This window comes from Micromonospora sp. CA-248260 (assembly GCF_050942205.1).
GTDB classification, from domain to species: domain Bacteria; phylum Actinomycetota; class Actinomycetes; order Mycobacteriales; family Micromonosporaceae; genus Micromonospora; species Micromonospora antibiotica.
Map to the genome: position 1 here is coordinate 1,536,314 of NZ_CP192021.1, position 57,172 is coordinate 1,593,485.

Here is a 57,172-nt window from a genome sequence, read left to right on the forward strand (position 1 = left end):
ACGCTACTCGTAGCCCGCTGCCCGTCGAGGACGCTCTGCTCGCCGTGGAGGTGGTGTCACCCACCTCCACCTTCCGCGACATGTACGACAAGGCGAAGGTCTACGCGCACGCCGGAGTGCGTTCGTACTGGGTGGTCGACCCGCTCCAGGACCGGATCACGCTGACCGAGTACGCGCTCGGTCCCGGCGGCCGCGACTACGAGCAGCTCACCCACACCGAGGACCTGTTCGTCACCGAGCAGCCGTGGAAGGTCTCGGTCGACCTGCCGGCGTTGACCGCCCGGAAGAACGACCTGCTCGCCCCCGAGGGGCCGTGATCGGGTAGGACTGTGCGCATGGCTCTGCATGTGCGCGGTGTGCTCCTGCCCGACGACGAGGTCCGGGACGTCTGGCTCGACGGCGACCGGGTCACCTTCGACCCGGTGCCCGATGCCGAGACGGTCGCCGACTCCGGGTTCGTGCTGCCCGGACTGGTCGACGCCCACTGCCACCTCGGCATCGCCCGGGGTGCCACCCCGGTCACCTCCCTCGACCAGGCCCGTACGTTGGCCCGTACCGACCGGGACGCCGGGGTGCTCGCGCTGCGCGACGCCGGCTCGCCGTACCCGTACCCCGAACTCGACGACGAACCGGACCTGCCGCGACTGGCCCGCGCCGGGCGGCACGTCGCCCCACCGAGGCGCTACCTGCGCGACATCGGCCTGGAGGTCGACGCGGCGGAGGTGGCCGCGACGGTCACCGCGCAGGCCGCCGCCGGCAACGGCTGGGTCAAGCTGGTCGGCGACTGGATCGACCGGGGCGTCGGCGACCTCGCCCCGGCCTGGGACGCCGACACGATGGCCGCCGCCGTGGCCGCCGCACACGCCGCCGGGGTACGCGCCGCGGTGCACACGTTCAGCGAGTCGGCCGTGGAGATCATGGTGCGCGCCGGGGTGGACTCGGTGGAGCACGGCACCGGGCTGAGCCTCGACCTGATCGACCTGATGGCCCGGCAGGGCACCGCGCTGGTCCCCACGATGATCAACATTCGGACCTTCGGAGGCATCGCCGCCGCGGCCCGCCCCAAGTTCCCCGGCTACGCCGACCACATGCTCGCCCTGCGCGACCGCTTCCCCGAGGTGGTGCGCGCCGCCCACGAGGCCGGGGTGCCGATCTACGTGGGCACCGACGCGGGCGGCGGCATCGACCACGGGCTGGCCGCAGAGGAGATGCTGCTGCTGCACGAGCAGGCCCGCATGCCCGCCGTGGACGTCCTCGCCGCCGCCTCCTGGCGGGCCCGACAGTGGCTCGGCTTCCCCGGCCTGGTCGAGGGCGGCCTGGCGGACCTGGTCGTCTACCCCGAGGATCCGCGCCGCGACCTGCGGGTGGTCCGGGCGCCCAGCCGGATCGTCCTGCGCGGCCGGGTGGTCCGCTGACCGGCCGGGTCGCCCGCGGCCGGCCCGCCCGCCGACGACGGTGGTCGACGGCCACGGATGCTGCTCAGCGCACGTCGAGTTCGTACTCGGCCTCGACCCAGAACCGCGCGCCGTCGTGCCCGGCGAAGGTCAGCCGGTGCGTGCCCGGCGTCGGCGGCGGCACCAGCCCCCACAGGCCCCAGCAGGAGACCTGCACCGGCCACGGCCAGGTGGTGACGACGTTGTTGAAGAACCCCCGGACCGGGAACGAGGCGGCGGAGCCGGCCGGCCGTACCGGCACCGCGGCCCCGTCCAGTTCGGCGTGCCCGCTGGCGTCGGGCATCGGCTCGGCCGGCTCGTCGCGGCGGCCGGGCTGCCAGTAGCTGAACGCCGGGAAGAACAGGGGACGGCCCGCCGGCACCACGCAGCGCCGGCTGACCCCACCGCCGAACGTGCCCGCGAGGAACCACACGTCGTCCGGCTGGTGACGTCCGCCGTGCCGGCCGGTGTCGTCCTTGACCGGGTTGACCGGCTGACGGTGCGCGGCCACCCAGGCCACCCAGCGGGCGGCGAGCGGGGCCAGGGCAGGTGCCGGGTCGCAGAGCATGACGGCAGATGGTAGTGCGGGCACGCCCGGCTGCGCCGACCCGTCGGGGGGCGCATAGGATGTGCGGTCATGGCTCGCGTGCTCACTCCCCGTGCGGAGGACTTTCCCCGCTGGTACCAGGACCTGATCGCCAAGGCGAAGCTGGCCGACAACGGCCCGGTCCGGGGGACCATGGTCATCCGTCCGGCCGGCTACGCCATCTGGGAGCGGATGCAGGCCGAGATGGACGCCCGGATCAAGGCGGCCGGCGCGGAGAACGCGTACTTCCCGCTGTTCATCCCGGAGAGCTATCTCAAGCGGGAGGCCGAGCACGTCGAGGGCTTCTCGCCGGAGCTGGCGGTGGTCACCCACGGTGGCGGCAAGCAGCTCGCCGAGCCGGTGGTGGTGCGTCCCACCAGCGAGACGGTGATCGGCGAGTTCATGGCCAAGTGGATCGACTCGTACCGGGACCTGCCGCTGCTGCTCAACCAGTGGGCCAACGTGGTCCGCTGGGAGTTGCGCCCCCGGATCTTCCTGCGCACCAGCGAGTTCCTCTGGCAGGAGGGGCACACCGCGCACGCCACCCGTGCCGACGCCCGCGCCTACGCCCGCAAGATCCTGCACGAGGCGTACGAGGACCTGATGGTCAACGTGCTGGGCATCCCGGTGGTGGTCGGGCTGAAGACCGCCCGGGAGCGCTTCGCCGGGGCGACCGCCACCTACACCTGCGAAGGCATGATGGGCGACGGCAAGGCGCTGCAGCTCGGCACCAGTCACGAGCTGGGGCAGAACTTCGCCAAGGCGTTCGACATCAGCTACTCCTCGGCCGAGGGTGGCCGGGAGCACGCCTGGACCACCTCCTGGGGCACCTCGACCCGGATGCTCGGCGGGCTGATCATGGCGCACGGTGACGACAACGGGCTGCGGGTGCCGCCGAGGCTGGCCCCGATCCAGGCGTACGTCATGATCGTCAAGGCGGGCGACGGCGTGGGCGAGGCGGCGGCCAAGCTGCGCGACGCGCTGCGCGACGCCGGGGTCCGGGTCGCGCTCGACGACCGCACCGACACCGCGTTCGGCCGCCGGGCCGTCGACGCCGAGCTGCGCGGCTATCCGGTACGCGTCGAGGTCGGCCCCCGCGACCTGGCCGCCGGCAACGCGGTGGTGGTCCGGCGGACGGACGGCTCGAAGGCACTCACCCCGGTCGCGGACGTCGTCGGCGCGGTCCTGGCCGCTCTGGAGGCCGACCAGCAGGCGTTGCACGACGAGGCGCTGGCCCACCGGCGGTCCCGCACCGTCGAGGTGTCCACCCTCGCCGAGGCGATCGAGGCGGCGGCCACCGGCTGGGCCATGGTGCCGTGGTCGGCCGTCGGCGTGCCGGGCGAGGCCGAGGCCAACGGCCAGGGCGTCACCGTCCGGTGCCTGCTGCGCGCCGACGGTTCCGTCCCGGACAGCGAGGACGAGCCGGACCTGACCGCCATCCTGGCCCGCGCCTACTGAGGGCCCACCGCAACCCGGGGGCCCGCAGGTCCGGCTCCCGGGTCGCCGACCGGCCGTGGGCGCGGCGACCCGCGTCGCCGCGCAACCGGCCCACCGGACCCGGCTGCCCCGTTCGTCGCGGGTACGCCGAAAGCCGGCCCGCACTGTTCGTCCCGGGTGCGGCGGTGGGCCGGGGCGCCGGAAGCCCGTCCAGACCTGTGGAGGTGTGATGCGTTTCGCGCCAGGTCAGTTGATCATGCACCGCAACGTGCGGCGGGGTCGGATCGGGTGGGTCCGGCCGGCCCGGGTGGTGGGCGACGACGACCGGGGCCTGCTGCTCTGGGTGGCCCGGGACACGCCGGTGGCGCACGAGGTGTCCGAGGCGGGCCTGGGCATGCGGGCGATGCCGTTCACCGAGTGGATCGCCTCGTCCTACCGGCTGGCCCGGGGCCGGTGGGACGGTCCTCCGCTGCTGGAGTTCCTGCCCACGGGGGCGGCGCACTCGGTCTGGTTCTTCCGCGACGAGCAGGACCGCTTCGTCGCCTGGTACGTCAACCTGGAGGAGCCCGGTGTCCGGTGGGACGACGGGTCGGTGGCCGGGGTGGACGTGGTCGACCAGGACCTGGACGTGGTGGTCCGTCCCGATCTCAGTTGGCAGTGGAAGGACGAGGGCGAGTTCACCGAGCGGCTGGCCTTTCCCGACCACTACTGGGTGACCGACGAGCAGGCGGTCCGTGCCGAGGGGGAGCGGGTGATCGCCCTCGCCGAGGCGGGGAAGTTCCCGTTCGACGGCACCTGGTGCGACTTCGTCCCGCCGGCCGACTGGACGTCCCCGACGGAGCTGCCGCCGGGTTGGGACCGACCGCCCGCGCGGTGAATGTGTCGTGGCTCACCTGGCCGGGCCGTCGTCGGGGCGCGTGGCGGCGGTGGTCGGATGGCTCGCCGGGACCGATGCCTGCCGTCGGGCCGGCCCGATGTGAGCATCCGGTGCGCGATCTGGCAGAATGGGTCGCTGGTATCCGGCGCGCGTCCGGCGCCCTCTAACCCGGGCGCGTCGCCAGTCCACCGAGCAGTCTCCGGCCCAACCCCACTGTGCCGGTCGACGCTCACCCGTGCACCGCCCGTAGCCGGGTCGGTGAAATCGCAACAGGAGCGAAACAACTGTGGCCGTAAAGATCCGGCTCCTGCGGATGGGCAAGATCCGCAACCCGCAGTACCGCATCGTCATCGCGGACTCGCGCACCAAGCGCGACGGTCGCGCGATCGAGTTCGTGGGCATCTACCAGCCGAAGGAAGACCCCTCGATCATCGAGGTCAAGTCGGAGCGGGTCCAGTACTGGCTCTCGGTCGGCGCGCAGCCGAGCGAGGCCGTCCAGCGGCTGCTGGAGCTGACCGGCGACTGGCAGAAGTTCAAGGGCCTGCCGGCCCCGCCGCCGCTCAAGGTCGCCGCCGAGCGCGCCGACCGCAAGGCGGCGTACGAGGCCGAGGCGAAGGCCGCTGCCGGCCTGGCTCCGGAGACCCCGGCCAAGCCGGCCCGCAAGGCCGCCAAGGCGGAGTCCCCGGCCGAGCCCGAGGCGCCGAAGACCGAAGCGCCGAAGACCGAGGCTCCGGCCGAGGCCCCGGCCGCTGCTGCCGACTCCGGTGAGCAGGCCTGACATGCCGCTGCGTCCCGCCCTGGAGCACCTGGTCAAGGGGATCGTCGACCACCCGGACGACGTGCGCGTCCGCATGGTCGACTCCCGTCGGGGCAAGCGGCTGGAAGTCCGCGTGAACCCGGAGGATCTCGGCACGGTGATCGGGCGGTCCGGTCGGACCGCCAAGGCGCTGCGTCAGGTGATCGGCTCCATCGGAGGACGCGGGGTACGCGTCGACATCGTCGACTCGTACTGATGCTGCTCATCGTCGGCAGGATCGGCAAACCGCACGGCATCCGCGGTGAGGTCACCGTGGAGGTGCGGACCGACGAGCCCGAGGCGCGGTTCGCCCCCGGCGCGGTGCTGAGCACCGAGCCGGGGGTGCCGCCCCGGGTGGAGACCCCCCGTCGGGGCGGGGCCGAGCCGGCCGCGACCGCCGACCCGGGGGTGGCGTACCTGGTCCCCGACGAGCTGACCATCGAGGCGGCCCGTTGGCACCAGGGGCGGATGCTGGTGGCCTTCGAGGGGGTCCTCGACCGGGAGACCGCCGAGGCGCTGCGCGGCACCCTGCTCGGGGTGGACAGCGCCTCCGTCGCCCCACCGGAGGACCCGGAGGAGTTCCACGACCACCAGTTGGTCGGCCTGGCCGTGGTGACCCCGGCCGGTGAGCACCTCGGCAAGGTGGTCAAGATCGACCATGCGCCCGCCTCCGACCTGCTCGTCCTGCGCCGCCCGCAGGGGGGCAGCGCGCTGATCCCGTTCGTCAAGGCGATCGTCCCGGAGGTCGATCTCGCCGGCGGACGCGTCGTCGTCGACCCGCCGGCCGGTCTGCTCGACCTCTAGACCGGAAGCCACCCTCATGCGCGTCGACATCGTGTCGATCTTCCCGGACTACTTCGCCCCACTGGATCTGTCCCTGATCGGGCGGGCCCGGGAACAGGGCCTGCTCCGGTTGGCCGTGCACGACCTGCGGACCTGGACCCGCGACGTGCACCGCACGGTCGACGACACGCCCTACGGTGGCGGGCCGGGCATGGTGATGCGGCCGGAGCCGTGGGGCGAGGCGCTTGACGCGTTGGCCCCCGACGAGTTGGCTCCGGACGGCCTGACCCTGCCCCGGCTGCTGGTGCCCTCCCCGGCCGGCGTGCCGTTCACCCAGGCGATGGCGCACGAGTTGGCCACCGAGTCGCACCTGCTCTTCGCCTGCGGCCGGTACGAGGGCATCGACCAGCGGGTGCTCGACCACGCCTCGACCCGGCTGCGGGTCACCGAGGTGTCACTCGGCGACTACGTGCTCTTCGGTGGCGAGGTGGCGGTGCTGGTGATCCTGGAGGCGGTCACCCGGCTGTTGCCCGGGGTGCTCGGCAACGCCGGTTCGCTGGACGACGAGTCGCACGCGCACGGCCTGCTGGAAGCCCCGATGTACACCAAACCGGCGAGTTGGCGGGGGCACGAGGTGCCCGAGGTGCTCCGCTCGGGCGACCACGGCCGGATCGCCCGCTGGCGACGGGACGAGGCGTTGACCCGTACCGGCACCCGGCGACCGGACATGCTCGCCGCGTTGCCCCCGGAGATCCTGGACAAACGGGACGTGGCGACGCTGGAGCGGGGTGGGTTTCCGCTGCCCCCGGGGGATGTGGCAAAGTAGGGGGGTTGCCGCATCCGTCCGCGCCCGTGGGCGGCTGCGAGGATCCCCGGACAGGGTCGGCCCGCCGACCGGCACCGGGGATCAGAATCACCCATCCGCGCACCGACTGACGGTGCGCCGTGAGCATCACGAGGACGCAGCGATGAACATCCTGGACGCCCTTGACGCCCAGTCGAAGCGCACCGACCTCCCCGACTTCCGTGCCGGTGACACCGTCAAGGTGCACGCGCGGGTCGTCGAGGGCAACCGGTCCCGGGTCCAGATCTTCCAGGGCGTCGTCATCCGCCGCCAGGGTGACGGTCTGCGCGAGACCTTCTCGGTCCGCAAGGTCAGCTTCGGGGTGGGCGTGGAGCGGACCTACCCGCTCAACGGCCCGGGCATCGACCGGATCGAGATCGTGACCCGTGGCGACGTCCGCCGGGCCAAGCTCTACTACCTGCGCGAGCTGCGCGGCAAGAAGGCCAAGATCAAGGAGAAGCGGGAGAAGCAGCCCAGCTGACTTCCCGCTCGCCAGGCCGCCTGACCTGCGCGGATGTCGTATCGACCAGAGCGCACTACGCTGATCGGTACGGGCGCAGTCCGGCAGGTGGTGTCGCGACCCAGATCGCGGCACTCCGATCGTCCGCTGCCGCCCGTGGGGCCTCGACGAGGCTCCCGGGCGGTAGTGTCGTTTCTGCGGACCGGGGAGTGGCGTGGTGCAGGTGCTCGACTCGAACGGCACAGCCGACCCGTGGCGTCGGCGGACCCGACCCACCCGTCGGCAGATGCCCCTCTGGCAGGAGCTGCCGCTCCTGCTGATCGTGGCCTTCTGTCTGGCGGTGCTGATCCGCACCTTCCTGCTCCAGGCCTTCTTCATCCCGTCCAGTTCGATGGAGGACACCCTCCTCATCGGCGACCGGGTGCTGGTCAACAAGGTCGTCTACGACGTACGTGACCCGCTGCGCGGTGAGGTGGTGGTGTTCCGGGGCACCGACAAGTGGGTCGCCCTGGAGAGTCCCGTGCCGCCGACCGGTGCCGTCGGCAAGATCGGGCGAACCCTCGGCGACCTGGTCGGCGTGGGCCGCCCCGGCGAGAAGGACTTCATCAAGCGGGTGATCGGGTTGCCCGGCGACCGGGTCAAGTGCTGCGACGACCAGGGTCGGGTGCTGGTCAACGGCATCCCGCTGGACGAGCCGTACGTGGTGCGTGACTCACCGCTGGACGTGCCGCCGAACCCCAAGGAGTGCCGGTCCCGCCGGTTCGACGAGGTGGTCGTACCCCCTGGTCAGATCTTCGTGATGGGCGACCACCGGCTGGTCTCCCAGGACGCCCGCTGCCAGGGGCCGGTTCCGATCGACAACGTGATCGGCCGGGCGTTCATGGTGGTGTGGCCGTCGTCGCGGTGGGCGTCGCTGCCCGTGCCGGCCACCTTCGAACGGCTGTCGGACTCCGCTGCCGCGCCCAACGCCCCGGCGCCGGTCCGGCCGACCCCCACCGGTGACGTGGTCCTGCTCCTGCCGGTCGCCGCGCTGCTCGCGGCCGTCGTGCGCTCCGGGCGACGGGTGTGGCCCCCCGGCCCCGGGCGGCCCCCACGCCTGCGCCGGGAACGGCTGCGGCGCTCCGGGTGGCCGGGACGCCTCCGGCGTTCCGGGCGGCCCGGGCGGCTCCGGCGACGTAGGCTCCACCCGTGATTGACGAGCAGACCGACAAGCCGCGCAGCTCCTTCTGGAAGGAGCTGCCCATTCTCCTGGGCGTCGCGATTCTGGTGGCGGTGCTGGTCCGCGCATTCGTGCTGCAGACCTTCTTCATCCCGTCGCCGTCCATGGAGAACACTCTCAAGATCGACGATCGGGTGCTGGTCAACAAGCTGGTCTACGACTTCCGCTCACCGCACCGGGGTGAGGTGGTGGTGTTCAAGGCACCGACCGAGTGGAGTGGCAACCCCGACGGCGAGGACTTCATCAAGCGGGTGATCGGGGTCGGCGGCGACCACGTGGTCTGCTGCGACGCGCAGGACCGGCTGACGATCAACGGCAAGTCCCTCGACGAGCCCTACATCTACTCCGCCAACGGCCAGCAGGACAAGCCCGCCGACCAGGAGTTCGACATCACCGTCCCGGCGGGGCGGCTCTGGGTGATGGGTGACCACCGCTCGGCCTCCGGGGACTCCCTGGAGCACTGGCAGCAGTCCGGTCGCAACATCGACAGCGCCACCATCCCCGAGGGTGAGGTCGTGGGCCGGGCCTTCACCGTGTTCTGGCCGTTCGACCGGGCCACCTGGCTCACCGTGCCCAAGTCGTTCGACGGGATTCCCAACCCCTGACCGGTTCGCGACCACCCGGGCGTGGCCGAGCGTCGACACCGTCTGGCAGGCTGATGCGGTGACCGTCTTCCACCCCCGTCGTGCGGCCCGGGTGCTGCTCGTCGACGCGTCCGGCCGGGTGCTCCTCTTCGCGGGCGTCGACCCGGCCCGCCCGGGTCACCGGTACTGGTTCACCCCCGGTGGTGGGCTCACCCCGGGGGAGTCCCCGGCGGCCGGGGCGGCCCGCGAGCTGGCCGAGGAGACCGGACTGCGGCTGACCCCGGCCGAGCTGGGCGGGTCGGTCCGCTCCGAGACGGTGGAGTTTCCCTTCGACGGCGTGTGGTACCGCCAGGAACAGGAGTTCTTCGTGGTCCGGGTGCCCACCTGGGAGGTCGACACGGCCGGGTTCGACGAGATCGAACGGGCCAGCGTCACCGGACACCGCTGGTGGTCGGCGGCCGAGCTGGCCGACACCGCCGAGCGGTGCTACCCGGCCGACCTGGCCGCCCTGCTCACCCAGGTGCTGGCCGCCGCCCCGGCCCCGGAGGCGTCGTGCTGACCCCGCCGCGCACGGTGGTGCGCCGCGACGGAGGGCTCTACGCGCTGGAACGGGCCCTGCAACGGCGCGGCTTCCGGCACGTCGCGGGCGCGGACGAGGCCGGCCGGGGCGCCTGTGCCGGCCCGCTGGTGGCCGCCGCCGCGGTGCTCCCCGAGGGACGACGCGGCGAGATCGAGGGGCTGGCCGACTCCAAACTGCTCACCCCGGCCAGCCGGGAGCGGGTCTACGCCGAGGTCGTCGCCCGTGCCCTGGCGTACGCGGTGGTGGTCATCCCGGCCGAGGAGGTCGACGCCCGGGGGCTGCACGTGTGCAACCTCGCCGCGATGCGCCGGGCCCTGGCCTCACTGACCACCCGACCGGAGTACGTGCTCACCGACGGCTTCGGGGTGGACGGGCTGGAGGTGCCGGGGCTGGCGGTCTGGAAGGGTGACCGGGTGGCGGCCTGCGTGGCGGCGGCGAGCGTACTGGCCAAGGTCACCCGGGACCGGATCATGGTGGAGCTGGACGGACACCACCCGGGCTACGGCTTCGCCGAGCACAAGGGGTACATCACGGCCGAGCACACCGAGGCGCTGCGCGAGCGTGGGCCCTGCGTGGAGCACCGGTTCTCGTACGTCAATGTGGCCGCCGTGTCGGGCCGGGAGGGTGCCCCGCCCCGGGCCCGTCGGCCGCTCGGCGCAGCCGCTCCCGAGCCGATGGAGCGCTCGGGCACGGCAGGGGGTACCGTCGGCGTGGCGTTGGGCGAGCAGCCTCGGCCTCCGGCACCGGTGGGGGAAGATGTGGTCATGGAAGGCGGAGTGCGATGAGCGCGGAAGATCTCGAAAAGTACGAGACCGAGATGGAGCTGCAGCTCTACCGGGAGTACCGCGACATTGTCCGTCAGTTCTCCTACGTGGTGGAGACGGAACGCCGCTTCTACCTGGCCAACCAGGTGGACCTGCACGTGCGCAACTCCGACGGCGAGGTCTACTTCGAGGTCGAGATGCACGACGCCTGGGTCTGGGACATGTACCGTCCGGCCCGCTTCGTCAAGAACGTCCGGGTGATGACGTTCAAGGACGTCAACGTCGAGGAGCTGGAGAAGCCCGACATCTCGCTGCCCGCCGACTCGGGTTTCGGTAGCTGACCCCCCGCCCCGCGTCGGCCCCCCACCCGCCGACACCGGGCCAGGGTTGTTCACCCTGCCGCCGACCTCACTCCTCGACGACGAGCACGTCGACCCGTTGGACCAGGTTGTTGGCGAAACCACCCCGGTTCCACGGCTGCTCCACCGGCTGGGTACGCCCCGACGCGTCGGTCGCCCGCGCGGCCAGCGCGTACCGGCCGGGCTGCGGCGTCCACTCGTACCGCCAGCGCCGCCAGGACCACTCGCCACCGCTGGGCGGGTCCAGGACGGCCGGCGTCCAGGTCACCCCGCCGTCCGTGGTCACCTCCACCGCGACCACCGGGGCGTGCCCCGACCAGGCACGTCCGTCCACCGTGCACGGCCCCGGACGCAGCACCCTGCTGCGGGACATGAAGTCCGGGAAGCCCGGCGGCCGGACCAGCGCCCGGGGCTCGATCCGGGTCACCGGCACACCCGGGTCGTCGGCGTCGCGCCGCAGCCGGTAGGCCACCGCGTTCTGGTAGCCGTCGAACTCCCCGGTCAGCACGTTGATCGACCGTAGCCACTTGACGTGCGCCATGCCGTACCAGCCGGGGACGATCAGCCGCAGCGGTGCGCCGTGCTGGGGCAGCAGCGGAGCGCCGTTCATCTCGTACGCCAGCAGCACCTCGTCGCGCAGCGCGTCGGCGACCGGCAGGGCCCGCTGGTAGTCCTGCTCCACCCCGCGTTCCACACCGTGGTCGGCGCCGGTGAACACCACGTCCACCGCGTCGGGCGCGATCCCGGCCTCACGCAGTAACGGCGCCAACGGGGTGCCGGTCCACTCGGCGTTGCCCACCGCCTCCACCAACCACGGCTGGCTGACCGGGCGGGGGTGCAGCAGCGCCCGCCCGTTGCCGGCGCACTCCAGCGTGACCCGCCGCGTCACCCGGGGGCGTTCGCGCAGCTCGGTCAGCCCGAGCCGGAGCGGCTGACGTACCGCGCCGTCCACGGTCAGCGTGTGGGTCACCGCGTCGAGGTCGGGGATGTCGTAGTGGATGAGCAGGTAGTGCAGGCCGGCCGGGGTGACGTCGTAGCGCAACGCTTCGAGTGGGATGCCGTGGTTGCGGGCAGCCAGTTGCAGCTCCTCCGCGCTGATCGCCTCGTCCGGCCCGGCGACCCGCGACGGTCGGCTCACCTCGTTGATGGTGGTCATCGGTGGCCTCCCGGTCTGCGCCCGCCTGCGATGCCGCCAGCCTAGCCCCGCTGCGGGGCCGACACCGCCGGACCACGGCCGTCCCCCTGCGCTCTCCCCGACCGCCGCCCGCACGCCGGCACAGGGGCATAGCAGATCGACAGGCCGGGTGGGCGTTTTCCACAGCCGGTCCCGTCATCCACAGCGGACAGCCGGTCCGTGGCGTCGGTCCGCCGGCCCCGACATGCTGCGGTGATGCGCACAACACTGCGGCAGGTGGCGGCCCTCGGGGCCGCCGTGCTCATGTTCGGCCCCCACTGGGTTCCCGGGCGGTCCACCCCACCCCGGTCCACCCCGCCCCCGTCCGCCCCGGTCCGGGCCGGGCCGGCCCCGGTGTTCCGGTGGCCACTCGACGGGCCACCCCGGCCGGTGCGCCGGTTCGACCCGCCTCCGCTGCCCTGGCTGGCGGGTCACCGGGGCGTGGACCTCGCCGCCGTACCCGGGGCCGCCGTCCGGGCCGCCGCAGCCGGCACCGTGCTGTTCGCCGGCATGGTCGCCGGCCGCCCGGTGGTCACCGTCGGCCACTCCGGCGGGCTGCGGACCACCTACGAACCGGTCCGCCCCGAGGTGCTCCCCGGCGACGTCGTGGCGGGCGGCGCACCGCTGGGTGTGCTGCTGGGCGGGCATCCGGGCTGCCCCGTGGCGGGGGTGTCCACCCCGACCGGCGGGTGCCTGCACTGGGGGGTCCGGCGGGGCCAGGAATACCTCGACCCGCTGGCCCTGCTGGGGCTCGGCCCGGTCCGGCTGCTCCCGGTGGCGACACCCGCCGAGGTGGGTCTCCTCCGGGTCGACGGGCCCGGCGACTCCGCCGACCGGTTCACCCCGGATGCCGCCCCCGGCGCTGACCATCTGCTGGTCCGGCGCGGCGGCCCCCTGCTGGTCCGGATTGGCGCCATCGACACCGGTCAGCGGTGGGACCAGGGGCCGGACGGGATCGCCCGGCGGGACGAACGGCCACCCTGCCGGTGCGGTCAGCGCCCGGCAGGAGCCCCGTCACCTTTGGGCCAGCAACGCCGGCAGCCGGGAGGCCAACCGCTCGTACTCGTCGGGGGTGTTGTAGACCTGACCGCAGAGCCGGAGCCACCCCCGCCCGTTCCAGGCCATCACCGACACCTCGGCGGCGAGCCGGTCGGCGATCCGGGCCCGCAACGCACCGGCGGCCTCCAACGTGCCGGCGACGCCCGGTGGCAACGGCACGATCCGCATCGCCACCCCCGGCCCGCCCGGGTCGGGCAGGTCGGTCGGCGGCACCCCGAGCGCGTCGGCGACCACCCGCTGCCCGTACGCCGCCAGTGCCGCGTTGTGCGCGCGGACCCGCTCCAGCCCGAGGCTACGCAATGTGTAGAGCCCGGCCGGGGCGCTCAGCCAACCCGTGTAGTCGAGTGTGGCCTGCCACTCGACGTTGCCCGGGAAGCCGCTCGCCTGCTGCCAGGACACCACCAGCGGCTCGATCCGGTCCCGCCACCGTGGGGCGACCACCAGGACGGCCGTGCCACGGGGCGCGAACCCCCACTTGTGCAGGTTGCCCACCCAGAAGTCGGCCCCGATCGCGTCGACCTGGACGGGCAGCATCCCGGGCACGTGCGCGGCGTCCACCAGCACGGCGACGCCGTGTTCACGGGCCACGGCCACCAGCGCGGCGACCGGCAGCAACCGGGCGGTGGCCGAGGTGAGCTGGTCGACCAGCAGCAACCGGGTCCGTCCCGGGCGCAGCCCGGCCCGCACGATCTCCACGAGCTGCGCGTCGCTGGCCGACAGGGGCAGGTGCAGGCTACGGGCGGTCGCACCCGTCCGGCGGCATTCCCGGGCGACGGAGAGGTGCACCGCGCCGTACCCGTGGTCGGTGCTGAGTACCTCGTCGTCGGGGCGCAGACCGAGTGACTGGAGGGCGACGGCCACCCCCGTGGTGGTGTTGCCGACCAGGGCGGTGCCCTCCGGATCGGCACCGAGGAAAGCGGCCAGGTGCCGCCGGGTGTGGGCGAGCCGGTCGGTCAGTGACTGGCCGAAGAACCGCTGCGGGTTGGCTTCCATCTCGTCGCGTAACCGCTGCTGGGTCCGCTGCACCCCGACCGGCACCGCGCCGAACGCCCCGTGGTTGAGATAACTGACCGAGGGGTCGAGGGTGAAGAGCAGTCGGGCCCCGGGAATCGACTCGGGCGGCGGCGGGACGCTCATCCGGTGATCGTAGCCCGCACGCCGGGGCCCGCAGGACCGATCGTCGCCGGCCACTGTGGTCCGACGCCCCCTCGGTGCGGCGGTCGGTCCTGCGGGCCGGTCAGTTACCCGCGGTGGTCTACGCCGACCTGACGCGCCGGGGCGGGCGGGATTGGCCGGGCCGGGCTGGTCGGCTGGCAGGTCAGGCCCGGGGGTGGGCCTGGCGGTAGGCGGCACGCAACCGCTCCACCGACACGTGGGTGTAGATCTGGGTGCTCGCCAGGGACGAGTGCCCCAGCAGCTCCTGCACCGCCCGCAGGTCCGCGCCGCCGTCGAGCAGGTGGGTCGCCGCCGAGTGGCGCAGCCCGTGGGGGCTGGTCGGAGGCAGCCCGGCGGCTCTGGCCCAGCCGGCGACGATCCGCCGGGCCATCGTCGGGTGCAGCCGGCCACCCCTGGCACCGAGGAACAGTGCCCGGTCGGAGTCCGGGCCGGCCAGTGCGGGCCGGCCGACCGCCAGCCACCTGTCGACGGCCCGCTGGGCCGGCAGCCCGTACGGGACCGTGCGCTCCCGGTTGCCCTTGCCGAGGACCCGGACCACCCGACGGTCGTGGTCGACGTCCGTGCTGTCCAACCCGCACACCTCGCTGATCCGCGCGCCGGTCGCGTAGAGCAGTTCCAGCAACGCCCGGTCGCGCAACAGCAGCGGCTCGTCCGCCCCGGCCACCGACCCGACGGCTCCGCCCCCGCCCCCGCCCGGGGACGTAGGTCCGCCCTCGCCCGAAGCGGTAGGTCCGCTACCGCCCGAAGCGGGAGAGGTGCTGTCGTCCGAGGCGGGAGAGGTGCTGCCGCCCGGGGTGGGAGGCCCCTCGTCGGGGGTGTCGCCGCGGCCCGGGACGGCGGGCCCGCCGCCGCCCGGGGTGGGAGGCCGACCCCGACCCGGAGCCTCGACCAGGGTGGCGGCCTGGTCGGCCCGGAGCACCACCGGCAACTCCCGACGCGTCTTCGGGGTGGCCAACGGGGCGGCCACATCCGTGACCAGCAGACCGCAGCGGTGGGCCCACCCGCTGAAGGTCCGCACCGCAGCGGCTCGACGGGCCGCCGAACTGGCGGCCGTGCCGGTCGTCCGCTGCTTCGCCAGCCAACTGCGTAGCACGCCCAGGTCCAGGTCGCCGGGTGCGGCACAGCTCATCCGGACGGCATGGTCGAGCAGTGACACCAGGTCGGCGACGTACGCCCGGACGGTGTGCGGGGACCGGTTGCGCACCTGGGCCAGGTGCGCGGCGAACTCGTCCACGGCGTCCCGCATGGCCGGTGGCAGGGCCTGGTGGGTGACCCGGGTGCCCGGAGCTCGCCGGCTCATCGCCACGCCCGTGCCGAGACCGGCCGGTGGACGCTGCCGGGGTGCGGCGGCCGCCGACCTGCCCTCGGGTCCGGATCCACCGACCCAGCTTACGGGCACCGACGCCAGCGGCAGGAGCGAGCGCGACGGCGGCAGGGATGGGCCGGCGGCAGGGCTGGCGGGGGGAGCGCGCTGGTGGGGGAGAGGGCCGGCGGGAGCAGCATGCCGGCGGGCGGAGGGCGACTGGCAGCCCCGACGGGCCCGGCGAAGCTGGCCGCAGGGATGACCGGCGGGTGGGGAGGTGGGTGGTCCCCCGGGGTCAGGCGAACGTGTCGGCCACGGCGACCCGGGCCGGGTCCGGGTCGGCCCAGCTCCAGTTCGGATGGGCACGGTTGGTGAGCAGCACCAGCACCCGGCGGCGGTCGGGTTGGACCAGGAACGAGGTGCCGGTGAACCCGGTGTGTCCGAAGGTGGTGGGTCGGGCGAGCCTGCCCATGAACCAGGGCTGGTTGAGCACCACGCCGAGGCCGTGGTCGGAGGTGCGGCCCGGCCGGTCCGGGTCGACGGCCGGCAGCCCGGTGTTGGCGTTGCGCAGCATCCGGGCGACGGTGCTCTCGGCGAGGATCCGTTTCCCGCCGTAGCTGCCGCCGTCGAGCAGCAGTTGCCCGATGACCGCCACCTCCTCGGCGGGGGCGAAGATGCCGGCGTGGCCGGCGATGCCGCCGAGATGGTTGGCGACGTCGTCGTGCACCACGCCCCGCAACAACCCCCGGGAGGAGCGGGCGTCGGTGGCGACCAGCCGGTTGGCCCGGTCGGCCGTGCCGAGCCAGGTGTTGGGGTTGAACCCGGTGTGGCGCAGCCCCAACGGGGTGGTCAGGTTGGTTTTCAGGGCCCGGTCGAGGCTGAGCCCGGTGACCTTCTCGACGATCTTCCCGGCCACCATCAGGCCGACGCTGGAGTAGCGGAACTTGGTGCCCGGGATGGCGCCGCTGACCAGTGGCGTGGCCAGCACCGCACGCCACCGCTGCGCCATCGTCGCGTAACCGGTGACCTTCGCACCGACCGGCAGGCCGCTGGTGTGGGCCAGCAGCATCGCCACGGTGACGGTGGACTTGCCGGTGCCGGTGAACTCGGGCAGGTAGCGGACCACGGGCGCGTCCAGGTCGATCCGGCCGCTGTCGACCTGTTGCAGGGTGAGGATCGCGGTGTAGACCTTGGTGAGCGAGGCCAGGTCGAAGATCGAGTCGGGACGCATGGCGACCCGCTTCGCCGCGGGCAGCAGCACCGGGCCGGCCCCGTAACGCAGCGCCTCACCGACCGCCAGGTGGTCGGTCGACTCACCGTCGGTCACCGCCAGCACCACCGCCCCGGCGTACGTCGGGTGCTTGGGGTTCTCCGGGGTCGGCTGGAGGTGCCGCTGGAGTGCCGCGGCGAGCGTGCGCGGCTTCGCGGCTGCGGTCGGGGCGGAACGCCGGGCTGTGGCTCCCGGTCGGCCGGTCGCCGCCGCGCCCTGGCCGCCCTGTGCCCCGTCGCCCGGTGCGGGAGTGGCCCAGGCTCCCGCAGTCCGGGCAGGTGGGTTCGGTGCGCAACCGGCCAACCCGAGGGCGGCGGCGAATCCTAGACCGAGCGCGGAACGGCGGGGTATCGACACGGCAGCGATCATCGCATTCGTACTGCTCTCGGGCCAGCGCGATCGATGGCCGGAGCGCCCGGTGGTCGTCTGCGCGGTCCTGGCCTGACCGGTGCGTGCGCAGCGGCGTGGCCGGAGAGCCGCCGTGTCGACCGCCTACCGTCGGACCAGGGTGTAGCCGTCGTCGTGCCGGCTCACCAGGCCCAGCTCCGTCAGCAGGGCGAGCTTGCGCAACGCCGTGCGGATCGGCACGCCGGCCCGGGCGGCGAGCGCGTCCGCGCCGATCGCACCGCGCCGGGGCATCGACTCGCGCAGCATGGCCGCCTCGTCGTCGAGGACGTCCGTCGGACGGTCCGCGCCCCGGGCGGGTGGAGCCAGGTCCGCTCCGATCCGGCCCACCTCCTCCAGCACGTGCGCCAGCCCGGTCACGAGTCGGGTGCGCTCGTATTCACGGAGCAGTTCGTGCGCGCCGACGGACAGCGCCGAGGTGACGGGGCCGGGCACCACCATCGCCGGTCGTCGCAGGGCGATCGCCCGGTGCATGGTCTGGGCTGCGCCGCTGCGGGCCGCCGCCTCCACCAGCACGCTGCCCCGGGTGCCGGCGGCGATCACCCGGTTACGGATCAGGAAGCGGGGACGCAGCGGCTCCGCACCGGGCAGCCACTCGCTGATCAACAACCCGGTCTCGGCGATCCGGTCGAACAGGGCGGAGTTGCCCATCGGATAGGGGCGGTCCACCCCACATGCCAGCACCGCCACCGTCACCCCACCGGCGTTCAACGCGCCCCGGTGGGCGGCGGCGTCGATGCCGAACGCGCCGCCGGAGACCACCGTCCACTCCCGGTCGGCCAGGCCGTAACCGAGTTCCGTGGCGACGTGTACGCCGTACCCGGTGGCGGCCCGCGCGCCGACCACCGCCACCGAGCGGTCCAGCACCTGGGCCAACGGCCACCCGCCGCGTACCCAGACGCAGAGCGGTGGGGCGGTCTCCCGGTCGACCTTCCGGCTTGCCCCGGGCAGCACCAGCCCTTCCAGGTCGCCCAGCGGGGCGGGCCACTCGTCGTCGTGCGGGGAGACGATCCGCGCGCCGAGCCGGTCGGTGAGCGCCACCGCCTCGGCGGCTGCCGCCCGGGGGTCGCCCGCGTGCAGCCGGGCCGCCACCGCCGCCCGCAACGTCTCGTCGGGTGCCCCACCGTCGAGCAGGAGGTCCAGCGTGGCGACCGGACCGAGCCGGCCCACCAGCCGGTGCACCAACCGGGTGCCCGGCTCGGTCAGCCAGGTCAGTGCCACCCGGGCGTGCAGATCCTCGGTGCTGTTCACACTTCCTCCCCCGTTCTCAGGCCGGTGGCCTCCCGGACGTCCTCAAGATCGGGCCGTGGCCGGCCGTCAAGATCGGCGATCGTCCAGGCGAGCCGGATGATGCGATCGAAGCCCCGGGCCGACAGCGAGCCCCGGTCGAGCCGCCCCCGTAGTTCGGCAGTGGCCTGGGCGGCGAGCCGCCACGGTGGTCGGCGCAGCAGCGGGCCCGGCACCTCCGCGTTGAGCCGGTGCCCGACCGGGGCCCACCGTTCCGCGGCAGCCGCGCGCGCCACCGCCACCCGGGCGGCGACCACCGCCGACGGTTCGCCGTCCGGGTCGACGCCCATCAGTTCGGCCGCCCGTACCGGCAGCACCCTGACCTGTACGTCGATCCGGTCGAGCAGGGGACCGGAGAGCCGGCCGAGGTAGCGCCGTCGCACCAGCGGACTGCACTCGCAGAGCGAGTCGCCACCGGGCTTCGCACAGGGGCAGGGATTGGCCGCCATGATCAACTGAACCCGGGCCGGGTAACGGGTGCTGCCCCGGGCCCGGGTGAGATGGACCTGCCCACTTTCCAACGGCTGGCGCAGCGCCTCCAGGGCTCCTTTGCTGAACTCGGCTGCCTCGTCGAGAAAGAGCACCCCCCGGTGGGCCAGCGACACCGCGCCCGGCCGGGCCAGCCCCGAGCCGCCGCCGACCAGCGACGGCACGGTCGCCGAGTGGTGGGGTGCCTGGAAGGGCGGCCGACGCAGCAACCGGCCGTCAGGTGGCAGTGTGCCGGCGATCGAGTGCAGTGCGGTGACCTCCAACGCGGCCTCGTCGTCGAGCTCCGGCAGGATCGACGGCAGGCGCTCGGCGAGCATCGTCTTGCCGGCGCCGGGCGGCCCCAGCAGACAGAGGTGGTGCCCGCCGGCCGCCGCCACCTCCAACGCCCGCCGGCCCAGCCCCTGCCCGGCGACGTCGGCGAGATCCGGCCCGGACGGCGTCCCGGCGGGAGCAGCCGGCGGCGGCTCCAGCAGGGGAGCGCCGTCCCGGACGAAGGCGACGAGCCGGTGCAGGGTGTCGACGGCGCGCACCTTCACCCCCGGGATCACCGCCGCCTCCGCCGCGTTTCCCACCGGCACGACCACCCGGCCCAGCCCGGCGCGTACCGCCGCGGTGACCATCGGCAGCACGCCGCGGACCGGGCGGACGGTGCCGTCGAGCCCCAACTCGCCCAGGACCACCACCCCCTCCATCGGCAGCAGCGGCAGCTCACCGGCGGCACCGAGCAGGGCGACCGCGATGGCCAGGTCGAACGCCGAGCCGTACTTGGGGAGCGTGGCGGGAAGCAGGTTGAGGGTGATCCGGCGGTTGGGCCAGCGCTGGCCGGAGTTGACCACGGCGGCGCGGACCCGGTCCCGGGCCTCGTGCAGGGCGGTGTCCGGCAGCCCCGAGATGACCACGGCCGGTAGCCCGGGGGAGAGGTCCGCCTCCACCTCGACCAGGTGGCCGGTGACCCCCACCAGGCCGACCGCGTGCACCTTGGCGTAGCTCACCGTGCCACCCCCGCCCCCGGCCGCCCGGCGTGGTGCCGGATGACCCGACGGGCGCGGTGACGGGCCAGGGCCGGCCGGACGCGGTGGCCAGTCGGGGCCGACCGGACGCGGTGGCCAGTCGGGGCCGACCGGGCGCGGTGGCGGGCCAGGGCCGACCGGGCGCGGTGGCGGGTCGGGATCATCAGAAGGCCCCCTTGAGGTGCTCGACCTGTGCCGGGCCGGCCGGCGGCAACCGGACCGACAGGACGTCGAAACGCACCTCGTCGGTGGTCGTCCCGGTCTCGGCCAGCCAGCGGGCGGCGAGCCCCCGCAGCCGTCGGGCCTTGGCCGGGACGACCGCCTCGGCGGGGCTGCCGTAGGCGTCGCCGCGTCGGGTCTTCACCTCGCAGAAGGCGAGGACCGGGCCGTCCCACGCGATGACGTCGATCTCACCTTCGCGGCAGCGCCAGTTGCGGGCCACCGGGCGCAGCCCGGCCCCGATCAGATGCCGTACGGCGCACCTCTCGCCGTACGCGCCGATCGCCTGGTTCCGCTTCGTCATGCCCGTCAGGCTGCGGGTGGGGCGGGGGTGGGCGCGACATCCGAGGCCGCACCTGTGGACAACTCGACGCCCTGTGGACGAGCGGACGATCAAGGCCCAGACCTGCTATGTGATCTGCTGATGCCCTGCTCCCGGGGGGTGGCCGGCGATCGTCCGTCGACCCGTCCGATCGGTCCCGTGCGCCGGTACGACCTGCGAATGGCGCCGGGCGGGTCGGTCGCATACGGTGCCGGACGTGGACGCACGACGGAGCTACCCCGAAGATCAGGAGTCACGCTGGTACCCGGCCGGCCGGGAACGCGCGTACGACGACTCCGACTGGCGGACGGCGAGCGGGGTGCGCCGGCGCGACGACGAGGCCCGCACCCCCGACCAACGAGCTGCCGAGGAAGGCCGGTACGGGGACGCCAGCCGTTTCGACTCGGGACGCCTCGACACGGCTGATCCCTTGGGTGCCGCCGGGGGCGAGAGCACCGGATACCGGCCGACCCGGTCCCGCCGGGACGACCCGGATGTCTCCGGCGAACTGCCCGGTGACCGGGTGGGTCGACGCGCCGCCCGCGAGGCCGCAGTCAGTGGCGTCGGCCCGCTCGGGGACACCGGTGCGGGCCCGCTCGGCGGCATCCCGGTGCGGGGCGTGGGCGACACTGGCACCGGCCGCCTGTCCGACACCGGTATTGGCCGGGGCGTTGGCGACACCGGCACCGGCCGGCTGTCCGACACCGGCACCGGCCGGCTGTCCGACACCGGTACCGGCCGCCTGGCCGACACCGGTACCGGCCGCCTGGCCGACACCGGTACCGGCCGCCTGGCCGACACCGGTACCGGCCGCCTGGCCGACACCGATACCGGGCGGCGTGTCGGCGATACCGGTACGGGTCGGTTGGGTGGTACAGGGGGTGGTCGGCTCGGCAGCGGTGACAGTGGCACCGGCCGGTTCACCGCCGATTCCGGACTGTTGGGGGTCAGCGGGGTCGGCCCGCTGGCGGGGACCGATCCGGTCCGGCCGGCGGCGCTGGGCAACTACCCGATCGTCGAACCCACCCGACCGGCGGAGCCCTCCCCCCTGGAGGTGCCGACCGGCCCGATGGTGCCGGTCACGCCGCGGGCGGATGACCTGGCCAGCCCGGACGGGGCGTACCGCACGGGTGGCCCGACCTCCGACGGCGTGTACCGCACCCGGCGGCCGGCGCTGGCGGTGCTGCTGGGGTTGTCGGCCCTGGTCTTCGAGGTTCCCGCGCTGCGGGTGCTGCTGCACGGACTCACCGGTGACCCGGTCTCGGCGTCGCACGTCGTCGTGGGCACCTTCCTGGTGATCGGGTTGCCGGTCTTCGCCGGCGGCCTGTACGGGCTGCGCACCGGTGGCCTGGCGATGGCCGACGGGGCCCGGGGCTGGCTGCGCCCGCCGACCGCCTACCTCACCGTCGGGCTGGTCCTCTTCCTCGCCGCCGCCCTCGCCGCCCGCTGAACCGCCCCCGGACCGCCCCCGGACCGCCCCTGAACCGCCCCCGGACCGCCCGTCGAACGGCGGCCTGCGGAGAACCGTCACCGTCCCCGACCCGCTGGACCCCCGTCGCCTGCCGACACCTCGGCACCCACCCGATCCAACCCGAGACCCGAGACCGGGAGCCGGGAGCTGAGCCCGAGAGCCGAGAGCTGGGGGCGGGAACCGGATGCGCGGCTGGATGGTGGGGCGGGGGTCGGGTGGCAGGGCGGGGGCGTACACTGGCCTCTTGGCGACCGCCTCGGCGGTCGACCTCGCGTGCCCTCTCCACGTCTCGTCGTGGGGCGACGGCCTCCCTGGTCCCGATCTCCTTCGGGCCCACCATGGGCCGGCGACCAGGCACCAGGACGCCCGGCCACCGGCCGGGCGTGACAACCAGGGATCTTGAGGAGTACCCCACCATGGCCGTCGTGACCATGCGTCAGCTGCTGGAGAGCGGTGTCCACTTCGGGCACCAGACCCGGCGCTGGAACCCGAAGATGAAGCGCTTCATCATGACCGAGCGCAACGGCATCTACATCATCGACCTGCGCCAGACCCTCGACTACATCGAGAAGGCGTACGACTTCGTGCGCAACACGGTGGCCGAGGGCGGCAGCATCCTGTTCGTCGGCACCAAGAAGCAGGCTCAGGAGGCCATCTCCGAGCAGGCCACCCGGGTCGGCCAGCCGTACGTCAACCACCGCTGGCTCGGTGGCATGCTGACCAACTTCCAGACGGTGTACAAGCGGCTCCAGCGGATGAAGGAGCTTGAGGCGCTCGGTGACCTGACCGGCACCGCCGCCGGCTACACCAAGAAGGAGACCCTGCAGCTGTTCCGCGAGAAGACCAAGCTCACCAAGACCCTTGGTGGCCTGCGGGACATGCAGAAGCTCCCGGCCGCGGTCTGGATCGTCGACACCAAGAAGGAGCACATCGCCGTCGACGAGGCCCGCAAGCTGGGCATCCCGGTGATCGCGGTGCTGGACACCAACTGCGACCCGGACGAGGTCGACTTCCCGATCCCGGGCAACGACGACGCGATCCGCTCCGCCGAGCTGCTGACCCGGGTGGTGGCCGCCGCCGTCGCCGACGGTCTGATCGCCCGGTCCGGCCGTCGTCGTGGTGGCGACGAGAAGCCGGAGGCGGGTCAGGTCGGCAGCGACGAGCCGCTGACCGAGTGGGAGCGTGAGCTGCTGGAGCCGAAGAAGGCCGACGAGCAGCCCGCCGCCGCCGAGCAGCCGGCCGCCGAGCCTGCCGCCGCCGAGCAGCCTGCCGCCGAGCAGAAGCCGGCCGAGCAGCCGGCGGCCGCCGCCGCCGAGTGACCCGTACCGCCGGATCCCCGCCGCTCGTCCGGGCGGCGGGGTCCGGCGGTCACCGCCGGGCGCATCCGGCCTGTTCCGGGTAGCCGGCATCCCAGACCACCCACCGCAGACTCAACACCCGAAGAGAGAGTCATGTCCAACTTCACCGCCGCGGACGTCAAGAAGCTCCGCGACCTCACCGGCGCCGGCATGATGGACTGCAAGAAGGCGCTCACCGAGGCTGAGGGCGACTTCGACAAGGCCGTCGAGATCCTGCGCGTCAAGGGCGCCAAGGACGTCGGCAAGCGGGCCGGCCGGACCGCCGCCAACGGCCTCGTCGCGCACTCCGGCAAGGCGCTGCTGGAGCTCAACTGCGAGACCGACTTCGTGGCCAAGACCGACGCGTTCGTCGCGCTGGCCCAGCAGCTGGTCGAGCACGGTGAGCGCAGCGGCGTCGGCACCGCCGAGGAGCTGCTCGCCACCGAGCTGGACGGCAAGACCGTCGCCGACCTGATCCAGGAGCAGTCCGCCAAGATCGGCGAGAAGCTGGTGCTCAACCGCTTCGCCAAGCTCGACGGCACCGTCGCGGTCTACCTGCACCGCAAGAGCCAGGACCTGCCGCCGGCCGTCGGTGTGCTGGTGGAGTACAGCGGCAAGACCGACGAGGCCGGCGACGCCGACGCCCGGGGCACCGCCATGCAGATCGCCGCGATGCGGCCGAAGTACGTCACCCGTGACGAGGTGCCGGCCGAGGTCGTCGAGTCCGAGCGGCGCATCGCCGAGCAGACCGCCCGCGAGGAGAACAAGCCCGAAGCGGCCCTGCCGAAGATCGTCGAGGGTCGGGTGAACGCCTTCTTCAAGGACTACGTCCTGATCGAGCAGGCGTCGGTCTCCGACAACAAGAAGACCGTCAAGCAGGTGCTGGCCGAGGCCGGCATCGAGGTGACCCGCTTCGTCCGGTTCGAGGTCGGCCAGGCCTGAGCCGCCACCGTCCGGGCGCGCGTGCCGCGCCCGGACGGGCACGCAACGTCGACGAGGAGGCCGCAGGTGTACGCGACAGGCACCGCGGCCTCCTCGTCGCATAGGGTCGGCAACGGGCAGGTACGCGGTGACGCGGCGCGGTCGACGCGCACGCGGGAGGGGCGGGGCGGATGACACAGGTTGTGAACGACCGGAGCCTGGAGGCGGACGACCCGACGGCGCCGCCGGCCGGCCGCGCCCGCCGGGTGGTGCTGAAGCTCTCGGGTGAGGTCTTCGGCGGTGGGGCGATCGGTGTCGACCCGGACGTCGTGCAGGCCATCGCCCGGCAGATCGCCACCGTGGTCCGCCGTGGTGTGCAGGTCTCCGTGGTGGTCGGCGGCGGCAACTTCTTCCGTGGGGCGGAGTTGCAGAAGCGCGGCATGGACCGGGCCCGCGCCGACTACATGGGCATGCTGGGCACGGTGATGAACTGCCTGGCGTTGCAGGACTTCCTGGAGAAGGAGGGCATCGAGACGCGGGTGCAGAGCGCGATCACGATGGCCCAGGTCGCCGAGCCGTACATTCCGCTGCGGGCGATCCGGCACCTGGAGAAGGGACGTGTGGTGATCTTCGGTGCGGGCGCCGGGATGCCGTACTTCTCCACCGACACGGTGGCCGCCCAGCGGGCGCTGGAGATCCGCGCCGACGTGGTGCTGATGAGCAAGAACGGCGTGGACGGCGTCTACAGCGCCGACCCGCGGATCGACCCGGCCGCCAGCAAGTTCGACTCGATCACCTTTTCCGAGGTGTTGCAACGCAACCTGCGGGTGGCGGACGCGGCGGCGTTCAGCCTCTGCATGGAGAACGGGCTGCCGATGCTGGTCTTCGGCGCCCAGGGCGAGGACACGATCATCCGGGCCGTCGGCGGCGACACGATCGGTACGCTGATCACCGCCTGACCGGTCCCGGCGACCCGAGCGGTCCTCCGCACCAGAGCAGCAGCTTCAGCCCACGACGAGCAACAGAAGGAGGCGAGGAGACCGGTGATCGACGACACCCTCCTCGAGGCCGAGGAGAAGATGGAGCGTGCGGTCGAGCACGCCAAGGAGGAGTTCGGCGCCATCCGTACCGGTCGCGCCAACGCCGCCATGTTCTCCAAGGTCATCATCGACTACTACGGCACGCCGACCCCGCTGCCCCAGATGGCGTCCATCGGGGTGCCGGAGCCGCGCATGGCCATCATCAAGCCGTACGACAACTCGCAGATCAACGCCATGGAGAAGGCGATCCGCGACTCCGACCTGGGGTTGAACCCGAACAACGAGGGCAACCAGCTGCGCATCCTGCTCCCGCAGATGACCGAGGAACGTCGCCGCGAGATGATCAAGGTGGCTCGGCACAAGGGCGAGGAAGCCAAGGTGGCGGTCCGCAACGTCCGCCGCAAGGGCAAGGAAGAGCTGGACCGCCTGGTCAAGGACGGTGAGGTCGGCGAGGACGACGGCCGCCGCGCCGAGAAGGAACTCGACGACATGACCCAGCGTTACGTCGCCACGGTCGACGAGCTGGTCAAGCACAAGGAGTCGGAGCTGCTCGAAGTCTGAGCCCGGCCCACGGCACCGGCGCGTCACCGCTCTGCGGAGGCAGCGCCGGTGCCGTCGTCGTCCGTCGGCCGGACCGCCGGGCCGACGTCCACCGTGCCCGGCTGGCCGGTGCAGTAGGCTCGGCAGGATTCCTGGCCACCGGGCGGTGAACGGCGGGGATCGATCGGTCGTCGGGCCGGTCAACCGGAAGTAGTCACGCGGGTAGGGGATGGTTGTGGTCTTGCGTCATGTGGTGGCACTCGTACCCTCGTCCGGTGCGTGATGTCCCCCCTCGACCCCTACAGCGGCACCGAGCCCCGTGGCTGGGAGCGGTCCGACCGTCCCCCGGCCCTGCCCTGGCCGGAACGGGAGGTCGAACCGTGGTCGCCCCGGCAGTCCGGCCCCGGATTGTCGGCCGGGCCGCAGGCCCCGCTCCGGCCACCGGTGCGTGGCCACGACGAGCCGAACGGCGGGCCGTACGACGAACCGGTCGGTGACCCCTTCGGTGCCGATCACCCGGGCGGGCCGCTCGCCGACGACGCCTCGACCGCGCAGTTCGCCGCGGTGCGCGACGACGACGCCCCGACCGCGCACCTGACGCCGGTGCGCGACGGCGACCTGCCGACCCCCCAGTTCGTCCCGGTCGGTGACGACGGCGGTACCGGGTCGCGCTTGCCGTCGCCCGATGCCGAGGCGGATCCGGAGCCACCGGCCGGTCGACGGTTCCGGGGCCGACGGCGGGCCAGTGCCGACCGGCCGGCCACCCCACTGCCGGCGACCGGGCGGGCCGGCCGTAACCTGCCGGCCGCCATCGGCGTCGGGCTGGGGCTCGGCGCGTTGGTCCTGGTGCCGCTCTTCTTCTTCCTGCCCGGCTTCCTGGCCGTGCTGGCCGGCGCGATCGGGGTGGGCATCTGGGAGATGACCCGCGCGGTCCGGCGCAGCGGAGCGCACCCGCCGCTGGTGCCGCTGCTCGCCGGTGGCGTGCTCACCATCGGGTTGGCCTGGTTCGCCGGGCCGGACGCGCTGAGCCTGGGGCTGCTGGTCACCGTGCTGGGCGCGATGGTCTGGCGGCTGGGTGACGGCCCGGCCGGCTTCCAACGGGACATCACCGCGGCCACCCTGATCGCGGTCTACGTGCCGTTCCTGGGTGGTTTCGCGGCGATGCTCGCGGCGGCTCCGGGCGACGGCCACCTGCGGGTGCTGGTCACCGTGGTCGGCGTGGTGCTCTCCGACACCGGCGGGTACGCCGCCGGGGTGTCCTTCGGTAGGCACCCGATGGCACCCAGGATCAGCCCGAAGAAATCCTGGGAGGGGTTCGCCGGCTCGGTCGCCGCCGCAGCGCTCGGCAGTGCCCTGCTGATCTGGCTGCTCTTCGACGTGGCGCCCTGGTGGGGTGCGGTGTTCGGGATGGCGGTCTCCGTCGCGGCGGTGCTGGGCGACCTCGCCGAGTCGATGATCAAACGGGACCTCGGCGTGAAAGACATGAGCACCCTGCTGCCGGGGCACGGTGGCCTGATGGACCGGCTGGACTCGATCCTGTTCGCCGTACCCACCGCCTACCTGCTGCTGGCGATCCTCGTGCCGGTGGTGGGCTGAGGGATGAATCACGCCGCGCCACCCGGGTGGTCCCCCTGGTGGGGGCCGATTCGGCACCTCCGGACGGGTGGGTCCGGCGACCGGCGTGACAGACTGGACCAGCCATGACGAGCCTGCCTGTGATCCCCGTTGACCCGGACGCCCCCGGCCGCCGCCCGGCGATGCCACCCCGACACCTCGCCGACCTGGACCTGCCGGGCCGGCGGGCGCTCGTCACCGAGCTGGGTGAACCAGCCTTCCGGGCAAAGCAGGTCTCCCACCACTACTTCGGGCGACTGGTGCGCGACCCGGCCGAGATGACCGACCTGCCGGCGGCCACCCGGGACCGGTTGGCCGGGGCGCTGCTGCCCCGGCTGCTCACCCCGGTCCGCGAGCTGGCCTGCGACGACGGGGCCACCCGTAAGGCGCTGTGGCGGTTGCACGACGGGTCGCTGGTGGAGAGCGTGCTGATGGGTTACCCGGACCGGGTCACCGTCTGTATCTCCAGCCAGGCGGGCTGCGGCATGGCCTGCCCGTTCTGCGCCACCGGCCAAGCCGGGTTGACCCGCAACCTGTCCGCCGCCGAGATCGTCGACCAGGCGGTCTATCTCGCCGGGGTCGCCGCCTCGGGCGCGGTGGCCGGGTCGCCACCCCGGTTGTCGCACGTCGTGTTCATGGGCATGGGTGAGCCGCTGGCCAACTACTCCCGGGTCGTCACGGCGATCCGGCGGCTGGTCGCGCCGGCCCCGGAGGGGCTGGGTCTGTCGCAGCGGCACATCACCGTCTCCACGGTCGGTCTGGTGCCGGCCATCCGCCGACTGGCCAGCGAAGACCTCGCGGTGACCCTTGCGTTGTCGCTGCATGCGCCCGATGATGAGCTGCGCGACGAACTCGTGCCGGTCAACCAGCGCTGGAAGGTAGCCGAGGTGCTGGACGCAGCGTGGGACTACGCGGCGACGACGGGGCGCCGGGTGTCGATCGAGTACGCGATGATCAAAGACGTGAACGATCAGCCGTGGCGGGCCGACCTGCTCGGGCGGTTGTTGGCCGGTAGGTCGGCGCACGTCAACCTCATCCCGCTCAATCCGACACCGGGTAGCCGGTGGGACGCCAGCGCCAAGCCGGTGGAGCGGGAGTTCGTCCGACGGTTGCGGGAGTCCGGCGTCTCCACCACGGTGCGTGACACCCGGGGGCGTGAGATCGACGGTGCGTGCGGGCAGTTGGCTGCCGCGGTGGACAGTGACATCGAAGCGCCGCGCGGGCGCGACCGGGCGTAGCGGTACGAGACCAGGAGACATAGTGGCGAGTCAGGGTCAGCGTTTCCGGCGTAAGGCGCTCCGCCGGGGCTACAAGGTCGACGAGGTCGACGCCTTCCTGGACCGGGTGGAGGCCACCCTCGCCGGTCAGCCGGTCGGTGCCCCCGTGGCCTCCCAGGAGGTCCACGACGTCGTCTTCCGGGTCCGCTTCAACGGCTATGACGAGTGGCAGGTCGACCTGCACCTGGATCGGGTGGAGCGGCAGTTGGCCGAGCTGGAGGAGCGCGCCGCCCCCGGTGGCCGGGTCGCCGACCCGCGTGGCGCGGACCGGCTCGCCCCGCCGATGCGCGACGACCACCGGGGTATGTCGCCGGTGCCGCAGCCGATGCCGCCCCGCGCGATGCCGGCCCAGCCTGGTCCGCCGGACCGTTACGGCAGCCGCTACGACGAGCCGAGTGGCGCCTTCGCCGTCGGACGTGACGCGCCTCGCGGTGGGTACGACGAGCCGAGTGGCACCTTCGCCGTCGGACGTGACGCGCCGCGCGGTGGGTACGACGAGCCGAGCGGCGCCTTCGCCGTCGGACACGACGCGCCGCGCGGTGGGTACGACCCGCCTCGTGGTGGGTACGACGCGCCGCGCGGCCAGTTGGGCCCGGGCCCCGGCGGGCCGATGGGCCCCGGTCCGAGCGGGCCGATGGGGCACGGTGGCCCACCGCTGCGGGGTCTGCCGGCCGGCCCGGGTAGTGGCTACGGCCCCCCGGACGAGCAGCGCTTCGACGGTTTCGAGGCGGGCCGGCACGGTCGTACCGACATGACTGCCGAGATCCGGATGCCCGAGCGCGACCGGATGCCGGAACGCGACCGGATGCCCGAGCGGGACCGGATGCCCGAGCGCGACCCGCGGGAGATGCGTGGTCGTGGTCCGGGAGGCCCGCCGCCGATGGGTGGCCCGTCGATGGGCGGGCCCGCGCCGATGGGTCCGCCGGCTGGTGGCCCGCCGATGGTGGGTCCGCCGATGGCCGGCCCGCCCGGCAGCGAGCTGTACCGGGTCGACCAGATCCGGCGCAGCTTCCAGGTGCGCCGCTTCGGCAGCGGGTACGACCCCGACCAGGTGGACCGGTTCTTCGAGAGCCTGCTCGGTGGGATGCAGGGCCGTAACCAGATGCCGGTGAACCCCAAGGACCTGGACACGCTGCGGTTCGGGCTGGTGCCCGGTGGTTACTTCGAGGCGGAGGTCGACGCCGCGCTCAAGGACGTCCAGGACATCCTCTTCGGCCGTTGATCCAGCAGATGTGACGAGGGCCCATCCCCGACCGGGGTGGGCCCTCGTACGTCTGTGGGGCGGTGCGTCAGGAGCGCAGCCCGCTGCGGCGCAGCACGGCGTCGCCGATGACGATCGCCAGCAACAGCACGGCCAGGCCGACCAGCCAGATGTCCTCGACCTTGCCCTCGTGGTTGCCGCACAGCATCGCCAGCAGCGCCAACGCGGAGAGCACCGCGCCGATCCGTCCGGCCTTGCGGTGCCCGGGCCTGTGCTGATCTGGCGCGGTTACCGGCTCGCTTCCTGCCACTGTCGGTCCTTCCCTCGCGATCGGATCTCCGGCTAGTCTGGCACGCCCTGCCCCGGCCCCGGTGCGGGGTCCGCCCTGCCGAAGCCCGGCGGACCGGGAAACTCGTGGCGCGCGGCCGGCTGTTGACCAGCAGCGCCCGGGCCGCCGGGGACCGGGCCGACAGGATCGGGGTGCCGGGTGGCCGGGCCGGGCAGGAGTGGGCAGGGCTGGCCGGGGACCGGGCCGAAAGACCCCGGCCCGGTGGGGCGGGTCGGCTCTACCGGCGTCGCGGGCCGTCGACCACACTGCCTCCGGTAGCGTTCGGGCGTACACCTTGATTGTCTGTTTGAGGGGGACTGCGGTGCGAGTGACCGGTACGGGACATGCCAGCATGCGGATCGACACGGCTGCGGGCAGCATCCTGTGCGACCCGTGGGTCAATCCGGCCTACTTCGCCTCCTGGTTCCCGTTCCCCGACAACTCCCTGCTCGACTGGGAGGCCCTGGGCCAGGTCGACTACCTGTACGTGTCGCACCTGCACCGGGACCACTTCGACGCCAAGCACCTGCGGGAGTTCGTCTCGAAGGACGCCACCGTCCTGCTGCCCGAGTTCCCCACCTCGGAGATGGCCGACGAGCTGCGGGCGCTGGGCTTCACGAAGTTCCTGCGGGCCCCCAACGAGCAGGTGGTGGAGCTGCCCGGCGGCCTGAAGATCATGATCCAGGCGCTGACCAGCCCGACCGACGGCCCGATCGGCGACTCGTCGCTCTGGGTGGAGTACGACGGGGTCCGGCTGCTCAACCAGAACGACGCCCGCCCCACCGACCTGACCGTCTTCGCCGAGCTGGGCCACGTGCACGCGCACCTGCTCCAGTTCTCCGGCGCGATCTGGTACCCGATGGTCTACGAGCTGCCGCAGTCGGCGAAGACCGCGTTCGGCAAGCAGAAGCGGGAGCGGCAGTTCGACCGGACCTGGCGCTACATCGACGACCTGAAGGCCGACCACGTCTTCCCGATCGCCGGCCCGCCGTGTTTCCTCGACGACGCGTTGTGGCAGTTCAACGACATTCACGGCGACGAGGGCAACATCTTCCCGGACCAGTCGGTGTTCCTGTCGGAGTACGCGAAGGTCGGCGGCACCAACGGCATCGTGCTGCTGCCGGGCAGCGTCGCCGAGGTGACCACCTCCGGCGCGACCACCACCCACCCGCAGCCGGTCGAGGAGTTCTTCGCGAACAAGACCGCGCACCTGGAGGAGATGCGGGAGCGCAAGCGCCCGGTCATCGAGGCCGAGAAGGCGTCCTGGCGGCACCCCGAGATCGACGTGCTGGCCGGGATGAAACGCCGGATCGAGCCGCTGCTCGACGAGTCGATCTATCTGGCCAAGGGGGTCGGCGGCCCGGTCCGCTTCGACCTGGTCGGCTACGACGGGGACAGCGTCGAATCCATCGTGGTGGACTTCCCCGGCAAGCAGGTCCGGCCGTACGCCGACGAGAAGGTCAGGTACCGGTTCCGTACCGAGCGGGCGCTCATCGAGCACCTGCTCCATATCGACGAGGTGGACTGGGTCAACTCGCTCTTCCTGTCCTGCCGGTTCTCGGCGGCCCGGATCGGCCAGTACAACGAGTTCGTCTACGCCTTCTTCAAGTGCCTGTCCACCGAGCGCCTCCAGTACGCCGAGGGCTGGTACGACGAGCACGAGCGGGCCGTCGACGCCGAGGACATCACCCTGGGTGACTGGGTGGTGCAGCGCCGTTGCCCCCACCTCAAGGCGGACCTGACCCGGTTCGGCATCGTCGACGGCGACCAGCTCACCTGCCAGCTGCACGGCTGGAAGTTCGACCTGCCGTCGGGCCGCTGCCTGACCAGCGTCGGCCACAAGATCCGCGCCGCCCGGGTGGACGCGGAAGCTCCCGCCCCGGCGAACTGACCGGCCGCGCCCGGCCGCTCCCGTCCTCGCTGCCGCCCGATGGGGTGGCGGCAACTGACCCCGTTCCCACCCCGCCATCCCCCGTTTCCGGCGACCATGACGTGGTGCCGGCCCGGCTGACCGGTGCACTCCGGGCACGGTGACGTCAGGACCGACAGGGCGGGTGGGGCGGGGTGGTGGACGAGGAGGAGTACGAGTTCGGGCACCGGCGGGAGAAGGAGCGGGACGCCTCCCGGGTGGAGGCGTTCAGCGACGCGGTGATCGCGATCGTGCTGACCCTGATGGCGGTGGAGCTGCTCCAACTCAGCCCGCAGCGGCCCGAGGGGCAGGATCTGCCCGGGGCGCTGTTCCACGAGTGGCCCGCCTACCTGGCGTACGTGATCACGTTCGTGATCGTCGGTCAGGTCTGGTTGACCCACCACAACATGTGGCGGTACGTCGTCAAGGTCGACCAGCTGCTGCTCGTCCTCAACCTGCTGTTGTTGCTGTTCGTGGCGGCCATTCCGTTCGCGGCCAGCCTGCTCGCCGACAACCTGCGGGGCACCGTCGCCGACCAGCGGTTGACCGCCGCCCTCTATGTCGGCACGGTGCTCGGTGAGGCGCTGTTCTTCAACCTGAGCTGGTGGTGGGCCCGCCGCCGACGGCTGCTCGACCCGGGATTGGATCCCCGGCTGGCCCGCGCCGTGGCCCGCCGCTTCCTGCTCGGCCCGGTCCTGTACGTGGTGGCGTTCGGCATCTCCTTCGTCGACCCGGTGCTCAGCCTCGCGGCGTACTTCCTGCTCACCGGGCTCTATCTGATCCGGGGCCCCGGCGACCTGCCGTCCTCCCGTCCAGCTCCCGCCTGAGCCGGGCAGGCCCGTCACCGCCCGCCCGGACGGCGACGGTGTCACCCGGCCCGCCCGCCCGGCGGCGGTCTCACCCGGCCCGGCCGGACGGCGACGGTGTCACCCGGTCCGCCTGCCGGGACGGGCCGGTGGGCGTCAGCGGCCCAGGTCGGCGAGGATGCGTCGGGCGGCGTTGTGGCCGGCCGCGCCGATCACGCTGCCCGCCGGGTGGCAGCCGGCGCTACCCGCGTACACCCCGTCGATGCCGGTGGCGTACGGCATCCGGTCGGTGAACGAGACGGTGTTGTCGACGTGGTGGATGTGCCCGCCGGTGATGCCGAAGTGCGCCTCGATGCCGGGCGGGGGCAGCGGCACCGCGTCGGCGATCAGGTCACCGGTGCCCGGGGCGTACCGTTCGCAGATCTCCACCAGTCGGGTGACGTAGCCGGGTAGCGCGCTGTCCCAGTCGGTGCCGGCCAGCGTGTAGGGCACCGACTGGACGAACAGCGCCGACGAGTGGTGCCCGGCCGGGTCGGACAGCGACGGGTCGACCGTGGTGTGCAGGTACCACTCGATGGTCGGTTCGTCGGGCAGCCGCCCGGCCTGCACGTCGGCCCACATCGCCCGCAGCGCCGCCATCGGTGACTCGCCGCCGGCCCCGACCAGCGACGCCGACCCGGGCAGCAGGTGGATGGTGGACCCGAACGGGCTGGGCGCGTCGGCCGGCAGGCAGGAGAACCGGGGCAGCCCGGTCAGCGCCAGGTTGAGCTTGAGGGTGGTGCCGGGCCGGCGGACCGCCGCCATCCGCGCGCCCAGCTCCGCCGGGAGCGCGCCGTCGGGCACCAGCTCCATCAGCCGGTACGGGTCACACGCGCCGAGCACCACCTCGGCGGCGACCTCCCGCCCGTCGGCGAGCCGGACGCCCGACGCCGCGCCCCCGGTCAGGGTGACGGCGTCGACCCGGGCACCGGTCAGGATGGTCGCCCCGGCGGCGCGGGCGGCCTCGGCGAAGGTGCGCGAGACGGTGCCCATCCCGCCCTCGGCGATCATCCAGGTGCCGTCCGCGCCGGGCAGCCGGCACATGTTGTGCACCAGGAAGTTGTGGCCGGTGCCGGGGTCGTCCGGGCCGGCGTTGAGGCCGGACAGCCCGTCGGTGACCGCGTACATGCTGACCAGCAGTTCGGAGCGGAAGTCGAAGCGGGCCAGGTAGTCGGCGACGGAACCACGGACCAGGTCGACGAAGACCTGCCGCAGCTCGGGGCGGACGTAGCGTTCGGCGGTCTGCTCCACCGGCAGCGGCTCGGCCAGCCACGCCGGGGCCAGGTCGGCGCGCAGCTGCGCCAGCTCGGCCTGGAGCGCGTCGTCGGCGGCCACGTCGGCGGGGGAGAAGAACTCGGTGAGCTGCCGCCGGGTCGCGGCGGTGTCGCTGCCGAACAGCAGGTACGGCGCTCCGGGCCCGCCCGGGGTGGGCAGGAAGTAGTGCGGGTCCCGGCGCAGCACCGGGATGCGCACGTCGAGGGTGGCGAGCAGCTCCGGCGGCATCAGCCCCAGCAGGTACGACCCGGTGGAGTGGCGCAGCGCGGGCACCTTCGGGAACGGGTTCTCGGTGCGGGTGGCCCCGCCGATCACCTCCGCCGCCTCCAGCACCAGCACGTCCAGCCCGGCGCGGGCCAGCAGGACGGCGGAGACCAGCCCGTTGTGCCCCGATCCGATGATCACGACGTCGGCGCGGGACGGCAGCTCACTCGCATCGCTCATGCCTGGGCAGCCTAGTGCGGCGGGCGGCGTCCGTCTGCCGGCTGGACCGGCGGGGCCGGTTGGTCCGGGCCGGCCCGTCGAACGTGAACGGTTGTTGCGATAGTGGACGGCGATCGCTGCGGGGCCGACACCGGTCTCCGCCGGTCGACGGCCCGGGTGTGGGTGACGGCGGGTCGGTGGGGGTCGACGAGGGGAGAGGTGGATGTTCGCCTGGTGGGGGCGGGTGGTGGTGCGTGCCCGGTGGGTGGTGCTGGCCACCGCCGGGGTGCTGGTGGCCGTCGGGGCCACCTGGGGTGCCGGGGTGTTCGGGGAGCTGACCGGGGGCGGGTTCGACGACCCGTCGAGCGAGTCCAGCCGTACCGTGCAGCGGGTCACCGCCGAACTCGGCCGGCAGGGTGCCGACGTGATCGTGCTCTGGTCCAGCGGCACCGCGTCCGTCGACGACCCGGAGTTCCGCGACCCGGTCACCTCCACCGTGGCCGGGCTGCGCCAGCGCGCCGAGGTGGCCGAGGTGACCACCTGGTACGACACGCCCGCGCCCGCGTTTGTCGCCGAGGACCGGCGGGCCACCTACGCGCTGGTCAAGCTGACCGGCGGTGACGAGGACGCCCGCTCGGCGCAGTTCACGGCGCTGCGCCCCGCGCTGGATGCACCCGGGCTGCGTACCGACGTCGGCGGGCTGGTGGCGTTCCAGGCGGAGGCCACCACCCAGAGCACCGAGGACATCACCCGGGCCGAGTTGCTGTCCATGCCGGTGCTACTGGTGCTGCTCGTGCTGATCTTCGGCGGGTTGGTCGCCGCCGGCACCCCGCTGCTCGTCGGCGGCCTGGCCATCCTCGGCGCATTCGTGGCGGTACGCCTGGTCAACCTGGTCACCGACGTGTCGATCTTCGCGATCAACGTGATCACCCTGATCGGGCTCGGGATGGCGGTGGACTACGCGCTGTTCGTCATCAGCCGATTCCGGGAGGAGTTGGCCGCCGGGCACGGCACCGCCGAGGCGATCCGGCGCACCATCCTCACCGCCGGCCGTACCGTGTTCGTCTCCGGGCTGACCGTCGCGCTCGCCATGGCCAGCCTGCTGATCTTCCCGCAGCCGTTCCTGCGGTCGATGGGCTTCGGCGGGATGGCCGCCGTCCTGATCGCCATGCTGGCGGCGCTCACCGTGCTGCCGGCCCTGCTGGTGGTGCTCGGCCACCGGGTGGACGCGGTGCGCGTACCGCTGCCGTGGCGGCGGGGGACGCGGGGTGACCGGCGGGCGACGGGTGACGAGGGTGGTGCCTGGGCCCGGATCGCGCGCAGCGTGATGCGCCGGCCGGTGCTCTACCTGGTGGGGGTCGCGGTGCTGCTCGCCGTGCTGGCCACCCCGTTCGCGCGGATCACCTTCGGCGGGGTCGACGAGCGGGTGCTGCCGGCCGACGCCGCACCCCGGGTGGTCTCCGAGCGGATCTCCGCCGAGTTCCCCGGCGGCACGATCGCCCCGATCGAGGTGCTGGTCTCCGGGGCTGCGGCCGACGCGGTGCGACCGTTCGCCGACCGGATCGCGGCGCTGCCCGGGGTGACCGGGGTCCAGGTCACGGCGGCGAAGGGGGAGTCGACCCTGCTGTCGGTGAGCTACCCGGGGGAGCCGACCGGCGACGACGCCCGCGACCTGGTCCGGACGCTGCGCGACCTGCCCGGCCCGGCCGGGGCGCAGGTGCTGGTCGGCGGGCGGCCCGCCGCCGACGTGGACCTGCTGGACAGCCTCGGCGACCGGTTGCCGTGGATGGCGCTGCTGATGGCCGGCGCGACCCTGCTGCTGCTGTTCCTCGCCTTCGGCTCGGTGGTGCTGCCGGTCAAGGCGGTGCTGATGAACCTGCTGTCGATCGGCGCGTCGTTCGGCGTGGTGGTCTGGATCTTCCAGGACGGCCACCTGGCCGGTCTGCTCGGTTTCACCTCCACCGGGTTCATCGAGCCGAGCAACCTCATCCTCATGCTCGCGGTGTTGTTCGGGCTGGCCACCGACTACGAGGTGTTCCTGCTCAGCCGGGTACGCGAGGAGTGGGACCGCACCGGCGACAACACCGCCTCGGTCGCCACCGGCCTGCAACGCACCGGCCGGATCATCACCGCCGCCGCGCTGCTGCTGATCATCGTGGTGGCCGGCTTCACCACCGGCGGGATGGCCTACATCAAGCTGATCGGTGTCGGCATGATCGTGGCGATCGTGGTGGACGCGACCCTGGTCCGGGCGCTGCTCGTGCCGGCGACCATGCGGCTGCTGGGTCGGTGGAACTGGTGGGCCCCGGCACCCCTGGCCCGGCTCTGGGCCCGTTACGGCCTGCGCGAGACCGACGACCCGGCGGATCCGCCGACGACCCCGGACACGTCAGCGTCGGCGTCGCCCGTGTCGCCGCCGCCCGCTCCGGCGGCGGGCACCCGGGGTGGGTCGGCGGATGCCTCGGGCTGGTTCGCCGTGGCCGCTGCGGCATCGACGCCTGCGGACGCGCTCCCGGAGCCGGACGTCGACCCCGAGCCGGCGGTCGACCCCGAGCCGGACGTCGACCCGGAGGCGGCGACGCGGCGGGCCCGCCAGCGGGACAACGCGAGGGTGGCCGAGTAGCCGGCCAGCACGATCACGTGGAACAGGTAGAGCCAGAGCAGCACCGCGACGCCGGCCCCCACCGGGTCGAAGCCGCCGAACGGGACACCGAGGTCCAGCGGGAGCGAACAGAACAGCACGAAGCCGTGCAGGAAGCCGGAGAGGTTGGCGGCGGTGAACGAGCCGACCGCCAGCGTCGACAACCAGTCCGGTGAGGCCGGCCCGACCACCCGGAACACCCACATCAGCACCGGGGTGAGCACCAGCCACACCGCCAGGAACGACAGCACGATGCCGAGGGCGGCGACCCAGCCACCCTGCCGGATCAGCCGGGTGGTGGTGGGCAGCGCGATGAGGATCGACAGCAGCAGGGCGGGGGCGGGGGCGAGCAGCGGCAGCAGCAGCAACCGCCCCCGCCAGCCGACCAGCGACTCGTCCGGGTTGGGGGCGACGGCCACCGAGACGAACGCCCGGCGCAGCCCCTCACCGTAGAGCGAGGCGGGCAGCAGGGAGGCCAGCGCCAGCAGCGGGGTCAACTGCACCCCGGCGTTGACCAGCGCGTCCACCGCCTCGGGCGCACCGATCGCGTCCGGCAGCGTCTCCACGGCGTACGCGGTGAGCCGGCGTACCCGGTCCGCGCCGGCCAGCAGCGAGGTCAGCCAGATCGCCAGCAGGGCCACCGGCACCACGGCGATCGCCCCGTAGAAGGTGATCGCGGCGGCGTGCAGGGAGAGGTCCCGCCCGCGTACCGGCCGGAACGCGGCACTGGTGATCCGCTTCGTACGCTGCCATGCGCCCATCGTGGTGTTCTTCCCCCTCACGTCCGTCGGCACGCATTACGATCCCGCGACATGACCGTGCTCACCACCGACCGGCTGATCCTGCGGAACTGGACCGACTCGCCGGCCGACCTGGCCCGGATCTTCGACATCTACTCCCGCAACGAGGTGGTGCGCTGGCTGGGCGCGGCCCCCGGTCTGCCGTTGGCCGACCCGGCGCAGGCGGCCGACCGGTTGGCGCTCTGGCGGGCCCGGCACGCCGACCATGGCGACCGGTACGGCACCTGGGCGGTGCAGGTGCGCGACACCGGCCTGGTGGTCGGCACGATCCTGCTCAAGCCGTTGCCCGGCCGGGACGAGCAGGTGCCCACCGCCGACATCGAGGTGGGTTGGCACCTGCACCCCGACTCGTGGGGCCACGGCTATGCCACCGAGGCGGCCCGCGTCCTGGTCGACCGGGAACTCGCCACCGGCACCGGGCAGGTGTACGCGGTGGTGGCCCCCGGCAACGGGGCGTCGATGGCGGTGGCCCGCCGGCTCGGGATGACCCACCTGGGTCGGCGCACCGACTGGTACGGCGGTGAGGAACTGGAGACCTTCGTGCGCCGGGCGCTCCCGGGCTCCCCAGGTGGCCGATAGCCACCTCAGGCGGTCATTAGCCCGCAATCCGGACGACATCTTGCGGTATCGATCGACGTCGTCCTATCCTCGCTTGTGGAAAGCGCTTTCCAGATGCTCAGTGCGGGTGTCCCGGCGAGTTCTGCTGCCGCCGGAGGCACCAGTTCGCCGTGCGCGGCAGCACGGTGAGCGGGTCGATCCGGTACCCGGCGCAACCACCCTGGCCGACCGGCGACTCCGCCCGACGGCCGCGAAGGCCCGGCCCGTCCCCGGCGCGCAGAGGTTCGCAGGATCACCACCATCACCGCCGCCCGGCCGGGCACCACACCAGGCACCACACCCCCCGGCGGCGGCACCACCACCAGGTACTGAGAAAGGTGACGCGAGGATGAGACGACCAGTTGCACGACGAGTCCAGGCGGGGCTGGCCACGGCCGCCGTCGGTGCCGCGATCTGCGTGGCCCTGCCGGTGCACCAGGCGTCGGCGGCGGCCGGCAGCGCCAGCGGCTACGCCACCCAGAACGGCGGCACCACCGGCGGCGCGGGCGGCCAGACGGTACGGGCCAGCACGGGCACCGCGATCCACGCGGCCCTGTGCAACCGGGCCAGCAGCAGCACCCCGATCGTCATCGAGGTGCAGGGCACGATCAACCACGGCAACACCACGAAGGTCTCCGGCAACAGCTGCAACACCGCAGCCGACAAGATCGAGCTGAAGGAGATCAGCAACGTCACCATCGTCGGGGTCGGCAGCGGTGCGGTCTTCGACCAGCTCGGCATCCACATCCGCGACTCCCGCAACATCATCATTCAGAACGTGACGGTGCGGAACGTCAAGAAGTCGGGCTCGCCCATCTCCAACGGCGGTGACGCCATCGGCATGGAGAGCAGCGTGCGCAACGTCTGGGTCGACCACACCACGCTGGAGGCGTCCGGCGGCGAGTCGGCCGGTTACGACGGGCTGTTCGACATGAAGGACGACGTCCAGTACGTGACGCTGTCGTACAGCATCCTGCGCAACTCCGGCCGGGGCGGCCTCATCGGCTCCAGCGAGAGCGACCGGGGCAACGGCTTCGTCACCTTCCACCACAACCTCTACCAGAACATCGACTCCCGTACGCCGTTGCTGCGGGGCGGGATCGCGCACATCTACAACAACTCGTACGTGCAGCTCAACGAGTCGGGGATCAACTCCCGGGCCGCTGCGCGGGCCAAGGTGGAGAACAACTACTTCAAGAACTCCCGGGACGTGCTGGGCACCTTCTACACCAGCGAGGCCGGCTACTGGCAGGCCAGCGGCAACATCCTGGACAGCGTGACCTGGTCCAGCCCGGGTAGCGAGACCAACCCCGCCGGGCCGGGCATGCCGTCGAACACCAGCGTCAGCATCCCGTACTCCTACCGGCTGGACGGGGCGAGCTGCGTGCCGGACATCGTCCGGCAGACGGCCGGCGCGAACACCGGCCTCAAGGAGTCCAACGGAAGCTGCTCGCCGACCACGCCGACCCCCACCACCCCGGGACCGACCACGCCCGCGCCGACCACGCCGGCCCCTACCACCCCCGCCCCGACCACCCCGCCGCCCACCAGCAACCCCGGCGGGACCAACCTCAGCATCGGCGCCGGCTCCGACGGCTCCAGCAAGGCCAGCGGTACGAGCTACGGCGACGTCCGCGACGGCAACATGGGCACCTTCTGGTCGCCGGCCGGGTCGACCGGTGACATCTCGATCAAGTGGGGCTCGGCGACCGGCATCTCCTCGATCAACATCCGGGAGGCGTCGGGCTCGGCCGGCAGCATCACCTCCTGGCAGGTCCTCAACGGCGACACCGGCGCGGTGCTGGCCTCCGGCAGCCGGGCCGGCGTGATCACCTTCGCCCGGACCTCGCTGAAGAAGGTCACCTTCCGGATCAACAGCTCTGCTGCCACCCCGAAGGTCGCCGAATTCGAGACCTACGCCTGACGGCCTACCCCAGCGGTCCCGGGGCGGTGATCGCCTTCCTCCAGCCGTCCCCGGGTCGCTGACCGCCTTCCCCGGCCGCCGTGGGTCCGAGCCGGGCCCGTCGAAGCGGTGATCAACTCAATGGGGCTGATGTAGGGGTGTCCGATCGGCGTGGACACCCCCACATCGGCCCCGTTGTGATGATCAACCCTCTCCCGAGGTCGCGGGCGACGCCCCGGGCTGTGGCCGGTCGTGGCGGGTCCAGGCGAGGAAGCGGGCGAAGTAGGCGGCCGGGTCGACCGTGCCGGTGCCGACCCGCAGCGCGTCGGTGATCGCGTCGTGCATGAGCAGGCACAGGTAGATCGCCAACGCCGGCCGGTCGTGGGCGTACTCCCAGCGGAGGCTCAGCTTGGCCGGCTGGCAGGGCCACGGGGCGGCGCAGGCCCGGCACCGCCAGGCCGGCCGGGCGGCGACGTGCCGACCGGCACCTTCCGGCCGGACCGCCGCCGGTTGCCCCCGCCGCGTGTCGTCCGTCAGCGGGGTCGCCGCCGATTGCCTTCGTTGCGCGTCGTCCGCCAATGGGGTGGCTGTCGGTCGCCTTTGCCGCGCGCGGTGCTCCGGCGGGGTCACCGGTGGCGGCCGTTCGCCCGGCGGGCCTGACCCCGGGTGACCAGGCCCGCCGCGCCCACCCAGTAGACGGCGGTGGGGCCGTTCCACCGGGGGTGTCGGGGCGCGGGCAACGGGGGCGGTGGCGGTTCCCGCAGCGGTACGGCGGCCAGCCGGTCCGGGCACGGCCAGCGCAGCCCGCAGGTGCAGTGCCGACCCCACCGGGACCAGTCCCGCCGGTGCCGGGGCGTCGTCGGTACGGGCCTGTCGCGCTTCCTCATCCGCCTATTCCTTCCGCCTGCGCTGCCGCGCCCCGGACGCCTTGCCGGGGCCACCAGCGACCTGCCGCCTGTTCACACTCTGCTGTGGACGCGACTACTGTCGGAAGACGGCGCGGGACCTCAGCGTCGGTTGTGCCGACCGGGTCCGGGCAGGTGGCCGGCGCTGGCAGCGAGTGGCAGACGTGTGGTGGAGGTGTGATGACCGGCGGACCGATGTCGACCCTGGAATTCCTCGGCGCGGAGTTGCGCCGGGCGCGCAGGGAACGCGGGCTGAGCCAGGAGGATCTGGCCCAGCAGATCACCTACTCGTCGTCGCTAGTGGGCATGGTGGAGATCGGCCACCGGACGCCGTCGCAGGACTTCGTCACCCGCGCGGACGCCGCCCTGGAGGCCGGCGGCCTCTTCGAGCGGCTGCTCGCCCTGGTCCGCGCCGACTCCGCACCCCCGTGGCTGCGCGAGTGGATCAGCGTGGAGCGGGAGGCGACCTTGATCCGCTGGTTCGAGCCGTCTCTCATCCCCGGCCTCCTGCAAACCGAGGCGTACGCCCGCGCGGTGCTGCACGGCGGTGGAATGCTCCGGGAGAGTGCGGTCGAGCAGCGTGTCTCCTCCCGAATGGAACGGCAGACCGTGCTGACCCGGGAGCACCCGCCCGAGGTGGTGGCAGTGATCGACGAAACGGTGTTGCGCCGGGCGATCGGTGAGCCCGCGGTGATGGTCGAGCAGTTCGAGCATCTGTTGCGGCTGACCGAGCACTCGCACATCAGCCTGCACGTGGTGCCGGCGGATGCGGGGATGCACGCCGGGCTGGCCGGCCCGTTCATCCTGGTCCGCGTGCCCGACGGCGGAGAGGTGGCGCATCTGGACAGCGCGCTGCGCGCTCACATCACGGACCGGCCGGATGACGTTGATAGCCTTCAGCGCAGATGGGAGAGCCTTCGCGGCGAAGCACTGCCACGCAGGGCGTCCCGGGATCTCATACGGGAGTTGGCGAAGTCATGGACTTGAGCGGCGCAGTCTGGCGCAAGTCGACCCGCAGCGACAACGGTGGCTCCACCTGTGTGGAGGTGGCGACGAATCTGCCGCAGGTGGTCGGGGTGCGGGACAGCAAGGACCGGGGCGGCCCGGTGTTGACCTTCGCCCCCGCCGCCTGGGCCGGCTTCGTCGCCGTGACCCGCTCGGGTGACCTGAACTCCGCCCGCACCTGAGCCGTACCGCTGCCGAAGCGCCCACCGTCGGCGGCTCGGCGGTGTCGTCGGCGCACCGACGCCGGGGTGGTCACCCGTCACCGCGACGAGGCCGCCGCGCCCGCCCCGACGTGGTGATCGACTCAGTTGGGCCGATGTGGGGGCGTCCACGCTGCCCGGACACCCCCACATCGGCCCCGTCGTGTTGATCAACGCGGGCGGGCAGGTGTAGGGAGACGCACTGGCGGTGCGACGGGCGGCTCCGGGGGCTGCGGCGATTAGGCTGGGACCAGCAGGATGTTCCGCTGAGGGGGTGAGCCCGGATGGCCCAGGCCGCATTCGTGCCCGAGCCCGCGCCGCAGTCGCCCGACCCGACGTCCCAGAGGCCCGAGTCCGGCGGTCAGTCGCAAGGGTCGACCGACCGGCCGACCGGGCCGTCGTTCGACGTGCTGCGCTGGCACGACGAGCCGTGGACCGCCCAGCTCGCCCTCGACCTGTTGCCGGAGACCAACGGCCCCAAGGTTGAGGTCCTGAGCGGAAGCGTGATCGTGACACCACATGCCGGATACGACCATCAGAATGCCGAGCTGGATCTGGCCTACCTGCTCAAGCAGGCGGCCCGCCGAGAAAAGCTGTGGCTCTACGCCGAAGCCAACATCATTTCTGGTGCCGACCTCTTCATTCCTGACATCGTGATCCTCGACGTTCCCGGTGGTGGGCGGACGACGATGGACATCGGCCACGCCGTGCTGCTCGGTGAGGTCGTCTCGCCGGGTAACCGGCGCAAGGACGTGATCGACCGGCCCCGCGAGTATGCCGCCGCCGGTGTCCCGTTCTTCCTCCGCGTCGACCTGCGCAACCGGGTGCCCACCATCGCGCTCTTCGAGTTGACCGACGGGGAGTACCGGCCGGTCGCGGCCGCTGCCGCCGGGACGACGTTCGTCATGCGGCAGCCCTTCGCGTTCAGTATCGATCCGGCCGACCTGCTCGGCGAGGAGGCACCGGTCGAGGAGGCGGAACCGCCCGGCGGGGAGAAGTCGGGCGGGGAGGCGGACGTTCAGGGGTGAGGCTCCCAGCGGGAGTACAGCGGGGCCGGGGCAGAATGGCCGCGTGACAACTCCCCGGGATCTCGTACTGCTCGGCTCCACCGGCTCGATCGGCACCCAGGCGATCGACATCGTCAGGCGCAACCCGGACCGGTTCCGGGTGGTGGCGCTCGGTGCCGGTGGCGGCAACGTCGAGTTGCTCGCCACCCAGGCCCTCGAGCTGGGCGTGGACGCGGTCGGGGTGGCCAAGGCGTCCGCCGCGCAGGATCTCCAGCTCGCCTTCTATGCCGAGGCGAGTCGGCGCGGCTGGGCCACCGGGGACTTCAGGCTGCCGAAGATCATCGCCGGTCCGGACGCCATGACCGAGCTGGCGCAGTGGCCCGGCGACGTGGTCCTCAACGGGGTGGTCGGGTCGCTCGGGCTCGCGCCGACGCTGGCCGCGCTGCGCTGTGGTCGTACCCTCGCGTTGGCCAACAAGGAGTCGTTGGTGGCCGGCGGCCCGCTGGTGAAGGCCGCGGTGACGCGGCCGGGGCAGATCGTGCCGGTCGACTCGGAGCATTCGGCGCTGGCCCAGTGTCTGCGCGGCGGCACCCGCGGCGAGGTACGGCGGCTGGTCGTCACGGCCAGCGGCGGACCGTTCCGGGGGCGGCGGCGCGACGAGCTGACCGCTGTCACCCCGGAGCAGGCGCTCGCCCACCCGACGTGGAACATGGGCCCGGTCGTCACGATCAACTCGGCCACCATGGTCAACAAGGCGTTGGAGGTGATCGAGGCGCACGAGCTGTTCGACGTGCCCTACGCCGACATCACCGTGATGGTGCACCCGCAGTCGGTGATCCACTCGATGGTCGAGTTCGTCGACGGTTCCACCCTGGCCCAGGCGAGCCCGCCGGACATGCGGCTGCCCATCGCGCTCGGCATCGGCTGGCCCGACCGGGTGCCCGACGCGACCGCCGCCGTGGACTGGACCACCGCCCACACCTGGGAGTTCGCCCCCCTCGACGACGAGGCGTTCCCGGCGGTGGCGCTGGCCAAGGCGGCCGGCGAGGCGGGTCGCAGCCGACCGGCGGTCTACAACGCGGCCAACGAGGAGTGCGTGGCGGCGTTCGTCGCCGGCCGGTTACCGTTCCTCGGCATCGTCGACACCCTGGAACGGGTGCTGGAGGAGGCCCCCGATTTCGGCGAACCGGGTACGGTCGAGGACGTACTCGCCGCCGAATCGTGGGCGCGCGCGCACGCGCAGGAGATCATCGCGGGGTCGGGGAAGGAAGCCTGATGCTTTATCTGCTCGGGGTGGTGGTGATCGCCCTGGCGATCCTCATCTCGGTGAGCCTGCACGAGGCCGGTCACATGCTGACCGCCAAGGCGTTCGGCATGAAGGTCACCCGCTACTTCGTCGGCTTCGGGCCGACCATCTGGTCGTTCCGCCGGGGTGAGACGGAGTACGGCCTCAAGGCCATCCCGCTCGGTGGCTTCTGCAAGATCGTCGGTATGACGCCGCAGGACGACGACGTCGAACCCGGTGACGAGAAGCGGGCCATGTGGCGTTACCCGGTCTGGAAGCGGACGATCGTGATGTCCGCCGGCTCGGTCACCCACTTCGCGCTGGCGATCATCGCGATCTGGCTGGCCGCCATGTTCATGGGCCTGCCCAACAAGGACCTGCCCAACCCGCTGCCGGCGCACGTCAAGGTCGTCGACTGCGTCATCCCCACCGACGCCGCCCGCGAGTGCGCCCCCGGTGACCCGGTCAGCCCCGCCAAACAGGCCGGGCTGCGCGACGACGACAAGATCGTCGCGGTGAACGGGGTCGCCGTCGCCGACTACACCGCGCTGGTCAAGACCGTCCGCGACCTCCCGCCGGGCCAGCCCGCGACCATCAGGTACGAGCGCGACGGCGTGGCCGGTGAGGTCCGCGCCGATCTCGCCGCCGTGCAACGCAAGCCGCTCGACGACCCCAACGGCGCCCCGGTCACCGTCTCCGCCCTCGGCGTCGCCGGCCCGATGCTCCCGCCCGGCGTCCCGGCGAACGTCACGTACGGCCCGGTCGAGGCCATCCCGGCCACCGCCGGCTACACCAAGGACCTGGCCGTCGGCACCTTCGAGGCGCTCAAGCGGATCCCCGACAAGATCCCCGCCCTGTGGACCGCCGTCACCGGCGGCGAACGCGACAAGGACACCCCGATCAGCGTCGTCGGGGCCAGCCGGCTCGGCGGCGAAGCGCTGGAGAACGGCGTCTGGCAGCTGCTGGTCCTGCTGTTCATCTCGCTGAACTTCTTCGTCGGCGTGTTCAACCTGCTGCCGCTGCTGCCGCTGGACGGCGGCCACATCGCCATCGCCTGGTTCGAACGGGCCCGCTCCTGGCTCTACGCCCGGATCGGCCGGCGCGACCCGGGCCGGGTCGACTACCTCAAGCTGATGCCCATCACGTACGCGGTGATCCTCATCGGTGGGGCGTTCACGCTGCTCACCGCCACCGCGGACATCGTCAACCCGATCACGCTCTTCACGAGGTGAGTGCCCAAGTGACCGCTGTCAGTCTCGGTATGCCCGCCGTACCGCCCCCGCCGCTCGCCCCGCGCCGGGTCAGTCGCCAGATCATGGTCGGTTCGGTGCCGGTCGGTGGGGGTGCCCCCGTCTCGGTGCAGTCGATGACGACGACCCTCACCTCCGACGTCAACGCCACGCTCCAGCAGATCGCGGAGTTGACCGCGTCCGGTTGTCAGATCGTCCGGGTGGCCGTACCCAGTCAGGATGACGTGGAGGCGTTGCCGGCGATCGCCCGCAAGTCGCAGATCCCGGTGATCGCCGACATCCACTTCCAGCCGAAGTACGTCTTCGCCGCGATCGACGCCGGTTGTGCGGCCGTCCGGGTCAACCCGGGCAACATCCGCCAGTTCGACGACAAGGTCAAGGAGATCGCCGCAGCGGCCTCCGCCGCCGGTACGCCGATCCGGATCGGCGTCAACGCCGGCTCGCTGGACAAGCGGCTGCTCGCGAAGTACGGCAAGGCCACCGCCGAGGCGCTCGTCGAGTCGGCGCTGTGGGAGTGTTCGCTGTTCGAGGAGCACGGCTTCCGGGACATCAAGATCTCGGTCAAGCACAACGACCCGGTGGTGATGATCCGGGCGTACCGGCAGCTCGCCGAGCAGTGCGACTACCCGCTGCACCTGGGGGTGACCGAGGCGGGCCCGGCGTTCCAGGGCACCATCAAGTCGGCCGTCGCCTTCGGCGCGCTGCTCGCCGAGGGCATCGGCGACACGATCCGGGTGTCGCTGTCCGCCCCGCCGGTCGAGGAGATCAAGGTCGGCAACCAGATCCTGGAGTCGCTGGGCCTGCGCGAACGCGGCCTGGAGATCGTCTCCTGCCCGTCCTGCGGCCGGGCCCAGGTGGACGTCTACAAGCTCGCCGAGGAGGTCACCGCCGGCCTGGAGGGGCTGCCCGTCCCGCTGCGGGTCGCCGTGATGGGCTGTGTGGTGAACGGGCCCGGCGAGGCCCGCGAGGCCGACCTGGGTGTCGCCTCCGGCAACGGCAAGGGGCAGATCTTCGTGAAGGGGCAGGTCGTCAAGACCGTCCCCGAGGGGCAGATCGTCGAGACGCTGATCGAGGAGGCGTTGCGGATCGCCGACGAGATGGGCGCGGAGATCCCCGAGGAGCTGCGCGACCTCGTCCCCGGCCCCACCGTCACCGTGCACTGATCCACCGTCGACGAAGGCGGCCCTCCCGGTGGGAGGGCCGCCTTCGTCGGTACGAGGTGATCGTCGCCGGGATGCCCGGTGACCCGGCTCGGGGTCGTGGTGGTCCGGTCCGGCCTGATGGTGGCGGCGGTCCGGGCTGATGGTGGCGGTCCGGCCTGATGGTGGCGAGGGCCGGGCTGATGGTGGCGGCGGTCCGGGCCGGCCGGCGGGGTTCGTCGTGCCGGGCCCGGACGTCGCGGGTGGCCGTTGGCCGGGTCGCCGGGTCGCCGGGTCGTGCCCGGCGGTCACTCGGATTCGGCGAGGATCGCGTACAGCTTGCGTCGGGTCTCGTCGAGCACCTGGGCGGCGCGTTCCCGCTGGTCGTCGGTGCCGGTCATCATCACCTGGCGCAGCGCGTGCATGGCCTGCGCGCCCGCGTCGCGGATGTCGTGCCAGCTGTTGACGGTGTCCTCGGCGAACTCGGCCCAGGGCGGGGTCTGCGCGGCCGTGGTGGCCTCGTCCCGACCGGCGTCGGTGAGGCCGAACCGCTTGCGCCCGCCGCCGGCCGGGTCGGTGCTGGCGGCGATGACGCCCTCGTCCTCCAGCAGTTGCAGGGTCGGGTAGATCGATCCGGGGCTGGGCCGCCAGGCCCCGCCGGTGCGGGAGTCGATCTCCTGGATCATCTCGTAGCCGTGCATCGGCCGCTCGGTGAGCAGGGCCAGCACGGCGGCCCGGACGTTGGGCCGGCGTCCCCGGCCGCGCCCGCGACCACCCCGGCCGCCGCCCCAACCCCCGTGCCCGTGCGGGCCGGGTGGCATGGGCGGGAAGCCGAAGCCGCGTTGCCGTGCCTCTTGCAGGGCCTGCATCCGTCGGTGGAATCCCATCGTGTCGTTCCTTCCGTGGAGTGTCGCTGATGCATCAACGATATATCGCCAAAGTGTCGTCGACAAGAGTGTTCACGATGAGGCCCGGTCCGGGTCGACTGTCGCGCGGCTGCGCCGGTCGCCCGGCGGACCACCACCCGCATCTGGCAGGCTGGAACCGTGCTGACGGTGCCCGTACGCCAACTGGGAGAATCGGAGCGCCGCGCGGTCGAGCGGTTGCTCGACCTCGACCCGTTCGCGGGCGCGCAGGTCGCCGAGCGGGTCTCCGCCCGAGGGCTGGCCTGGTGGCGGGCCGAGGGGCGCATTCTCGGCTACGGCACCCGTCGCAACCTGGAGTCGATCTGCTGGCTCGGCGGCAACCTCACCCCGATCCTCGCCACGGAGTCGGCGGTCGCCGCCTTCGCCGAGCAGCTCTCCGGCGAGGAGCGGCTCTGCTCGTCCATCGTCGGGCGGGCCGACGCGGTGCTCGGACTCTGGGACCGGCTCGCCGACCACTGGGGGCCGGCCCGTGACGTACGCCCCAACCAGCCGTTACTGGCCACCGACACCGCGCCCCGCATCCCGGTCGACCCCGAGGTGCGCCGGGTCCGGCCCGACGAGGTGCCCCGCCTCTTCCCGGCGGCGGTCGCCATGTACGCCGAGGAGGTCGGCGTGTCACCGCTGGCCGACGACGGCGGCCGGGCCTACCGCCGACGGGTCGAGGACCTGGTCCGAGCCGGTCGGGCGTACGCCCGCATGATCGACGGGGAGGTCGTGTTCAAGGCCGAGCTGGCGGTGGTGACCCGCCGGACCGCCCAGATCCAGGGGGTCTGGGTGGCACCGCAGTGGCGGGGCCGTGGCATCGCCACCGCCGCGATGGCCGCCGTGGTACGCGACGCGCTGCTCCGGGTCGCCCCGACGGTCAGCCTCTACGTCAACGACTTCAACCTCCCCGCGCGCCGGGTCTACCAACACTGCGGCTTCCGCCCCGTAGGCACCCTCGCCACCATCCTCTTCTGACCCGCCCCGGCCCTCCCACCTCACCGAACACCCCACCCCCAACCCTCTAGCCCTCACCCCGCCCCCGCCCCCTGCCCCCGCCCCCTGCCCCCGCCGCTCACCGGCTCGTCCCAGTGATCAAGAGCTTTAGGTCAGTTGATCAAGAGGTTTACGTCATTTTGAAGATCAACTTTGACGTAAAACTCTTGATCACCGGGGAGGGGAGGGGCGGGGTGGGGAGGGGAGGGGTGGGGGGAGAGGGGTAAGGCGGGGAGGGGTGGGGGGAGAGGGGTGGGGGGAGGGTTGGTGGTAAATGCGTTGAGGGGAGGGGGGCGGGGGGTCAGGCTGGGGGGTACCGCCACCCCGAGTTCCGGAGGGAATCTCCATGCGCCTGCTCCGTGATCTCTGGGCGTCCGCGCCACGTCGCATGACGGTCGTGATCGTGCTCGTCGTGTTGGGGGCAGCCGGTCAGGCCGCCGCCTCGGCGGTCGCCGGCCCGGTGCTGGTGCACCGCTCGGCCGGCTGGTTCGTCGCGTTGGTCGTCGCGTTGGTCGTGGCAGTCTTCGGCGAGTTGGTGATCGCGCTGCTGATGGCGGGCATCACCGCCGACTGGTCCGCCGACGTGCGTCGCCGGCTCTGCCGGGTCGCCCTCGGGCAGGATCTGCCGACCCTGGAGGGCACCCCGGTCGGCGAGCTGCTCGACCGGATCGACAACGACGTCTACCAGGTCGCCTCCGAGCTGCGCAACACCGGCGTACGGCTGGTGCAGGGTCTGGTGCTCTGCCTGCTCGCCACGCTCAGCGCGCTGTTCGTCTGGTGGCCGGCCGGGGTGGCGATGCTGCTGCTCACCGTGCTGCTCATCGTGCTGCTGCGCCGTCCCACCGCCGCCATCGCCCCGGCCCGGATGTTCGAGGAGGAAGCCTGGTCCGACCTGGCCGCCGTGATGGAGGAGGCGGTGCACGGCCAGGACGACGTCCGCACCAGCCTCGCCCAACCGTACGTGCTGCGGTTGTACGCCCGGCGGGCGGCCGAGGTGCTGAACCGCTGCCGCCGGGTCTTCCTGATGTCGGCGCGGGTCACCGCCGTCGCCGCCGGTGCCATCCGGGTCGGGATCGCCGGGGTGGTGCTCGCCGGGGCGTGGGCGTTGACCACCGGCCGGGTCGACGGGGCCCGGTTGACCGCGATCTGGCTGCTCGCGTTGAGCTTCGGCGCGACCGTCGAACATCTCGCCCGCTGGGTGCCGCACCTGCAGTACGCCCTCGGCGCCTGGGCCCGGGTGCTGCTGCTCTCCGACGCCCCGCAGGAACCCTCCGGCGGGGTCACCCCCACCGACGGCGACCTGACCCTGCGCGGGCTCACCTTCCGCTACCCGGCCACCGGCGAGGACGAGCGGGCGCCCGCGCTGCGCGACGTCCGGCTCAGCTTCGTCCGGGGACGGTCGTACGCGCTGGTCGGGCGGACCGGTTCGGGCAAGTCGACCCTGACCAAGGTGCTCACCCGGGCGGTCGAGGTGCCGCGCGGCACGGTACTGCTCGGCGACACCGACCTGTGTGACCTGGACGTCGAGGAACTGCGTCGGTGGATCGCGGTGGTGCCGCAGCGTACCGAGATCCTTGCCGGCACCCTCGCCGAGAACGTCGCCCTGTTCGACCCGGACCTGCTCGACGCCGCCCCCCGGGCGCTGGCCGAGCTGGGGCTCACCGGCTGGGTAGCGGAGCTGCCCGACGGTATCCGCACCCGGCTGGGTGAGGGCGGGTATGTGCTCTCCGCCGGTCAGGAGCAGCTGGTGGCGTTCGCCCGGATCCTGGTCCGCGATCCGCACGTGGTGGTCCTCGACGAGGCCACCGCGCGACTCGACCCGGTCACCGAGATCCGGGTACGCGAGGCCACCGAACGCCTGCTCACCGACCGGATCGGCATCATCATCGCGCACCGCCTCTCCTCCGTGCGGCGCTGCGACGAGGTGGTGGTGATGGCCGACGGGGCGGTCCTGGAGGCGGGGCCGCTGCACTCCTCGGCCCGCTTCGCCGAGCTGCTCGCCAGCAGTCGCGCCGCCGCGTACACCCCGGTGGGTGCGGCCCCGACGGGCACCGCCCGGGGCGGGGTGGACCTGCTCGACGGCCCGGGCCCCGCCTGGCCGCAGGCCGACGCACCCGGCCCCGCCCGGCCGCAGGCCGACGCCTCCGGCGGCACCTGGCCGCAGGCCGACGCCTCCGGCCCCGCCCGGTCGCAGGCCGACGCCTCCGGCGGCACCTGGCCGCAGGCCGACGCCTCCGGCCCCGCCCGGTCGCAGGCCGACGCCTCCGGCGGCACCTGGCCGCAGGCCGACGCCTCCGGCCCCGCCTGGCCGCAGGCCGGCCGGCCGGGCGACCTGTACCCGGACGGGCCCGACACCCCCTGGGCGGACGCCGCCGCGCCGAACCGGGCCGCGCCGAACCGGGCCGAGACGGACGGCATCACGGCGGACGCCACCGGGCCGGACGGCACCGGGCCGGACGGCACCGGGCCGGACGGCGGCATCACGGCGGACGGCACCGGGACGGGTGGCGTCGGGCCGGGGCGGGCCGGTGTCGAGGGGGCCGGGGTGTCCGGGCGGGCGGCGGTCGCCGTACCCAAGGGGGACCCGCCGCCGCTGCCACCCCTGCCGCCCACCCGGACGATGCGGGAGATCCTGCGGCTGGGCCTGAACGACCCGCGCTTCGGCCTGCTCTCGGTCGCGCTGTTCATGGTGATCACCGTGCTCGGCCTGGACGGCACCGTGCTGCCCTGGCTCTGGGCGGACGTCGTCGACGGCGGCGACCCGTGGCTGCCGGCGATCGGCATCGCCGCCGCGCTGGTGATCGTGCTGCCGCTGCCCTACTGGACCAACCTGCGGTTCCCCCAGTGGTGGGTACGGCAGATGCTGCGGATGAGTCTGCGGCTGGTGCACGGGCAGACCGGCCCGCGCCGGTCCAGCCGGCACACCCCGGCCGAGGTGGTGGCCCAGAGCGGCGACACCGAACGGGTCGTGCAGCTCGCCGACAACCTGATGGACCAGCTCATCGCCCTGGTGACCCTGGTGACCATGACGCTGGTCACGGGCAGCCTGGTGCCGGCGTTGTTCTTCGTCGGCACGATGGCCGTCTCGGGGCTGGCTGCTACCCTGTTCGGCCCCCGGTTGGAGCGTTCCGCCCGGGACACCGTGGCCGCCCGTGCCGCCTTCGCCACCGCGCTGGTCTCCTCGCTGTCGGCGGCCCGTACGGTCAAACTGGCCGGGGCGACCCGCCCGGTGCTCGACCACCTCTCCGCCCTGGACCTGGTCCGCAGCGACCGGCAGCGGCGGGAGATCGCCGCGCAGGTGTGGGCCCGCTCCACCCCGTCGGTGGCCAGTGGCCTGCTGCCGATCGCCGCCTGGGCGCTCTACCTGACCGGTGGGCTCTCCGCCGGTGCCACCCTGGTCGCCGTCTCCACCCTCGGGGCGGCCCGCTGGTTCGCCTGGACCACGGCGTCCCTGGTCTCGCAGTACCCGTCGGCTCGGGTGTGGACCCGGCGGACGGTGGCGATGACCGGGATCGGGGCGTACTCGGCGGAGGTGCCCGGGGTGGACATCGCCGCCGGCACCGCCCCCGCGCCGGAGCCGCCGCCGCGCCGGCCACTGCGCCGGCTGGAGCTGACCGGCTACGGGGCACTGCACTCCGACGGCACCCTCGCCGTGCGGGACGTCGACCTGACCGTCGACCGGGGCCAGTTGGTGCTGGTGGTCGGGCCGGTCGGGTCCGGCAAGTCGTCGCTGCTGCGGGCGCTGGCCGGGATCGTGCACCACGTCGGCGAACTGCGCTGGAACGGCGACCCGGTGACCGAACCGGAGCTGTTCCTGCGCCCCCAGCAGGTCGGTTACGTCGGGCAGCTGCCCCGGGTGCTCTCCGGCACCGTCGCCGACAACATCGCCCTCGGGCACGACGTGGACGCGGCCGGGGCGGTGAGCACCGCCCAACTGGAGCACGACCTGGCGGGTGGGGGTGGGCTGGGGCTGCTCATCGGGCACAAGGGCACCCGGCTGTCCGGCGGGCAGTTGCAGCGGCTGGCGCTGGCCCGGGCGCTCGCCCCGCGTACCGAACTGCTGGTCGCCGACGACGTGTCGTCCGCTCTGGACGTCACCACCGAGCTGGCCCTGTGGGCGGCGCTGCGCGAGCACGGGGTGACGGTGGTCGGCTCCACCTCGAAACGGGCGGCGCTGGTCCGCGCCGACCACGTGGTGGTGCTCATCGACGGCACGGCCGTCGCCCAGGGTCCGTGGCGTGACCTGGAGGACGACTGGGGTCACCTGGCCGGCTGACCAGGTCACCCGCGTCCTGCGTCCCGCGCCCGCCCGCTCGCGCCACCCGGGATCGGGGAGAGTTGTTGCCGCTCCAGCGACAACAACTCTCCCCGCAGTGGTCGACGCAGGCCGGTCGGCAGACGGTCAGAAGGCGCGGGCGTACGGGTCGGGCCAGCCGGGGGTGGCGCCGAGCTTCGCGGCGGCGCGGCGCGGCCAGTACGGGTCGCGCAGCAGTTCCCGACCGAGCAGCACCAGATCGGCCTCACCGGCTGCGACGACCTGCTCGGCCTGCTCCGGCTCGACGATGAGGCCGACCGCACCCGTCGGTACGCCCGCCTCGCGGCGGATCTGGGCGGCCAGCGGCACCTGGTAGCCGGGACCGACCGGGATGGCCGCCCGGGCCGACGCCCCGCCGGAGGAGACGTCCACCAGGTCCACCCCGGTCGCGGCCAGCTCGGCGGCGAGCGCGACGCTGTCGTCCGCCGTCCAACCGCCGTCGACCCAGTCGGTGGCGGAGATCCGGGTGAGCACCGGCACCTGTTCGCCGACGGTGGCGCGGACCGCGCGGGCCACCTCCAGGGTGAGCCGCATCCGGGCGGCCCGGTCGCCGCCGTACCCGTCGGTGCGGTGGTTGGTCAGCGGGGACAGGAACTCGTGCAGCAGGTAGCCGTGCGCGGCGTGGATCTCCACGACGGCGAAGCCGGCGTCGACGGCCCGGCTGGCGGCGGTGGCGAAGGCCGACACCACCCCGGCGATCCCGGCCTCGTCGAGCGCCGTCGGCTGCCGGTAGTCGGGCAGGAACGGTTCGGTCCCGGGCCCGACCGGCGTCCAACCGCCCTCGGCGTCGGGCACCCCGCCGCGTTCGGCCGCCCACGGCCGCCAGGTGCTGGCCTTGAACCCGGCGTGGGCGAGCTGCACGGCGGGCACCGCCCCCTGGCCGGCGACGAACGCGGTGACCGGACGCCACGCGTCGACGTGCGCGTCGGACCAGATGCCGGTGTCCTGGGGGCTGATCCGCCCCTCGGGGACGACCGCGGTGGCCTCGGTGACGATCAGTCCGGCACCGCCGACCGCCCGGGCGCCGAGGTGCACCAGGTGCCAGTCGGTGGGCAGGCCGTCCGGGCCGGCGCTGTACTGGCACATCGGGGCCAGGGCGATCCGGTTGGGCAGGGTGACGCCGCGCAGGGCGAGCGGGGTGAACAGGGCACTCATGCGAGTGATCCTCCGGTAGGGGCTGATGGCGGTGCAGGACGGGGGAGGGATCGCAGCCGTCGAGGTCAGGCGGGTGCCGGCGTCAGGTCGTCGCGGCGGGCCGGCCGGTCGGCGGTCCCGTCGGCGTCGGTCCCGTCGGCGTCGGTCAGGTCGCGCCGGCCGGCGTTGGCGTAGGCGTCGCGGTCCAGGATGCCCTCGCGGGCGGCCACGATGGTCGGCACGACCGCCTGCCCGGCCACGTTGGTGGCGGTGCGGATCATGTCCAGGATCGGGTCGATGGCCAGCAGCAGACCGGCTCCGGCCAGCGGCAGGCCCAACGTGCTCAGGGTCAGGGTGAGCATGACGATGGCACCGGTCAGGCCGGCGGTGGCGGCCGAACCGACCACCGAGACGAAGGCGATCAGCAGGTAGTCGCCGACGCCGAGGTCCACTCCGAAGACCTGGGCCACGAAGATCGCGGCGAGCGCCGGGTAGATCGCGGCGCAGCCGTCCATCTTGGTGGTGGCACCGAACGGCACCGCGAAGGAGGCGTACTCGCGGGGGACGCCGAGCCGCTCGACGGAACGCTGGGTCACCGGCATGGTGCCCACCGAGGAGCGGGACACGAAGGCCAACTCGATCGCCGGCCAGGCACCGGCGAAGAACCGCAGCGGGTTGAGCCGGCCGGCGGTGACCAGCAGCAACGGGTAGACCACGAACAGGACGACGGCGCAGCCGACGTAGACGGCGGTGGTGAACTTCGCCAGCGGGGCCAGCAGGTCCCAGCCGTACGCGGCGACGGCGTGGCCGATCAGCCCGAGGGTGCCGATCGGGGCGAGCCGGATCACCCACCACAGCGCCTTCTGCACGATGGCCAGCACCGCGCGGTTGAGCTCGACGAACGGTTCGGCAGCCGCACCGACCAGCAGCGCGGCGGCACCGACGACCAGGGCGAGGAAGACGATCTGGAGGACGTTGCCCTCGACGAACGCGCCCACCGGGTTGGTCGGCACGATGCCGGTGAGGAAGTCGGTCCACGAGCCGGTGGTCTTCGGGGCGGTCGCGCCGCCGACGTCCAGGCTCACCCCCCGGCCCGGGTTGGTGAGCAGACCGATGCCGATGCCGAGGCTCACCGCGATCAGCGCGGTGACGCCGAACCAGAGCAGCGTCCTCAGCGCCAGCCGGGCGGCGTTGGCCACCCCGCGCAGGCTGACCACGCTGACCACGATCGCGGTGAAGACCAGCGGCGGGACGGCCAGCTTGAGCAACTGGACGAAGAGCCCGCCGACGGTGTCGAGGGTGCCGGCAAGCCAGCTCAGGTCGCCCTCGCGGGCGAGGAAGCCCAGCGCCGCGCCGAGCACGAGGCCGAGCAGGATCTGGGCGGAGAAGGGGAACTTGCGCAGGGTGGAAGCCATCAGGATGCGTCCAAGGTCGGTAGGGGTCGGTCGGCGGGCGGCGTCAGGAGCGCGGCTGCGCCGGACAGACTCCACTGGCCTGGCGTCGGAGGTCGACGTACAGGCGCACGGTGAGGTGCCAGACATTGGTCATCGCCTGTCGACGCTACTCCCGGCCGGCCGACAGGTGGAAGGAGCGATCCCCGTGAGGCTCCTTACACGGAGGTTCTCGACCTGGTGATCCGTTCGTCACGTACGGCGTGCTCCCGCGCGCCGGGCACAGCCCGGTCGTCCGGTCCGGGGGCGGCCGGCCGGTGCCGGGCCAGCAGCAGAGCGGTGCCCAGGCCCCAGCCGGCACAGACCACCAGCAACACCCGTTCCAGCCCGGCCACCAGGTCGCCCCGGCCCACCGTCAGCAGGCCCAGCGCGACCACCCCGGCCACCGGCAACGCCACCACCCCGGCGACCCGGGCCACCCGGCGCAGCCCCGGCGTCGCCGGCCGGAGGAACCCGACCACCAGCATGGCGAGCACCGTCACCCCGGCCGCCACGATGCTCGCCCCGGCGTGCACCAGGTCGGCCGGCGTCGCCGCCTCGAACGGCGGCAGCGGGCACCCGGCGCTGCACGTCACCGCGCCGGAGACCACCGTGCCGGCCGCGCCGGCCAGCAGCAGGCCGGCCGCGAGCCGCAACGTCACCGGCAGCGCCGCGGCCAGCGACAACAGCGCCGCCGCCAGGGCGAACACCCCCATCCGGTACGTCGAGGCGAAGGCGCTGTCGCTGACGCCGGCCTCGCTGACGTACCCGCGCCACGGGCCACCCGGACCGGCCCCGACGGCGACGGTCACCGCGACCGCGCCGAGCAGCACACAGCCGGCGGCGACCCGGCCGGCGACCGCACGGGCGGCCTCAGGCACGGCCGTGCGGGGTGAGCCAGCCGGACGTGTCCGGGCCCACCGGCACCACCCCGGTGGGATTGATCTCACGGTGCGTGGCGTAGTAGTGCCGCTTGATGTGGTCGAAGTCCACCGTCTCGCCGAACCCCGGGGTCTGGAACAGATCCCGGGCGTACGCCC

Annotated in this window: 51 protein-coding genes and 3 pseudogenes (2 of these 54 cut by a window edge); 36 read left to right on the top strand and 18 right to left on the bottom strand. The window is 73.0% G+C overall.

Translation table 11 applies throughout. The features are described from left to right. Both ACQP2H_RS07090 and ACQP2H_RS07095 read left to right on the top strand, forming a co-directional pair. Positions 1-317 carry the 3' portion of a Uma2 family endonuclease gene (locus ACQP2H_RS07090; protein WP_433231707.1) on the top strand. 265 nt of this gene lie to the left of the window's left edge, so only the last 317 of its 582 coding nucleotides appear in the window; the start codon falls outside the window, past its left edge; its stop codon occupies positions 315-317. An 18-nt stretch (positions 318-335) separates the two neighbouring features. Then, positions 336-1,415, top strand: coding sequence for an amidohydrolase family protein (locus ACQP2H_RS07095; RefSeq protein ID WP_219468309.1), 1,080 nt, complete (start codon positions 336-338; stop codon positions 1,413-1,415). A gap of 64 nt (positions 1,416-1,479) precedes the next feature. On the opposite strand, the gene ACQP2H_RS07100 is transcribed toward ACQP2H_RS07095, so the two are convergent. After that, positions 1,480-2,001: a hypothetical protein gene (locus ACQP2H_RS07100; protein ID WP_219468316.1), complete on the bottom strand. Its 522-nt coding sequence runs from the start codon at positions 1,999-2,001 to the stop codon at positions 1,480-1,482. A gap of 69 nt (positions 2,002-2,070) precedes the next feature. Between ACQP2H_RS07100 and proS the strand changes: the two genes are divergently transcribed. The 12 genes and pseudogenes from proS (at position 2,071) to ACQP2H_RS07160 (ending at position 10,704) form a co-directional block, all read left to right on the top strand. Next, a complete protein-coding gene (gene proS, locus ACQP2H_RS07105; protein ID WP_433231709.1) occupies positions 2,071-3,477 on the top strand; it encodes a proline--tRNA ligase in 1,407 nt (468 codons plus the stop codon). A gap of 208 nt (positions 3,478-3,685) precedes the next feature. After that, a complete protein-coding gene (locus tag ACQP2H_RS07110) occupies positions 3,686-4,333 on the top strand; it encodes a DUF402 domain-containing protein (RefSeq protein WP_208567193.1) in 648 nt (215 codons plus the stop codon). 286 nt (positions 4,334-4,619) lie between these two features. Then, the gene (gene rpsP / locus ACQP2H_RS07115) at positions 4,620-5,111 is read left to right on the top strand and encodes a 30S ribosomal protein S16 (protein WP_208567192.1); all 492 of its coding nucleotides are present in this window, start codon (positions 4,620-4,622) and stop codon (positions 5,109-5,111) included. Beyond that, on the top strand, positions 5,086-5,346 hold the full coding sequence (locus ACQP2H_RS07120; RefSeq protein ID WP_433233471.1) for an RNA-binding protein: 261 nt from the start codon (positions 5,086-5,088) through the stop codon (positions 5,344-5,346). Before rpsP ends, ACQP2H_RS07120 begins: the two co-directional genes overlap by 26 nt. Positions 5,347-5,348: 2 nt before the next feature. Then, positions 5,349-5,933, top strand: coding sequence for a ribosome maturation factor RimM (rimM, locus tag ACQP2H_RS07125; protein WP_433233473.1), 585 nt, complete (start codon positions 5,349-5,351; stop codon positions 5,931-5,933). Between the two features lie 16 nt (positions 5,934-5,949). Continuing rightward, entirely contained in the window at positions 5,950-6,738 is a 789-nt protein-coding gene (trmD, locus tag ACQP2H_RS07130; RefSeq protein ID WP_219468325.1) for a tRNA (guanosine(37)-N1)-methyltransferase TrmD, read from the top strand. Positions 6,739-6,880: 142 nt separating this feature from the next. Next, a complete protein-coding gene (gene rplS / locus ACQP2H_RS07135; protein WP_007456548.1) occupies positions 6,881-7,237 on the top strand; it encodes a 50S ribosomal protein L19 in 357 nt (118 codons plus the stop codon). A 193-nt stretch (positions 7,238-7,430) separates the two neighbouring features. Then, positions 7,431-8,252: pseudogene (gene lepB / locus ACQP2H_RS07140) on the top strand (signal peptidase I); the annotation flags it as partial. A 152-nt stretch (positions 8,253-8,404) separates the two neighbouring features. Beyond that, positions 8,405-9,040: a signal peptidase I gene (gene lepB, locus ACQP2H_RS07145; protein WP_208567189.1), complete on the top strand. Its 636-nt coding sequence runs from the start codon at positions 8,405-8,407 to the stop codon at positions 9,038-9,040. A 58-nt stretch (positions 9,041-9,098) separates the two neighbouring features. Then, positions 9,099-9,578 carry an NUDIX hydrolase gene (locus tag ACQP2H_RS07150; protein ID WP_219468330.1) on the top strand — a complete coding sequence of 160 codons (480 nt, stop codon included), beginning with the start codon at positions 9,099-9,101 and terminating at the stop codon, positions 9,576-9,578. After that, the gene (locus ACQP2H_RS07155; RefSeq protein ID WP_433231715.1) at positions 9,572-10,384 is read left to right on the top strand and encodes a ribonuclease HII; all 813 of its coding nucleotides are present in this window, start codon (positions 9,572-9,574) and stop codon (positions 10,382-10,384) included. The genes ACQP2H_RS07150 and ACQP2H_RS07155 overlap by 7 nt, the downstream gene beginning before the upstream one ends. Further along, entirely contained in the window at positions 10,381-10,704 is a 324-nt protein-coding gene (locus ACQP2H_RS07160; protein WP_011905215.1) for a DUF2469 domain-containing protein, read from the top strand. Before ACQP2H_RS07155 ends, ACQP2H_RS07160 begins: the two co-directional genes overlap by 4 nt. Positions 10,705-10,771: 67 nt before the next feature. On the opposite strand, the gene ACQP2H_RS07165 is transcribed toward ACQP2H_RS07160, so the two are convergent. Beyond that, the gene (locus tag ACQP2H_RS07165; RefSeq protein WP_219468336.1) at positions 10,772-11,878 is read right to left on the bottom strand and encodes a sulfite oxidase; all 1,107 of its coding nucleotides are present in this window, start codon (positions 11,876-11,878) and stop codon (positions 10,772-10,774) included. Positions 11,879-12,160: 282 nt separating this feature from the next. Between ACQP2H_RS07165 and ACQP2H_RS07170 the strand changes: the two are divergent. After that, positions 12,161-12,673 (top strand): annotated as a pseudogene (locus tag ACQP2H_RS07170) (peptidoglycan DD-metalloendopeptidase family protein); the annotation flags it as partial. Between the two features lie 237 nt (positions 12,674-12,910). Here ACQP2H_RS07170 and ACQP2H_RS07175 read toward each other — a convergent pair. From ACQP2H_RS07175 to ACQP2H_RS07200, 6 genes are all read right to left on the bottom strand, one after another. Next, positions 12,911-14,092, bottom strand: a complete 1,182-nt coding sequence (locus tag ACQP2H_RS07175) for an aminotransferase class V-fold PLP-dependent enzyme (protein WP_433231719.1) — start codon at positions 14,090-14,092, stop codon at positions 12,911-12,913. A gap of 181 nt (positions 14,093-14,273) precedes the next feature. Next, positions 14,274-15,431: a tyrosine recombinase XerC gene (locus ACQP2H_RS07180; protein ID WP_433231722.1), complete on the bottom strand. Its 1,158-nt coding sequence runs from the start codon at positions 15,429-15,431 to the stop codon at positions 14,274-14,276. A 298-nt stretch (positions 15,432-15,729) separates the two neighbouring features. After that, positions 15,730-16,761, bottom strand: coding sequence for a serine hydrolase domain-containing protein (locus ACQP2H_RS07185; protein ID WP_433231725.1), 1,032 nt, complete (start codon positions 16,759-16,761; stop codon positions 15,730-15,732). A 435-nt stretch (positions 16,762-17,196) separates the two neighbouring features. Continuing rightward, complete coding sequence (locus ACQP2H_RS07190; RefSeq protein ID WP_219468348.1) at positions 17,197-18,360, bottom strand: DNA-processing protein DprA; 1,164 nt, start codon at positions 18,358-18,360, stop codon at positions 17,197-17,199. Beyond that, positions 18,357-19,877, bottom strand: a complete 1,521-nt coding sequence (locus ACQP2H_RS07195; RefSeq protein ID WP_208567181.1) for a YifB family Mg chelatase-like AAA ATPase — start codon at positions 19,875-19,877, stop codon at positions 18,357-18,359. The genes ACQP2H_RS07190 and ACQP2H_RS07195 overlap by 4 nt, the downstream gene beginning before the upstream one ends. Positions 19,878-20,058: 181 nt before the next feature. After that, positions 20,059-20,418 (bottom strand): YraN family protein, encoded by a 360-nt coding sequence (locus ACQP2H_RS07200; RefSeq protein WP_208567180.1) that lies wholly within the window; start codon positions 20,416-20,418, stop codon positions 20,059-20,061. A gap of 235 nt (positions 20,419-20,653) precedes the next feature. Between ACQP2H_RS07200 and ACQP2H_RS07205 the strand changes: the two genes are divergently transcribed. The 8 genes from ACQP2H_RS07205 to ACQP2H_RS07240 all read left to right on the top strand — a co-directional run bounded on the left by ACQP2H_RS07205 (position 20,654) and on the right by ACQP2H_RS07240 (position 29,858). Beyond that, the gene (locus tag ACQP2H_RS07205; RefSeq protein WP_433231730.1) at positions 20,654-21,886 is read left to right on the top strand and encodes a hypothetical protein; all 1,233 of its coding nucleotides are present in this window, start codon (positions 20,654-20,656) and stop codon (positions 21,884-21,886) included. Between the two features lie 437 nt (positions 21,887-22,323). Further along, positions 22,324-23,226, top strand: coding sequence for a 30S ribosomal protein S2 (gene rpsB / locus ACQP2H_RS07210; RefSeq protein WP_357534537.1), 903 nt, complete (start codon positions 22,324-22,326; stop codon positions 23,224-23,226). Positions 23,227-23,358: 132 nt separating this feature from the next. Next, positions 23,359-24,186, top strand: a complete 828-nt coding sequence (gene tsf / locus ACQP2H_RS07215) for a translation elongation factor Ts (protein WP_208567177.1) — start codon at positions 23,359-23,361, stop codon at positions 24,184-24,186. A 170-nt stretch (positions 24,187-24,356) separates the two neighbouring features. Continuing rightward, positions 24,357-25,124 (top strand): UMP kinase, encoded by a 768-nt coding sequence (pyrH, locus tag ACQP2H_RS07220; protein ID WP_219468356.1) that lies wholly within the window; start codon positions 24,357-24,359, stop codon positions 25,122-25,124. Between the two features lie 84 nt (positions 25,125-25,208). Beyond that, on the top strand, positions 25,209-25,766 hold the full coding sequence (frr, locus tag ACQP2H_RS07225; RefSeq protein WP_219468359.1) for a ribosome recycling factor: 558 nt from the start codon (positions 25,209-25,211) through the stop codon (positions 25,764-25,766). 261 nt (positions 25,767-26,027) lie between these two features. Next, positions 26,028-27,341 (top strand): phosphatidate cytidylyltransferase, encoded by a 1,314-nt coding sequence (locus ACQP2H_RS07230; protein WP_433231735.1) that lies wholly within the window; start codon positions 26,028-26,030, stop codon positions 27,339-27,341. Positions 27,342-27,445: 104 nt separating this feature from the next. Next, positions 27,446-28,597 (top strand): 23S rRNA (adenine(2503)-C(2))-methyltransferase RlmN, encoded by a 1,152-nt coding sequence (gene rlmN, locus ACQP2H_RS07235; RefSeq protein WP_357534534.1) that lies wholly within the window; start codon positions 27,446-27,448, stop codon positions 28,595-28,597. Positions 28,598-28,619: 22 nt separating this feature from the next. After that, positions 28,620-29,858 carry a DivIVA domain-containing protein gene (locus ACQP2H_RS07240; RefSeq protein WP_433231738.1) on the top strand — a complete coding sequence of 413 codons (1,239 nt, stop codon included), beginning with the start codon at positions 28,620-28,622 and terminating at the stop codon, positions 29,856-29,858. Positions 29,859-29,925: 67 nt separating this feature from the next. Here ACQP2H_RS07240 and ACQP2H_RS07245 read toward each other — a convergent pair whose 3' ends face one another. Next, positions 29,926-30,147, bottom strand: a complete 222-nt coding sequence (locus ACQP2H_RS07245) for a DUF2631 domain-containing protein (protein WP_091245943.1) — start codon at positions 30,145-30,147, stop codon at positions 29,926-29,928. Positions 30,148-30,487: 340 nt separating this feature from the next. Here ACQP2H_RS07245 and ACQP2H_RS07250 point away from each other — a divergent pair, with 340 nt between their 5' ends. Together ACQP2H_RS07250 and ACQP2H_RS07255 are read left to right on the top strand one after the other, a co-directional pair. Further along, complete coding sequence (locus tag ACQP2H_RS07250; RefSeq protein ID WP_219468373.1) at positions 30,488-32,056, top strand: Rieske 2Fe-2S domain-containing protein; 1,569 nt, start codon at positions 30,488-30,490, stop codon at positions 32,054-32,056. A gap of 173 nt (positions 32,057-32,229) precedes the next feature. Then, a complete protein-coding gene (locus ACQP2H_RS07255; protein ID WP_208567170.1) occupies positions 32,230-32,901 on the top strand; it encodes a TMEM175 family protein in 672 nt (223 codons plus the stop codon). Between the two features lie 135 nt (positions 32,902-33,036). Here the strand turns inward: ACQP2H_RS07255 and ACQP2H_RS07260 are convergent, their stop codons facing one another. Continuing rightward, positions 33,037-34,638, bottom strand: a complete 1,602-nt coding sequence (locus ACQP2H_RS07260) for a phytoene desaturase family protein (protein ID WP_363820300.1) — start codon at positions 34,636-34,638, stop codon at positions 33,037-33,039. Positions 34,639-34,840: 202 nt separating this feature from the next. On the opposite strand from ACQP2H_RS07260, the gene ACQP2H_RS07265 reads away from it, so the two are divergent. Then, the gene (locus ACQP2H_RS07265) at positions 34,841-37,240 is read left to right on the top strand and encodes an MMPL family transporter (RefSeq protein ID WP_433231744.1); all 2,400 of its coding nucleotides are present in this window, start codon (positions 34,841-34,843) and stop codon (positions 37,238-37,240) included. Here ACQP2H_RS07265 and ACQP2H_RS07270 read toward each other — a convergent pair. Further along, positions 37,189-38,019: pseudogene (locus ACQP2H_RS07270) on the bottom strand (YhjD/YihY/BrkB family envelope integrity protein); the annotation flags it as partial. The gene ACQP2H_RS07265 and the pseudogene ACQP2H_RS07270 overlap by 52 nt on opposite strands. Positions 38,020-38,070: 51 nt before the next feature. Between ACQP2H_RS07270 and ACQP2H_RS07275 the strand changes: the two are divergent. Both ACQP2H_RS07275 and ACQP2H_RS07280 read left to right on the top strand, forming a co-directional pair. Then, positions 38,071-38,637 carry a GNAT family N-acetyltransferase gene (locus ACQP2H_RS07275; RefSeq protein WP_357534527.1) on the top strand — a complete coding sequence of 189 codons (567 nt, stop codon included), beginning with the start codon at positions 38,071-38,073 and terminating at the stop codon, positions 38,635-38,637. A 367-nt stretch (positions 38,638-39,004) separates the two neighbouring features. Further along, entirely contained in the window at positions 39,005-40,579 is a 1,575-nt protein-coding gene (locus ACQP2H_RS07280; protein WP_433231747.1) for a pectate lyase family protein, read from the top strand. A 183-nt stretch (positions 40,580-40,762) separates the two neighbouring features. Here the strand turns inward: ACQP2H_RS07280 and ACQP2H_RS07285 are convergent, their stop codons facing one another. Both ACQP2H_RS07285 and ACQP2H_RS07290 read right to left on the bottom strand, forming a co-directional pair. Continuing rightward, complete coding sequence (locus tag ACQP2H_RS07285) at positions 40,763-41,137, bottom strand: hypothetical protein (RefSeq protein WP_433231749.1); 375 nt, start codon at positions 41,135-41,137, stop codon at positions 40,763-40,765. A 47-nt stretch (positions 41,138-41,184) separates the two neighbouring features. Then, positions 41,185-41,445, bottom strand: a complete 261-nt coding sequence (locus ACQP2H_RS07290) for a hypothetical protein (RefSeq protein WP_219468385.1) — start codon at positions 41,443-41,445, stop codon at positions 41,185-41,187. Between the two features lie 198 nt (positions 41,446-41,643). Between ACQP2H_RS07290 and ACQP2H_RS07295 the strand changes: the two genes are divergently transcribed. From ACQP2H_RS07295 to ispG, 6 genes are all read left to right on the top strand, one after another. Then, positions 41,644-42,450, top strand: a complete 807-nt coding sequence (locus ACQP2H_RS07295; RefSeq protein WP_433231752.1) for a DUF5753 domain-containing protein — start codon at positions 41,644-41,646, stop codon at positions 42,448-42,450. Beyond that, positions 42,441-42,650 (top strand): DUF397 domain-containing protein, encoded by a 210-nt coding sequence (locus ACQP2H_RS07300; RefSeq protein WP_219468388.1) that lies wholly within the window; start codon positions 42,441-42,443, stop codon positions 42,648-42,650. Before ACQP2H_RS07295 ends, ACQP2H_RS07300 begins: the two co-directional genes overlap by 10 nt. Positions 42,651-42,952: 302 nt before the next feature. Next, positions 42,953-43,696: a Uma2 family endonuclease gene (locus tag ACQP2H_RS07305; RefSeq protein ID WP_363820290.1), complete on the top strand. Its 744-nt coding sequence runs from the start codon at positions 42,953-42,955 to the stop codon at positions 43,694-43,696. Positions 43,697-43,739: 43 nt separating this feature from the next. Continuing rightward, on the top strand, positions 43,740-44,951 hold the full coding sequence (gene dxr / locus ACQP2H_RS07310) for a 1-deoxy-D-xylulose-5-phosphate reductoisomerase (protein ID WP_208569277.1): 1,212 nt from the start codon (positions 43,740-43,742) through the stop codon (positions 44,949-44,951). Then, positions 44,951-46,192, top strand: a complete 1,242-nt coding sequence (locus tag ACQP2H_RS07315) for a M50 family metallopeptidase (protein ID WP_363820287.1) — start codon at positions 44,951-44,953, stop codon at positions 46,190-46,192. The genes dxr and ACQP2H_RS07315 overlap by 1 nt, the downstream gene beginning before the upstream one ends. A gap of 8 nt (positions 46,193-46,200) precedes the next feature. Next, complete coding sequence (gene ispG, locus ACQP2H_RS07320; RefSeq protein ID WP_219468397.1) at positions 46,201-47,373, top strand: flavodoxin-dependent (E)-4-hydroxy-3-methylbut-2-enyl-diphosphate synthase; 1,173 nt, start codon at positions 46,201-46,203, stop codon at positions 47,371-47,373. A gap of 284 nt (positions 47,374-47,657) precedes the next feature. On the opposite strand, the gene ACQP2H_RS07325 is transcribed toward ispG, so the two are convergent. Further along, positions 47,658-48,236 carry a PadR family transcriptional regulator gene (locus ACQP2H_RS07325; protein WP_219468400.1) on the bottom strand — a complete coding sequence of 193 codons (579 nt, stop codon included), beginning with the start codon at positions 48,234-48,236 and terminating at the stop codon, positions 47,658-47,660. A gap of 159 nt (positions 48,237-48,395) precedes the next feature. Here ACQP2H_RS07325 and ACQP2H_RS07330 point away from each other — a divergent pair, with 159 nt between their 5' ends. Further along, complete coding sequence (locus tag ACQP2H_RS07330; protein WP_219468403.1) at positions 48,396-49,235, top strand: DUF4081 domain-containing GNAT family N-acetyltransferase; 840 nt, start codon at positions 48,396-48,398, stop codon at positions 49,233-49,235. Between the two features lie 364 nt (positions 49,236-49,599). Next, positions 49,600-53,529 (top strand): ATP-binding cassette domain-containing protein, encoded by a 3,930-nt coding sequence (locus ACQP2H_RS07335; protein WP_433231759.1) that lies wholly within the window; start codon positions 49,600-49,602, stop codon positions 53,527-53,529. 126 nt (positions 53,530-53,655) lie between these two features. Here the strand turns inward: ACQP2H_RS07335 and ACQP2H_RS07340 are convergent, their stop codons facing one another. From ACQP2H_RS07340 to ACQP2H_RS07355, 4 genes are all read right to left on the bottom strand, one after another. Further along, positions 53,656-54,723, bottom strand: coding sequence for an NADH:flavin oxidoreductase/NADH oxidase (locus tag ACQP2H_RS07340; RefSeq protein WP_433231761.1), 1,068 nt, complete (start codon positions 54,721-54,723; stop codon positions 53,656-53,658). Positions 54,724-54,788: 65 nt separating this feature from the next. Further along, complete coding sequence (locus tag ACQP2H_RS07345) at positions 54,789-56,105, bottom strand: dicarboxylate/amino acid:cation symporter (protein WP_219470766.1); 1,317 nt, start codon at positions 56,103-56,105, stop codon at positions 54,789-54,791. A gap of 206 nt (positions 56,106-56,311) precedes the next feature. After that, positions 56,312-57,013 (bottom strand): DUF998 domain-containing protein, encoded by a 702-nt coding sequence (locus ACQP2H_RS07350; RefSeq protein WP_357534516.1) that lies wholly within the window; start codon positions 57,011-57,013, stop codon positions 56,312-56,314. Continuing rightward, positions 57,006-57,172 carry the 3' portion of a glutathione S-transferase family protein gene (locus ACQP2H_RS07355; protein WP_357534514.1) on the bottom strand. The gene runs 799 nt beyond the window's last position, so only the last 167 of its 966 coding nucleotides appear in the window; the start codon falls outside the window, past its right edge — the gene reads right to left on this strand; it ends in the stop codon at positions 57,006-57,008. The genes ACQP2H_RS07350 and ACQP2H_RS07355 overlap by 8 nt, the downstream gene beginning before the upstream one ends.

Excerpts from the sequence above, each read along its gene's own strand:
- ACQP2H_RS07295 (WP_433231752.1), top strand. The coding sequence starts at position 41,644 with ATGACCGGCGGACCGATGTCGACCCTGGAATTCCTCGGCGCGGAGTTG.
- ACQP2H_RS07260 (WP_363820300.1), bottom strand. The coding sequence starts at position 34,638 with ATGAGCGATGCGAGTGAGCTGCCGTCCCGCGCCGACGTCGTGATCATC.
- ACQP2H_RS07180 (WP_433231722.1), bottom strand. The coding sequence starts at position 15,431 with ATGAGCCGGCGAGCTCCGGGCACCCGGGTCACCCACCAGGCCCTGCCA.
- rlmN (WP_357534534.1), top strand. The coding sequence starts at position 27,446 with ATGACGAGCCTGCCTGTGATCCCCGTTGACCCGGACGCCCCCGGCCGC.
- ACQP2H_RS07290 (WP_219468385.1), bottom strand. The coding sequence starts at position 41,445 with ATGAGGAAGCGCGACAGGCCCGTACCGACGACGCCCCGGCACCGGCGG.
- ACQP2H_RS07280 (WP_433231747.1), top strand. The coding sequence starts at position 39,005 with ATGAGACGACCAGTTGCACGACGAGTCCAGGCGGGGCTGGCCACGGCC.
- tsf (WP_208567177.1), top strand. The coding sequence starts at position 23,359 with ATGTCCAACTTCACCGCCGCGGACGTCAAGAAGCTCCGCGACCTCACC.
- ACQP2H_RS07315 (WP_363820287.1), top strand. The coding sequence starts at position 44,951 with ATGCTTTATCTGCTCGGGGTGGTGGTGATCGCCCTGGCGATCCTCATC.
- pyrH (WP_219468356.1), top strand. The coding sequence starts at position 24,357 with ATGACACAGGTTGTGAACGACCGGAGCCTGGAGGCGGACGACCCGACG.
- ACQP2H_RS07165 (WP_219468336.1), bottom strand. The coding sequence starts at position 11,878 with ATGACCACCATCAACGAGGTGAGCCGACCGTCGCGGGTCGCCGGGCCG.
- ACQP2H_RS07335 (WP_433231759.1), top strand. The coding sequence starts at position 49,600 with ATGCGCCTGCTCCGTGATCTCTGGGCGTCCGCGCCACGTCGCATGACG.
- ACQP2H_RS07275 (WP_357534527.1), top strand. The coding sequence starts at position 38,071 with ATGACCGTGCTCACCACCGACCGGCTGATCCTGCGGAACTGGACCGAC.
- rpsB (WP_357534537.1), top strand. The coding sequence starts at position 22,324 with ATGGCCGTCGTGACCATGCGTCAGCTGCTGGAGAGCGGTGTCCACTTC.
- ACQP2H_RS07100 (WP_219468316.1), bottom strand. The coding sequence starts at position 2,001 with ATGCTCTGCGACCCGGCACCTGCCCTGGCCCCGCTCGCCGCCCGCTGG.
- ACQP2H_RS07265 (WP_433231744.1), top strand. The coding sequence starts at position 34,841 with ATGTTCGCCTGGTGGGGGCGGGTGGTGGTGCGTGCCCGGTGGGTGGTG.
- ACQP2H_RS07095 (WP_219468309.1), top strand. The coding sequence starts at position 336 with ATGGCTCTGCATGTGCGCGGTGTGCTCCTGCCCGACGACGAGGTCCGG.
- ACQP2H_RS07230 (WP_433231735.1), top strand. The coding sequence starts at position 26,028 with ATGTCCCCCCTCGACCCCTACAGCGGCACCGAGCCCCGTGGCTGGGAG.
- ACQP2H_RS07340 (WP_433231761.1), bottom strand. The coding sequence starts at position 54,723 with ATGAGTGCCCTGTTCACCCCGCTCGCCCTGCGCGGCGTCACCCTGCCC.
- ACQP2H_RS07110 (WP_208567193.1), top strand. The coding sequence starts at position 3,686 with ATGCGTTTCGCGCCAGGTCAGTTGATCATGCACCGCAACGTGCGGCGG.
- ACQP2H_RS07200 (WP_208567180.1), bottom strand. The coding sequence starts at position 20,418 with ATGACGAAGCGGAACCAGGCGATCGGCGCGTACGGCGAGAGGTGCGCC.
- ACQP2H_RS07175 (WP_433231719.1), bottom strand. The coding sequence starts at position 14,092 with ATGAGCGTCCCGCCGCCGCCCGAGTCGATTCCCGGGGCCCGACTGCTC.
- ACQP2H_RS07305 (WP_363820290.1), top strand. The coding sequence starts at position 42,953 with ATGGCCCAGGCCGCATTCGTGCCCGAGCCCGCGCCGCAGTCGCCCGAC.
- trmD (WP_219468325.1), top strand. The coding sequence starts at position 5,950 with ATGCGCGTCGACATCGTGTCGATCTTCCCGGACTACTTCGCCCCACTG.
- proS (WP_433231709.1), top strand. The coding sequence starts at position 2,071 with ATGGCTCGCGTGCTCACTCCCCGTGCGGAGGACTTTCCCCGCTGGTAC.
- ACQP2H_RS07325 (WP_219468400.1), bottom strand. The coding sequence starts at position 48,236 with ATGGGATTCCACCGACGGATGCAGGCCCTGCAAGAGGCACGGCAACGC.
- ACQP2H_RS07160 (WP_011905215.1), top strand. The coding sequence starts at position 10,381 with ATGAGCGCGGAAGATCTCGAAAAGTACGAGACCGAGATGGAGCTGCAG.
- ACQP2H_RS07300 (WP_219468388.1), top strand. The coding sequence starts at position 42,441 with ATGGACTTGAGCGGCGCAGTCTGGCGCAAGTCGACCCGCAGCGACAAC.
- rplS (WP_007456548.1), top strand. The coding sequence starts at position 6,881 with ATGAACATCCTGGACGCCCTTGACGCCCAGTCGAAGCGCACCGACCTC.